Source organism: Burkholderia sp. THE68 (assembly GCF_009938265.1).
Classification (GTDB): domain Bacteria; phylum Pseudomonadota; class Gammaproteobacteria; order Burkholderiales; family Burkholderiaceae; genus Caballeronia.
In genome coordinates this window covers 170695-226111 of sequence record NZ_AP022318.1, presented here as the reverse complement: position 1 = coordinate 226111, position 55417 = coordinate 170695, and the positions used below count along the sequence as shown (strand labels likewise).

Genomic DNA, 55417 nt, shown 5'->3' with positions numbered 1-55417 from the left:
GACCGCGTCGGCAATATCCAGATGTCGCGGATGATGGGCGCGGACGTGCGCCTCGTCGCCGATGGCTTCGATATCGGCATTCGCAAAAGCTGGCAGGACGCGATGGACAGCGTGCGCGCGGCAGGCGGCAAGCCGTTTCCGGTGCCGGCGGGTTGCTCGGAGCATCCGCTGGGCGGGCTTGGTTTCGTCGGCTTCGCGGAGGAAGTGCGCGCGCAGGAAGCGGAACTGGGCTTCAAGTTCGATTACGTCGTGGTGTGCTCGGTGACGGGCAGCACGCAGGCGGGCATGGTCGTCGGCTTCGCGGCGGATGGGCGCGCGCGCCGCGTGATCGGCATCGATGCATCGGCGAAACCGCAGCAGACGCACGATCAGATTCTGCGCATCGCGAAGCACACGGCGGAACTCGTCGATCTCGGCCAGGACATCACGCGCGAGGACGTGATTCTCGACACGCGCTTCGGTGGCCCCGAATACGGCCTGCCGAACGAAGGCACGCTGGAGGCGATTCGTCTGTGCGCGCGACTCGAAGGCGTGCTGACCGATCCCGTCTACGAAGGCAAGTCGATGGACGGCATGATCCAGATGGTGCGCAACGGCGAATTCCCGGAAGGCTCGAAAGTGCTGTACGCGCATCTCGGCGGCGTGCCCGCCCTCAACGCGTACAGCTATCTGTTCCGCAACGGTTGAGGGGCCTGGAACGCGTCGCGGAATGCGTGGAACAACGCCGCGACGCGTGCCGACGTCTCCGCTTCGAAAACCGGCAGGCGCGCGCCGAGCATGTGCGTGAGAATCGGCGGCGCGGAATCGTCCGGGCGCAGGATCGCGAGAATCTGCGCGCGGAGGTCGTCTTCGCGTGCGATCGCCGCGGTGTCGCGGCCGAGCAGCGCAGCCCCGGCGATGTCCGGATCGTATTCGTGCCGTTCGAGCAGATCGGCTGCGTCGGAGTAGATGCGGTCGCGATTGCCGGCCTGCTCGTAATGCGCCATCAGAAAGAGCAGGTCGATCGCGTCCTTGCGGTCGACTGTGTGCCGGTCCTGCCACGCGAGGATTTTCAGCATTGCCTGTGCGGGCAGCGACGCGACCGGCACCACGAGATCCTGCTCGACGCGCACGGGAATCGCCGCATCGAGCGCCTGCCGGAAGCCCGCGACGTTCATGTGCACGGACCCATCGGGCGGCCACGCGATTTCGCCGCGCGCGTCCTCCACGCCGCCGAACGGCACGATATCGAGCCACGTGCGATCACCCGTGGCGGGCGCGCTGTAATTCAGCCGATGCGCTGAGCCCTTCGGCGCCGTGAAATTGCCCGCTGCGAGCAACGCGCGGCGCAGCGCTTCGTGGCCCGTCCAGCCTTGAATCGAAATGCCGATGTCGACATCGGCGGTCGCGCGGGTCGCCGGAATGTCGTGGACGTGCGTGAGCAGGATGTCGCGCGCGCTCGCGCCGCCGACGAACCACGCGATGCGCGTCGCGTCGGACGCGGCGACGACTTCGCGCAGCATCGCGCAAATGGCGTCGCCGAGCGGCCGGTGGGGCAGGCGTTCAAGTGGCGAGATAGCGTTCATGCAGCATTCTGGCGGTTTCGAGATTGCGCGGGTCGCCGCTCGCGACGAGATCGGCGTATACGAGCAGCGGCGCGACGACATTCGGCGGCAGTCCGTCGATGGGCGCGAGCGTGACGGGCGCGCGCAGGAACTCGACGTTTCCGGCCGGATCGGGCCGCAGCCGCGCCTCCATGATCCACTCGCGCGGCGCGGCATCGGCGCAATAGGCGGTGACCGTCGCCGGCTTCAGATATTGCGTGAGTATCGCCGCGGCGGGCTCGCCGCCGAACTGGCATTGTCCGGGCAGATCGGGCGCGTTGCGCCACCAGTCGTTCGACTCCGCGCGATACCGCCCGATGACGAGCGATTCGCGCAATTGCCGCGGATAGAGCGTGACCCATTCGTCGATCAGGCGTTCTCTATCGGCGAATTGCAGGCCGCGGCCATCGGGCCGCTCGAAGATGTCGCGATGATCGACGAGCGCGTGCACGGCGTTCTGCGCCGTACCATGACTGACGCCCGCGATTTTCGCGATGTCGCGATAACTGCGCTCCAAAAGCGAAGGCGTGACGAGCAGCGCGAGCGTGACGCGCAGCGTCGATCGGGTCCAGGTTCTGGAGCGCGGCGCTTTGGCTTGCGCCACGCGCGGACGGCCCGAGACGATCACGATGCTGTCGCCTTCGATGAGGCGCGCATTGCCGGCGAGATCGAGCGCATCGACGTCGAGTTCGCGGCAGGCGCGGATCATGTCCGGCGAGAGATAGGTGGTGACGAGCGTGGGTTTCGTGCCGCTGTCGCGCCTGACGGCCGCGCTGAATGCGGACAACACGCCGATGCGGTCGATGTTTTCCCGCACTTGTACTGAGCGTTTGAAGCGCGCGCCACCGATGCGGAATTCGATGGCGGCGTCGCTATTGCGGCGCTTCGGCGTCGCCACGCGGCGCGCGGCGAGGCCGGTCGACTCGCTGAAGGCGGCGGCGGCGGCTTCGGCCAGTTGCTCGTTGAGGTGATCCGCTGTCGACATCGCTGGTCCGATTGTCCAATTTCATGCAGTGTACACGAAACGTGGACAGCGATAAAAATTGGACACTCGGACCAATCAGAGGTAACTGCAAACGTAGTCGAGGGTTTCGATCACGTCGATATCGAAGCGGCTCTTGCCCGGCACCGAGAACGATTCTCCCGCGCCGTACGTCTTCCATTCGTCGCTGCCGTCGAGACGGATGCGGCACTGGCCGGCTTGCACTTCCATGAGTTCGGGCGCGTCGGTGCCGAAGTTGAGCGTGCCGGGCAGGATCACGCCGAGGGTTTTTTTCGTGCCGTCGGAGAAGAGAACGGTGTGCGACACGCATTTGCCGTCGAAATAGACGTTGGCGCGTTTGATGACGGAAACCTGGTCGAATTGCGTTGCGGCGGTCATGAAGGTCGTCCTTTGGTGTCGGAAGAGGGTGGTCCGCCATCATACAAAAAAGGGCGAGGCGGTTTCCACCGCGTCGCCCCGTGTCAACCAAAGCGCAAGCTCAGTCGAACATATCCGGCTGCGTGGCGACCAGATCATTCCAGATCGTCTGGAAGTGCAGCCAGCCGATGTACTCGCTACCCACATGCTCGCGGCTGTAGCGCGCGCGATCCTCCGGCACGAGCTTCGGCGTGATGCCCGTCGCTTCGATCATCAACTGTTGCTGGCAGCAGCGCTCGAGCGCGATGAACCAGAACGCCGCCGAATCGATGCTGTGCCGGCTCGCGGTGAGCAGGCCGTGATTCTGGTGGATCGCGGCCTTCACGCCCTGAAACGCGTTCGCAACCTTGTTGCCGCCCTTCACTTCGACGGCGACCTTGCCCGCTTCATCGCCGATCACGACGTGGTCCTCGAAGAACGCGCAGGCGTCCTGCGACATCGGGATGAGCGGCTTGCCGAGCGCCGCGAACGCGGTGCCGTAGACGGTATGCGCGTGACACATCGCGACGATGTCCTGATGCTGCTCATGCACCGCGGCATGCAGCACGAAGCCCGCGCGATTGACCGCGTAGCTCCCTTCCACCACGTTGCCCTGATGATCGGCGCAGATCAGGTTCGAGACCTTGACTTGCGCGAAGTGAACGGCCATCGGATTGGTCCAGTACAGCGACGGATGTTCCGGATCGCGCACGGTTAGATGGCCCGCGAAGCCGTAATCGAAGCCTTGCTGCGCGAAAGCCCGGCACGCGGCGACGAGCCGTTCCTTCAGATACTTGCGATGGTCCGCGTGACTGGAAAACGTCGGCAGCTCGGGAAAGATCAGGCCTTGCTGCTCCGGTTGATAGATCGACACGCGCCCCTTGAGGTCGATGGTCTGTTCGGCGGTCTTTGCGGGTGTCTCCATGACGTCGCTCATGTTCTCGCTCCATGCGGATCAAAGTGGGTATGCATCCATGGTGCCGCTAGCGATGGCTGAGTACAAACGAAGGTTGTTCAACGATACATGAATGATGTTCATGCATGCCGCGCGACGCCTTGTGCTCGCTCGCAAAAACAGCTCAGGTATAGGCGATGCAACATTTTTCTTCGCGCGGCGAAACCAGACCCGGTCACGCGCGCAACGCCTGCCACTTTGTGACGAATCCCGCTCAGGCCCGCTGCATAAGGCTCCGCGCTTTATAGACGCCCAGCCTTCAGACAAAGCCGCGCAAGCCGTTAACCACCTTTGCAACATTTTTAGAACACGGAGCATTTCCACTCCGACAAGGCTTTCAGCCGCGCGCACAGGCTGATTCGGGCAAACGCCGCAGTGCCGCATTCCTTTGTTGACGGGACATTCGACAGAGGAAAACGTTTGGCGCAGGCCGGCGACAAACGTCGTTCCGTATGAAGGTCGTTTTTCACGATTGAATCAATTTTCTTCGTACATGACCGCACGTTGCCGCGCGTTGTGCGCGGAACCGCGCAAACCCCTACTGGTATAAGGATTGGCGTGCGCTGGCACACCTCTCGCTAATGTATGACCAAGCACGAAGCTCACCGCGATCCTTCAACAACAGATAAGAGCGGCGAATTCGTGCTACGGGGCTGGTCGCAACAGGGTTCGATGTACACCATCAGATGCGTGCACGAATCCTGTTGCGAACCAGAAGAAATCAAAAGCGCGAAGCGCACTCGCACGAGACTAAAAGAACATGTTGACTCTTCAATCAGACCTTCACGGCAATCATCTGTTGGGCGCACTTCCGGCGCAAGAATGGCAAGCGCTCGCGCCTCATCTCGAACTCGTCCAGTTGCGCACGGAGCAGTTGCTGTGCGATTCGGGACAACGCATCCATCACGTCTATTTCCCGACCACGGCGATCATCTCTCTGTTGCATACGATGGAAGACGGCGGCTCCGTCGAAGTCGCGGCAGTAGGACGCGAAGGCATGTCGGGCGTGCCGGTGCTGACGGGCGGCGACACCATGCCCACGCGTGTACAGGTTCAATGCGCGGGCTTCGCGTATCGCATGAGCGCCGGCGCGTTGCGCGAACACTTCGGCCGCTCGGACTTCCTGCGCCGCGTGATGCTGCTGTACATGCAAGCCCTCCTCACGCAAGTCGCGCAGACGGCGGCCTGCAATCGTCATCACTCGCTGTCGAAGCAACTGTGCCGCTGGCTGCTGATTCAAACGGATCGCACGCCGTCGGATCAACTGCGCGTGACGCAGCAGATGATCGCGGACATGCTCGGCGTGCGTCGCGAAGGCGTGACCGAAGCAGCGGGTAAGCTGCATGACGCGGGGCTGATCCATCACAGCCGCGGCTGCATCAAGATCCTGGACCGGGCTGGCCTGGAAGAGCGCGCGTGCGAATGCTACGGCATCGTCAAGCGTGAATTCGACCGCATGCTGCCGCGCCGCCAGATCGAAGCGATGGTGTGAGCATGATCAGACGAGGGCGCGGCAGGCGGCAGCCGCCCGCCCACGCAGCCAGTTGATGCTGGCGAAGAGCAGCACGGCGAATACGATGAGCATCGTTGCGACCGCGAGAATCGACGGATCGATCGAATCGCGGATGCCGCTCCACATCTGACGCGGCACGGTGCGCTGATCCGGCCCGCCGATGAACAGGATCACGATCACTTCATCGAACGATGTCGCGAACGCGAACACGCTGCCTGTGGCGACCGCGGGCGTGATGAGCGGAAGGGTCACGCGGCGAAACGCCGTCCACGGCTTCGCGCCGAGACCGGACGCCGCGCGCAGCAGGCTCTGATCGAACGACAACAATGAAGCCGTCACGGTGATCACGACGAACGGCGTGCCGAGCGCCGCGTGCGCGAGAATCACGCCCGGATACGAGTTCACGAGCCCGAGCGGCGCGAAGATCAGATAGAAGCCGGCCGCGACGACGACGATCGGCACGATCATCGGCGAGATGATGATCGGCATGATCACCGAGCGCAGTGGAAACTGCGTGCGCGAAAGGCCGCGCGCTTCCGGGTTTCGATGCCAGCACGGTGGCCGATGATCTGCGTTCCTATGCACAAGAGGAGCTGCTGCCGAAGATGCGCGCCGTGCAATCCGATACCGATATCCGTCTCGAACCGCTTTCGGCGTATCCCGGACTCGCGACGCCGCCGGATAGCGAAGCGGCGCGCCTGCTCGCGTTGTTGAGCGGTTCGTCGGAGTTCGGCACGGTGGCGTTTGGCACGGAAGGTGGGCTATTCGATCAGGCTGGGATTCCGACTGTCGTATGCGGCCCTGGCAGCATGGATCAGGGCCACAAACCCGACGAGTTCGTGAGCGTCGAACAACTTCGCGACTGCGATGCGATGCTGATGCGGCTCGCTGACCATCTGTCGGCCACAGCTTGATTGCCGGGCCAGACTCTTTCCCGCCTGACAAAAGTGTTGTACCCGCGCCTGCATTTACGCCTCGTGTGCATATACACATAATCTGGTCACCTGCTGCGAAAACCCTTCGCGGCGCATCGAGGCGGTGACGATCCAGGGCTTGCCGAACGGCGGCCCGCAACCCGGCTACAGGGATAGAGATTCGCTGCGGCACGCATCGCTCCTCCTCGCTCATGTATTCAGGAGGCTTGTATGTCGAACGATATCTCTCTCAAGACGCCGTCGCGTCGTCATTTCATCGGTGTCGCGGCTGCGACGCTGGCTGCCGGCGCATTCAGCCGTTTGGCCTTCGCCGACCCGACTCCGGACACAACTGAAATCGTGCAGGTAAAAGGCGGCGACAAAACCGCCATCCGTCCGCTTCGTGTGCACGTTCCGGACGCGCAACTCGCCGACCTGCGCAGACGCGTGAAGGCGACGAAATGGCCCGAGCGTGAACTCGTCGCCGATGCATCGCAAGGCGTGCAGCTCGCGACGATGCAAAAGCTCGCGCGCCACTGGGCCACCGATTACGACTGGCGCAAGGTCGAAGCGCGGCTGAACGCGGTGCCGAATTTCGTCACCGAGATCGACGGGCTCGATATTCACTTCATCCACGTTCGCTCGAAGCACGCGAATGCGTTGCCCGTCATCGTCACGCATGGCTGGCCGGGATCGATCATCGAGCAACTGAAGATCATCGGTCCGCTGACCGATCCGACGGCATACGGCGGCAATGCATCCGACGCCTTCGATGTCGTGATTCCGTCGCTGCCCGGCTACGGTTTCTCCGGCAAGCCGACGGCCACCGGCTGGGACCCGCAACGCATCGCGAGTGCGTGGATCGCGCTGATGAAGCGCATCGGCTATACGCGATATGTGGCGCAAGGCGGCGATTGGGGCAATGCCGTGACAGAGCAGATGGCGCTCATCGCGCCGCCGGAACTCGTCGGCATCCACACCAACATGCCCGCGACCGTGCCGGACGATATCGCCAACGCGCTCAAGCTCGGCAAGCCGGCGCCGGCGGGTCTTTCGGCGGACGAACAACGCGCGTTCGATCAGCTCGATTACTTCTACAAGCACGGCCTCGGCTACGCGCAGGAAATGGCCAACCGCCCGCAGACGTTGTACGGCATCGAGGATTCGCCGATCGGCCTCGCCGCGTGGATGATCGATCACGACGCCGCGAGCCAGGCGCTCATCGCGCGTGTGTTCAACGGACAGAGCGAAGGTCTTACGCGCGACGACATCCTCGATAACATCTCGCTCTACTGGTTCACGAACACGGGGATTTCATCGGCGCGACTTTACTGGGAGAACAAGCTCAACTTCTTCGCACCGAAGCACCTGGTGATTCCGGTCGCGGTGAGCGTGTTTCCCGATGAAATCTACGCCGCGCCGAAAAGCTGGACGGAGAAGGCGTATCCGAAGCTGATTCACTACAACCGTCTGCCGAAGGGTGGGCACTTCGCGGCGTGGGAACAGCCGCAAGCCTTCTCGGTCGAGGTTCGCGAGAGCTTCCGCACGCTGCGTTCGGCGTGATTCAGCGCTTCACGTCTGCGCCTGTGACGATCGCAAGTGAATGCCGAGCGCGCGCCGCGCGCTCAACGCGAGCATCGCGCACGACAGCGCGTTGAAGAGAAACAGCCCGCTCGGCCCGACGATCGTCATCAACGCCGAGGCCAGCGCCGGCCCCGCCATGCCGCCGAACGAAAACAGCGCGAGCAGCAGCGCCGAAATGGCGACCCGATGATGCGCCTCCGTCCGATCCTGCACGTGCGACACGATCAGCCCGTATTGCGTGAACGTGACAGCCACGTAGACGAGCGTCGCGACCCAGGTGATCACGCGCACGTCGAAGCAGAAGAGCACGAGACTCAGCGCCGCCGATGTCGACGCCGTGAAATAGACGAGACGCCGGCGGTCGACCTTGTCGGAGAGCCGGCCCATCGGCCATTGCGGCACCAGCGCGCCGATCAGCGCGACGCCCATGAAGGTCGCGAGCTCGCTCGTCGAGAAGCCCGCGCGTTCGAGATAGACCGGCATCATCGCGTAGAAGCTGCTGTAGATGAAGCCCGCGAGGATGCAGCCCGGCACCGCCAGCGGCGCGGAAGCTCTCATTTCCCGCACGCTTTCACGCCAGGTGCGCGCGGGCACGCGATGCAGCGTTTCGTCCGCGACCTTCACGGGCCAGCCTTCGAGCAGGGTCACGGGCATCACGGCGGCGGCGAACAGCGCGGCGGCGATGGAGAATTGCTGCCCGCCCGAACCCGCGCCGACATTCAGCAGAAACTGCCCGGTGCCGACCGCCAGATAGTTGATGGCCGCATAGGAACCGAAGACCTGTCCGCGCTTTTCGTTCTCGACCGTGCCGTTGAGCCAGCTTTCGATCGACGTGTAAAGGCCCATGAAGGCGAAGCCGGTCAAAAGACGCACGGCGCCGAGCGTCCAGGGCGACTGGGCCGCGCCGAAGGCCAGCGCGAGTATCGAAGCCGCCGCCGAAAACGCGACGAAGGTCCGATGCTGCCCGATCCGGTCGATGAGCCTGCGATTGAACACGGCCCCGAGAATGAACCCGGCGTAGTAACACGACTGGATCAGGCCGATCACGATGGTCGGATAACCGGATTGCAGGATGCGTAGCGGGATCAGCGTCTGAAAGAGACCGTTGCCGACGATCAGCAACGCGTAGCTGCACAGCAGACCGGTGAGCGCGCGGTAGCTGCTGCCCGCGCCGCCGTGCACGTGCGGCGGCGCATCGGCCGGCGCGCCGGCCGCGGGCGGCGTCTGCCGGCCGAACAGCTTCGCCTCGGTCAGCGGCCCGGTGCGTGCGACGCTCGGCGCTTCGTGTTCCGCGCTCGTCTCGTCCTGTGTCTCTTGGGGATCGCGGGTGGCCTGGTTGGTGCGATCGATTACCTGCTCGTTTGCGGCTGCGTCTTCGTTCTTTGACATGACACCCTTGAAGGTCGCTCTCGATTCCGGTTTGCGGCGCAATGCTCGAATTGTGCACCACCGCGATGATGGTAACCGGCGCAGACGGTGTTCGATGTTCCATTTTGTTTCTGAGTGCTGCGGGTCGTCCAGCCGCGCGGCGAGTGCATCGCGCCGAGACCTGTCACAATCGCAATCTCCGACGTTTCTCGACGATACGGTCGGGAGTGCGATTTGCCGGGCCGTGTCATCCGTATGCGGCGCGTTGGGCGCGCCGCGCGTTTCTCTCCCATCGAAAGGAGCAAGCGATGCCAACGATGCAGGCAGTGCAGGTAGCGAAAGCGAACGGTCCGCTGGAAGTCGTCGAGCGCGATGTGCCGGAGCCGTCCGAGGGACACGTCTTGATCAAAGTGCAGGCCTGCGGGATCTGCCATAGCGACTCGCTCACCGTCGAAGGGCTGTGGCCCGGCCTTCAGTTCCCGCGCGTGCCGGGGCACGAGATCGCGGGCGTGATCGAGAAACTCGGCGCGGGCGTGGAGGGCTGGGAGAAAGGGCAGCGCGTCGGCGTGGGCTGGCACGGCGGGCATTGCGGCCATTGCGAGCATTGCCGTCACGGCGACTTCGTGCTTTGCCAGCGCGCGCTCGTGCCGGGCATCAGCTACGACGGCGGCTACGCGGACTACATGGTCGCGCCGCAGGAAGCCCTCGCGCGCGTGCCCGACGATCTCTCCGACGTCGATGCCGCGCCGCTCCTTTGCGCGGGCATCACCACCTTCAATGCGCTGCGCAACAGCGGCGCGCGCGCGGGCGACGTGGTCGCGATTCTCGGCATCGGCGGGCTCGGCCATCTGGGCGTGCAGTTCGCGCGCAAGATGGGTTTCGTCACGGCGGCCATCGCGCGCGGCCAGGACAAGGCGCCGCTCGCGAAGCAGCTCGGCGCGCATCACTACATCGACAGCGAATCGCAGAATGTCGCCGACGCCCTCAAGGCGCTCGGCGGCGCGCGCGTGATCCTCGCGACGGCGACGAGCGGTAAGGCGATGAGCGCGACCATCGGCGGTCTCGGGCTGAACGGCAAGCTGATCATGGTCGGGATCTCGGAGGAACCGGTCGAGGTGCCGATCACGCAGTTCATCATGGGCCGCAACTCGGTGCAGGGCTGGCCGTCCGGCACGGCGGCGGATTCGCAGGAAACGCTGGCGTTCAGCGCGCTGTCGGGCGTGAAGCCGATGATCGAGGAATTTCCGCTGTCGCGCGCGGCCGAGGCGTATGAGCGGATGATGAGCGGGAAGGCGCGGTTCCGGGTGGTGCTGACGCCGGGGAAGTGAGGCAATCACCGTAAAACAACCCGACGACCGTTTCGAATCTTAACGACAAGAATCTTTCCGATTCACAGATTCGCGACCTCGATAAATCCCGCAAAGCCCCGCCAGCCGGGGCTTTGACACATATGGCCCGGCCCTTGCATTGATCACGCTCCAGACAACCCGGAGCCGCACATGATCGAACGAGGCCGAGCCGCGACGCTCACCCACACCGTCACATCCGCCGATCTCGCGTCCGCCCACGCGCGAGGCGAGGGCGAACGCTATCCCGACGTGCTGTCCACGCCCGCGCTGCTGTCGCTGATCGAGCGCGCGTGCGCCGAAGCGTTGCGCGATGCGGTCGGCGACGGGCAACTCTCCGTGGGCGTGACGACGCATCTCAATCATCTCGCGCCGACGCCGCTCGGCGCCGATGTATCCGCGACCGCGACCTTCCGCGACCTCGAAGGCCCGCTGTACTGGTTCGACATCGTCGCTTCCGACGCGGGCGGACCGATAGGCACGGCGAGCCACGCGCGCGCGATCGTCGAACGCTCCGTGATCGAAGCGCGCGCCGCGAAACGCCGCCGCGCCGAATGACGCATTCCCACGACAAGAGAAAAGCACATGGCTGAACACTCCCCGACGCACGGCGTCTACTTCGACGAAGCGTTCGAAACGCTCTCGCCCGCCGACGTGCGCCGTCATCAGGACGCACTGTGGGCCTCGCACTGGCCGTATCTGCGCGCGATGTCGGCGTTTTACCGAACCCGGCTCGCGCACTGGATCGGCCGCGACGACGTCACGCTCGACACGCTTCAGGACATGCCCTTCACCGAGAAGGACGAACTGCGCGTGAGCCAGGAAGGCGCGTCGCCCTATGGCGATTACGTCGCGTGCGCGGAAGGCGGCATCGCGCGGCTGCATCGCACATCGGGCACGACGGGCCGGCCGCTGATCCTCGCCAACAGCACGCGCGACGCGCAGGACATCGCCCGCGTCGGCGCGCGCTCGATGTGGGCCGCGGGCCTGCGCCCCGACGATCGCGTCGTCCACTGCCTCAACTACTGCATGTGGACGGGCGGCTTCACCGATCACACGATCCTCGAAGCGACCGGCGCGACGGTCGTGCCGTTCGGCGTCGGCAACACGCGGCTGCTCATCGATTCGATCCTGAACCTCGGCATCAACGCGATTTCCTGCACGCCGTCGTATCCCGCGCTGATCGAACAGGTGTTGCGCGAGACCGGCGGCCCCGCGCCGCGCGATCTCGGACTGAAGCTCGGTCTGTTCGGCGGCGAAGCGGGTCTCGACAATCCGGAGTTGCGCGCCACGATGGAAGAGAAGTGGGGCTTCAAGGTGCGCAACGCGAACTTCGGTCTCTCGGAAGTGCTGAGCATTCTCGGCGGACAAACCGGCTGGACCAACGATCTTCTGTATCACGCGGGCGACGTCGTGTTCGCCGAGATCATCGATCCGCAGACGCTCGCACGTCTGCCGATCGAAGCGGGCACGACCGGCGAACTCGTCTGCACGCACTTGCGCAAGCAATGCCAGCCGCTCGTGCGCTATCGCACGCGCGATGTCGTCACCGTGACGGCCACCGATCCCGGCCCGGACGGCCGCAGCGCGTGGCGCTTTCGCGTGACGGGCCGCACCGACGACATGTTCAACGTGCGCGGCGTCAACGTGTTTCCGGGCGCGGTGCGGCTTGCGGTCGAGGCGTTGCCGCAATGGGCGTCGGGTATGTTTCGCATCGTGCTGAAAGGCCCGGGGCCGTATGACCGCATCGCCATGACGGTGGAGGCCGCGCACGGCTTGCCCGCCGATCGCTGGGACGACGCGGCGGCGCGCATCGAGGCGGCCGTGCGAGAACGCATCGGCGCGAGCGCGGCGGTGACGATGGTCCCGTTCGAGCACTTTCCGCGCACCGAAGGCAAGACACGCTGGATCGACAAGGAGCCCGCATGAGCTACGTGAAGACAAGCATGGATGGACCCGTCTGCATCGTGACGCTGGATCGCCCCGAGCGCATGAACGCGATCAGCGGGCCGCTGCTCGACGACCTGCACGACGCACTGCAACGCGCGAACGATGATCGCGCGTGCCGCGTGATCGTGCTGACGGGCGAAGGCCGCGCGTTCTGCGCGGGCGACGACCTGAAGGAATTCGGCGAGCAGAGTGCGAGCGATGGCAGCATCCGCAGTCATATCGAGCGCATCCAACGCATCACGCGCGATCTGATGTTCAACGCGAAACCGGTCGTCGGCGCGGTGCATGGTTTTGCCGTCGGCGGCGGATTCGAGTGGATGCTCAACTGCGACATCGTGGTTGCATCGGACGATCTCGTCGCGTTCTTTCCGGAGATGGAGTGGGGGCAGTTCGTCACCGGCGGCGTCACGCAGCTGCTGCCGCAGGCGCTCGGCCATCAACGCGCGATGGAACTATGGCTGCTCGGCGAGCGGCAAAGCGCGCAATCGCTTCTGTCGATGGGGCTCGTGAATCGCGTCGTGCCGCGCGATGCGATGCTCGACACGGCGATGACGCTCGCAGCGCGCATCGCGCAGCGTTCGCAATCGTCGATCGCGCGCCTGAAGCGGCTCGTCACGATGGAACTCTCGAACACGCTGTCACGCAGCCTCGACCTCGAATTCGCCGCGACCATCGAAGCCTTCGCCGACCCCGACGCCGCTGAACGCGTGAAGGCCTTCGCCACACGAAAGGAGCGCGCGCGATGAACCCGAAAGCCCTGACCTTCGATTACTTCGGCACGCTCGTCGATGTCGATCGCGGCGGCACGATCGGCATGGCGGAAGTGTTGCGCCGACTGTCCATCGAAACCGGCGATTCCGCCTTCGACATCTATCTCGACTGGGACATCCGCAATGTGCGGATCTATCGCGGGCAGGCGTACGCGCGTTATCGCGATGTCGCGCAGCAGGCGCTCGCGGCCGTGCTAGATGCGCGCTGGCCCGGCGCGCGCCGTGGCCACGCGATGGATACGCTCACCGATGTGTTCCTCACGCATCTCGTCGAAGCGTCGCCCGCGCACGCCGACGCGGCGCCGTTCCTCGACTGGGCCGCGTCGCGCTATCCGCTGATGCCGATCACCAACATGGACAGCGACCTGTGGCGGCGCACGCAGCTCACGCGCTACTTCGAGCACGTCACGACGGCGGAGATGGCGCAGGCGTACAAGCCGTCGCAGGCGATCTTCTCGCTCGCGCTCGACCGCCTCGCGCTGCCCGCGCGGGACGTGCTGCATTGCTCGCTCGCGAGCTGGGCCGATATCGACGGCGCGAAGCCGCTCGGCATGGCGGTGGCGTGGATCAATCGCGGCGGCGATACGCTCGGCACTTGGCAGCCGCGCCCGGATTTCGAGTTCGACACGTTGTCGCCGGTACGGGACCTTCTGGATAGTCTGTCATTCACAGCGACTGGGGAAACGATATGAAACCGATGAAGATGGCGACGGCGTTCGTCGCATGCGCTGCGATGCTGTGCAACATGGCGAACGCGCAGGAAGTGGTGAAGATCGGCGTGGCGGGGCCGCTCACGGGCAGCGCCGCGCAAAGCGGCAAGGACGACGAGCGCGGCGTGCGCCTCGCCATCGACGAGCTGAATGCGAAGGGCTTCACGATCGCCGGCAAGCCCGTGAAATTCCAGTTGATCTCGATGGACGATCAGGGCGATCCGAAGGTCGGCGTCAATGTCGCGCAGAAGCTCGTCGACGATGGCGTCGCGGCGGTCATCGGCCATTACAACTCGGGCGTGAGCATTCCGGCGGCGCGCATCTACAACGACGCGCACGTGGTGATGATGACGGGCGCATCGTCGAATCCGGATCTCACGCATCTCGGCTATCCGTACGTGTTTCGGCTCGCCACCAACGACAACGTGATGGGCGGCCGCATGGCGGTCTATGCGTCGAAGGTGCTCGGCGCGCAGCGCGCCGCCGTGATCGACGATCGCACCGCATACGGCACGGGCGTCGCCGATGTGTTCATCAAGACCGCGCAGAAGGAGGGCTTGCAGATCGTCGCGCGGGAATTCAGCACCGACAAGTCGACCGATTTCAAGGCGATTCTCACGCAGATCAAGTCGCGCAATCCGCAGGTCGTGTTCTACGGCGGCTACTACGCGCAGGCCGCGACGCTCGCGCGGCAGATGGGCGAGCTCGGCGTGAACGCGACGCTCGTCGGCGGTGACGGCATCTGTTCGCCCGAGTTCGACAAGCTCTCGGCGGGCGTCGCGGACAAGCGCATGTTCTGCGCGCAGGGCGGCGCGCCGCTCGATACGCTGCCCGACGGCAAGACGTTCCGCGCGAGGTTCAAGAGCGCGTTCAGCGCCGATGTCGATACGTACGCGCCGGCGTTTTATGCGGCTACGCTCGTCGTCGCCGATGCGATGCAGAAAGCGGGATCGGCGAAGCCCGAGGTGTTCGTGAAGGCGTTGCGCGATCAGTCGTTCACGAGCATTCTCGGTCCCGTGAAGTTCGATGCGAATGGTGACTGGATCGATGCGCCTGTGACGGTGTATCGATTGAATGGAGGCGCGCTTACGGCGATTGCGCAGAAGGATTGATTCGCCGCCATGCCGTGCGACGCCGGCCAGCACGATTTTGTCCTGCTATATTCGACCTCATCGCCCGACTGTCCGCAGGAGCACATGGCCACCGTCGCGCTCGATCCCGACATCGCCACGCTGGAGAGCGCGCTCGCGTCCTCTCGCTGGCGCGACGCGCGCCGTCTCGCGGCGCGTGAAGCGAATGCGTGCATCTTCACGCTGGATCGCAGCGGTCATGTGCTCGAAGGCGTCGCACAAACCATCGATGGCCCGCTCGACGCGTTTTTCGCGCAGTGCCCCTCCGGGCAACTCGCCGCGCTCGCGGAAGCTGCCACGGCGGCATCGGACGGACGCTGCGCGATGCTTGCGCTGCAAGGCCCGGCCGCAGCGCTTCAGCAAGCGTTCGCGCTGCGCATCGATGCGCGCGGACGCCGCGTCTTTCTCGTCGCGCTGCGAACGCCTTCATCCGTCGATTCCACGCCCGCCGCGTGGATCGCGCTGCTCGGCGCGACACTCGACGTGCTCCTGCAAAGCGCCTTCGATCTCGCCGCCTACGATACGCTCGTCGAAGAGCAGCGCGCGATCATCGATCATATCGGCGACGGGCTGATGGTGATCGGGCAGGGCCAGGTGCTGCGGCACGTCAATTCGGTCGCGGGACGCATCCTCGGCATCGATCCGAAGGCGAGCATCGGCAGGACGCTCAACGCGGTGATCGACTTCGAGCCGATCGTCGGGCCGATTTTCACCACGGGCGTGGGATATGTCGATCGCGAGCTGATCATCGATTCGCCCGCGCGGCATCTGCATCTGCTCGATACCGCCATTCCGATCAAGAACCGCTGTGGCGAAGTGGTGTCGGTCGTCAACACGTTCCGCGAGATGCGGCGCGTACGCAAGATGGCCGGGCGCTACGCGGGCAATCACGCGCGCTTCACGTTCGATAACGTGATCGGTTCGAGCGCGGGCATGAAGCGCGCGGTCGATGCCGCGAAGAAGGCGGCGCGCGGCGCGTCGAACGTGTTGTTGTCGGGCGAAAGCGGCGTGGGCAAGGAAGTCTTCGCGCAGGCGATTCATAACGCCGGCGCGCGCGCCGCGCAGCCTTTCATCGCGATCAATTGCGCGGCGCTGCCGCATGCGCTGATCGAAAGCGAACTCTTCGGCCATGCGCCCGGCAGTTTCACCGGCGCGGCGCGCGACGGGCGGCCCGGCAAGTTCGAATCCGCCGATGGCGGCACGGTGTTTCTCGATGAAATCTCGGAGTTGCCCATCGACGTTCAGGCGAAGCTTTTGCGCGTATTGCAGGAACGCGAGGTCACGCGCATCGGCGACACGCGCGGCATTCCCGTCGACGTGCGCATCGTCTGCGCGAGCAATCGCGATCTCGCGTCGATGGTGCTCGCGAAGACCTTCCGCGAGGACCTGTACTACCGCTGCAACGTGATCGAAATCACGATCCCGCCCTTGCGCGAACGTCGCGAGGATATCCGCGCGATGGCTGCGTTTTTTCTCGATCGATACTGCACGCGCATGCACAAGCCCACGCCCGAAATCGCGGAACGGGCGCTGCAGCAACTCGAAGCGCACGACTGGCCCGGCAACGTGCGCGAGATCGAGAATCTCGTCGAGAAGATCGTCAACTTCAACGAAGGCGAGCGTATCGCGGATGTATCGACGTTGCTCGGCAGCGCGAACGTCGCGCAGGCGAACGCCGCGTTAGCGGGACGGCATCGCGAACCGGTGTCGCTGAAGGAAGCGGAGCGCGTCGCGATCGAATCCGCCTTGCAGGCGTGCAACTTCAACGTGACGAACTGCGCGAAGCTGCTGCAAGTGTCGAAGCCCGCGCTCTACGCGAAGATGAAGCGACATGGCATACGCATCGAAAGGTCGCTTCGTCAGCCGGGCTAGTCGTCGTCTCTTGTCAGCAGCGTCCATATCGCGAGGAAAGGCACCGCGCCGGAACGCATCGCGTGCGGATTGTTTCGCACGTTATGAATGCCGCCGCCGATGCCCGGATCGAACCACGCGCCGCCGTTCTGCCGGAACTCGCCCGGCGTGAACAGCACGTAGGCTTCCTCGGGTGGATGGCTGTGGTCGGGGTATCGAACGTGCGGCAACATCAGCGAGAAGCCCAGTTGCACGTCATAGCGGCTCTCGGCGCCGCCCGGACCGCAGATCATGCCGTGAACGTGGGCTTCGATATAGTTCTCGCTGCCGTTTTCGCCCGATGAACGGCGGGACCATCCGAGATCCGGTTCGAGTGCCCTGAGCGCGCGCGCGGCGGCGCCGAAGCCGGTGTGGTCGTCGATGAAAGGGGCGAGCGCCGCGTCGAGCCAGTCGCAGGCGGGGTAGCGTGTGTGATGCCGCGCGCCGTCGTCGGAGGGCGTTTGCAGCCGCTCGAAGACCCGCGCCGCAACGAGGCGGCCGGCTTCCGGCAACTGTTCCGACCTGAACAGCGTTTCTGCGATGGCGATGAGAGCCGTCACGTTCTCGGGACGGCGGTTCATGAGGCGCTCATGTCGACATGGTCTCGAATGGCGGGCGCGTGGTCGGCTTCGTTGCAGTCGATGAGGCGGATGTCGTTGGGTGGTGCGAGAGTTGATTTCAAGTTTGTCGCCGGATCCCGTATTCGTGTTGGTCTATTAGCACTGCCCCTGTGCGGGGCGGCAGTCACTTTCTTTGCTGCTGCAAAGAAAGTAACCAAAGAAACAGCTATCCCCATCCAAAGTACTTCATGCCGGCCCCGGCACAGGCGAACATCTAGGGCACAGCAGTAGCGAGTGCCCTCAAAGGCCAGACCGGGCTTGGACCGCGCACGGTCTGAAACATCGCACCACATAACACACTGGTTCAGCACCAAATGGCTCCGGCCCGCTACGCGGCCGATGGGTCCATCGGGACTGCGTGTGCTTTTGCGTTTCTCTTTTCTCGTTGGTTTCCCTTGCATACCCGACGGCAGCGCGTAGCGCTGTGCCGAAGCTATTTCGTGCTGAACCAGTGCGCTTAAACAACCAGCCCGGCAGACCGTGCGCGGTCCAAGCCCGAGATGGCCTACGAGGGCACTCGCTACTGACGCCACGATCGACGAGAAGAACACTCAAATTGCGTGTGACCGCGGGCGTCTCGAGCTGCTTTCTTTGGTTACTTTCTTTGCAGCAGCAAAGAAAGTGACTGCCGCCCCGCACAGGGGCAACGCTAACAAACCTACACGCTAACGGGATCCGGCGAAACCTCAACCGTACACAGGAAAACGCTTCGTCAACTCGGCGACCTGCTCGCGAACACGCTCAAGATTCCCCGCATCTTCCGGGCTTTCCAGCACGTCGGCGATCAGATTCCCGACAATCTCCGCTTCCTTCACGCCGAAGCCGCGCGTCGTCATCGCGGGCGAGCCGAGCCGGATACCACTCGTGACGAAGGGCTTTTCCGGATCATTGGGAATCGCATTCTTGTTGACCGTGATATGCGCGGCGCCGAGCGCGGCTTCCGCAGCCTTGCCGGTGATCTTCTTCGCGCGGAGATCGACGAGCATCACATGGCTTTCGGTATGACCCGACACGATCCGCAAGCCGCGCTTCACGAGCGTTTCGGCCAGCACGCGCGCGTTGTCGACGACTTGCTGCTGATACGCCTTGAACTCCGGCGACAAAGCTTCCTTGAACGCGACAGCCTTCGCGGCGATCACATGCATCAGCGGGCCGCCCTGAATGCCGGGGAAGATCGCCGAGTTGATCTGCTTCTCGTACTCCGATTTCATCAGGATCACGCCGCCGCGCGGGCCGCGCAGGCTCTTGTGCGTCGTCGTGGTGACGAAATCGGCATGCGGCACCGGATTCGGATACACGCCCGCCGCGATGAGGCCCGCATAGTGCGCCATGTCGACCATCAGATACGCGCCGACGTTCTTCGCGATCTTCGCGAGCCGCTCGAAGTCGATCTTCAACGCAAACGCCGACGCGCCCGCGACGATCAGCTTCGGCTTGTGCTCGTTCGCAAGTTGCTCGGCCGCTTCGTAATCGATGTCCTCGGCTTCGGTCAGGCCGTAGCTCACCACGTTGAACCACTTGCCCGACATGTTGACCGGCGAGCCGTGCGTGAGGTGGCCGCCGTGCGCGAGGCTCAGGCCCATGATGGTGTCGCCGGGCTTGAGCATCGCGAAGAACACGCCCTGGTTCGCCTGCGAGCCGGAATTCGGCTGCACGTTCGCGCTTTCCGCGCCGAACAGTTGCTTCACGCGGTCGATGGCGAGTTGCTCGACCACATCGACGTATTCGCAACCGCCGTAGTAACGCTTGCCCGGATAGCCTTCCGCGTACTTGTTGGTGAGCTGCGAGCCTTGCGCGGCCATGACCGCCGGGCTGGTGTAGTTCTCCGACGCGATCAGCTCGATGTGATCTTCCTGACGGCGGTTTTCATCGGTGATGGCGGCCCAGAGTTCCGGATCGACGTTTTCAACGGTGCTGGCTGCGCGACTGAACATGATGGTTACCCAAGTGAGAGGAAAGCGGGTTGCTGCGGGAACGCGTGACTGTCCCGTATTCCATCGAAACCCGGCGCGCCCGGATAGAAGAATTGCGACATTCCACTGGAATGCGGGCACCCGTTTGGTGCGCCCGTGCGTAGGCGCATCGCGCGGGGCGCTTCGTATCTGTGCACGAATCCGCGTCCACGCCGCCGAACCCGCGTAATTACGGGCTTGGCACGCTTATCGCATTAAGCGTTTTCAGGAGTGGCAGTCACAATCTGGAAATGGACGACTAGGGTTCCGGTCCGCATCGATGTCCGATGCGCGATGCTGGTCCGAGAGTTGTCGACCTCAAGCGAGGTTACACGGCGGGACAAAAGCCCGGGAGAGAACGCGATGCGTCGCGCCGCTCCTGCCGTCGATAACCGCTTACTGCGAGGTCAACCTCATGCGCGTCCGCTTTCTCGCCGCAGCCGCCGTCGCTCTCTCTCTGTGCTTTTCCGCACCCTCGTACGCCCAGGCCCGCAAGGACTTCAAGGTCTGCTGGACCATCTACGCCGGCTGGATGCCGTGGGGCTACGCGAAGACGCAGGGCATCATGTCCAAATGGGCGAAGAAGTACGGCATCAATGTCGATGTCGTGCAGCTCAACGACTACATCGAATCGATCAATCAGTACACCGCCGGCAAGTTCGACGGCTGCGCGATGACCAACATGGACGCGCTCACCATTCCGGCGACAGGCGGCGTGGACAGCACGGCGTTGATCGTCAGCGATTACTCCAACGGCAACGACGGCGTGCTCGTCAAGGGCGCAGGCAAGAAGGTCGCCGATCTCAAGGGCCAGTCCGTCAATCTCGTCGAGCTTTCGGTTTCGCACTATCTGCTGGCGCGTGCGCTCGAATCGGCAGGCATGAGCGAGCGCGACATCAAGACCGTCAACACGTCCGATGCCGATATCTCCGGCGCGTTCGCGACGCCCGCCGTGCACAACGCCGTCACCTGGAACCCGATGCTCGCGGACCTGAAGGCGAAGCCCAACGTCACGCAGGTATTCGATTCGAGCCGCATTCCGGGCGAGATCATGGACATGATGGTCGTCAACACGAAGACGCTGCATGACAACCCGGCGCTCGGCAAGGCACTGACCGGCGCGTGGTTCGAGATCATGCAGACGATGCACGGCAATTCCACCGACAGCGAAGCCGCGCTCAGTTCGATGGCGAAGGCATCGGGCACCGACCTCGCCGGCTACAAGTCGCAGCTCTCGACCACCGCGCTCTTCTACACGCCGCAACAGGCGCTCGACTTCGCGACGAGCCCGGACATGCCGAAGATCATGACGCGCGTCGCGCAGTTCTCGTTCGATCACGGCCTGCTCGGCAAGGGCGCGCCGAACGCGGGCGCGGTCGGCATGGCGTTCGACAACAACGTGATCGTCGGCAGCAAGAGCAATCTGAAGCTGCGCTTCGATCCGACGTATGTACGCATGGCCGCGCAAGGCAAGCTGTGAACGCCATGCGGCTCATCAACCGACACCCCGGCCGCACCGGCAGTCTGATGCTGTTGCTGCTGCCGTTCATCGTGCTCGTTGCGGTGTACTTCACCGGCTCGTCGCTGCGCCTGCAGGCGAACCCCGACGACAAGCTGTTGCCGTCCGCCGCGCAGATGAAGAGCGCACTCGACGAATACGCGTTCACCGAAGACAAGCGCACCGGCGAATACCTGATGCTGAGCGACACGTTATCGAGCATGAAGCGGCTCGGCATCGGGCTCGCCGCGAGCGCGGCCATCGCGCTCGTGTTCGGCATCGTGACGGGCGCGATTCCGCTCGCGGGGGCGACGCTGTCGCCGTTCATCACGGTCATATCGATGATCCCGCCACTCGCCGTTCTGCCGATTCTCTTCATCGTGTTCGGTCTCGATGAACTGTCGAAGGTCGTGCTGATCGTGATCGGCATCACGCCGATGATGATCCGCGATCTGCACCAGCGCACGCGCGAGATTCCCGAGGAACTGTGGATCAAGGCGCAAACGCTCGGCGCATCGAGCTGGACGCTGATTCTGCGCGTGATCGTGCCGCAATTGCTGCCGCGTCTTCTGATCGCGCTGCGGCTCGCGTTGTGCTCCGCGTGGCTGTTCCTGATCGCGGCGGAAGCGATCGCGTCGACGGACGGTCTCGGCTATCGCATCTTTCTCGTGCGCCGTTACCTCGCTATGGATGTGATCCTGCCGTACGTCGCGTGGATCACGCTGCTCGCATGGCTCATCGACGAAGCGCTGCGCCGTCTCACGCAATGGGCGTTCCCCTGGTATCAGGAAGGTCGCGGAGGCCGCGCATGATCGAGATCCGCAACCTGTGGAAGCAGTACGGCGATCAGGTCGTGCTGGAGCGGCTCAATCTGCGCATCGCGCAAGGCGAGTTCTGTTCGATGGTCGGCGCATCGGGCTGCGGCAAGTCGACCTTTCTGCGCATGCTGCTCGGTCAGGAACGCCCGACGCGCGGCGAGATCCTGCTCGACGGTGAGCCGTTGCCGGGCGAGCCCGATGCGCATCGCGGCGTCGTGTTCCAGCGCTATTCGGTGTTCCCGCATCTGACCGTGCTGCGCAACGTGATGCTCGGGCTCGAACTGCCGCATGCGCGTTTCACGGGACGGTTGTTCGGCGCGCGCAGGCGGCTTGCACGCGATGAAGCCGTCGCGATGCTCGCGCGCGTCGGCCTTGCCGATTCGCTCGACAAGTATCCGCATCAACTCTCGGGCGGCATGCAGCAGCGCCTCGCACTCGCGCAGGCGCTCGTGATGAAGCCGCGCGTGCTGTTGCTGGACGAACCTTTCGGCGCGCTCGATCCGGGCATCCGCCGCGACATGCACGAACTGCTGACCGGCCTCTGGCGTGAAGCGAAGCTGACGGTCTTCATGGTCACGCATGACCTGAAGGAAGGCTTCACGCTTGGCAGCCGCGTGCTCGTGTTCGACAAGGTACGCATCGACCCGCAAGCGCCGCAGGCGTACGGCGCGCGCATCACTTACGACATTCCGCTCGAACGCAACGGCGCGCGCGAACCGCATGGCGCGACGGAGATTCCGCCATTGCTCGCCGTGCCGGCATGAAAGGACCCATACACATGAACGAAATCCTGCTCGAAGAATCGATTCCCGGCGGCGCCCATGCGTCGCTGATCGTGAAGCGCGGCCAGTTGCTGCGCATCACCGATGTTCGCGGCGGCGCGAACGTCGCCATGCTGCTTTTCAATGCCGCTGAAAAGAGCGAACGCCTGAACCTTCCCGACACGCTCAAGTGTCAGCACACCGCGAAGCTGACGCGCGGCCATTGCCTCTATTCCGACATGGGCCGCGTGCTCGCCGCGATCGTCGCGGATACGTGCGGATGGCATGACAGCCTCGCCGGAGTATCGAATGCGGCGGAAGTGTTCGAGAAGTACGGCGAGGGCCGCTATCAGGAATTGCGCAACGCGTTCTATCGCAATGGCACGGATAACCTGCTCGTCGAACTCGGCAAATGGGGACTCGGCATCGCGGATCTGGTGATGACGCTGAATCTCTTCAGCCGCGTCGATGTGACGGAAGCGGGCGCGTTGAACTTCGTTCAGGGCAATTCGCAAGCGGGCGACTTCATCGAACTGTATGCGCCGATGAACACGCTCGTCGTGCTCACCGCAATCCAGCATCCGCTCGATCCGAATCCCGAATACGCGCCGAAGCCGGTGAAGCTCACGTTGAGCCACGCGAGCGCAACAGTCGCGGAAATCTGCCGCACGTCGTGCGATGAAAATGCACGCGGCTTCACCAACACCGAACGATTCTTTCTCTGAGCGAGGGACGCGCATGACGACATCCACACTCACTGCCAGCACGCGCGACGTAGCCGACGCGATCTTTCGCGAGACCTTGCCCGCGGGCGAACCGTGGCTCAAGGAGTTGAAGGCGGGCCACACGCTGCGCATTCGCGACGTCGAAGGCAATCAGGCCATCGACACGCTCTTCTACAGCGCAGCCGATCCGCGCGAACGCTACGACGCGCAACGCACGCTGCGCCGCCAGCAAAGCCTCTATCTGACGACGGGCACCGTGCTCTATTCGAATCTCGGCAATCCGCTGCTGACGATCGTCGCGGATACGTGCGGGCGGCACGACACGCTCGGCGGCGCGTGCGCGCAGGAAAGCAACACGGTGCGCTATGCGCTGGAGAAGCGCTATATGCACAGTTGCAGAGACAACTATCTGCGCGCCTGCGCGCACGACGGGCGGCTTTCCAAGCGCGACATCGCCGCGAACATCAACTTCTTCATGAACGTGCCGGTGACGTCCGAAGGCGGTCTCACGTTCGAGGACGGCATTTCCGGCGCGGGTAAGTACGTGGAGCTGCGCGCGGAGATGGACGTGATCGTGCTGATCTCGAACTGCCCGCAACTGAACAATCCGTGCAACGCGTATAACCCGACTCCGGCGGAGCTGACGATATGGAACTGAACACTCTCCGCCGCTGGCTCTACACGTTGATGAAAGCGCGCGCGCAACGTCTGCTGTCGATCGATCGCCGCCTCAAGCAATAAAAAACGCACCAAGCGCACTGAAGGCCGACCTGCCGGGGACGACCCCGGCATGCATGCTCACGTGGCGGGACGGCCCGCCCACGCATTGAACATCCACTCATGTTCGACAAAGTCCTTATCGCGAATCGCGGCGCGATCGCCTGCCGCATTCTGCGCACGCTGCGCGCGCTCGACGTTCAAGGCGTCGCCGTCTATAGCGAAGCGGATCGCGCGAGCCGCCACGTCAGTCTCGCCGATACCGCTTGCAGCCTCGGCGACGGCGCCGCGAGCGTCACGTATCTCGACATCGCGAAGATTCTCGCCATCGCGCGCGAACAAGGCGTGCAGGCGATCCATCCGGGCTACGGCTTTCTGTCGGAGAATGCCGCGTTCGCCGAAGCGTGCGACGCGGCCGGCATCGCGTTCATCGGACCGACGCCCGCGCAATTGCGCGCCTTCGGCCTGAAGCACACGGCGCGCGCGATCGCCGCCGAACAGGGCGTGCCGATGCTCGAAGGCACGGGCCTGCTCGATGACATCGACGCCGCGCTGAACGCGGCGCAGCACATCGGTTATCCGGTGATGCTGAAAAGCACGGCGGGCGGCGGCGGCATCGGCATGCGCGTATGCCGTTCCGACGACGAACTCGCCGCGCAGTTCGATATCGTCAGGCGTCTCGGGCAGAACAATTTCAGCGACGCGGGCGTGTTCATCGAGAAGTACATCGAGCGCGCGCGCCATCTCGAAGTGCAGATGTTCGGCGATGGCAAGGGCGCGGCCATCGCGCTCGGCGTGCGCGATTGCTCCGTGCAGCGGCGCAACCAGAAAGTGCTCGAAGAAACGCCCGCGCCGAATCTGCCCGACGGCATGGAGGCGGCGCTTTGCGAGGCCGCGATTCGCCTTGCGCAGGCGGTGTCGTATCGCTCGGCGGGCACGGTCGAATTCGTCTACGACAGCGACGCCGCACGCTTTTATTTCCTCGAAGTGAACACACGCCTGCAAGTCGAGCACGGCGTGACGGAACAGGTGTGGGGCGTCGATCTGGTGCGCTGGATGATCGAACTCGCAGCGGGCACGTTGCCGCCGCTCGATCTGCTTTCGCGCGATCTCGAACCGCGCGGCCACGCGATTCAGGCGCGTCTTTACGCGGAAGATCCGGGCCGCGATTTCAAGCCCTGTCCGGGGCTGCTGACGGACGTGTCGTTTCCTTGCGCCGATGGCCGTGCGTTGCGCATCGATACATGGATCGATGCCGGCTGCGAAGTGCCGCCGTGGTTCGATCCGATGCTCGCGAAGCTGATCGCGTGGCAACCGACGCGCGATGCGGCGCGCCACGCGCTCGACGCCGCGCTGGACGCGACGCGCATCTACGGCGTCGAAACGAATTGCGGCTATCTGCGGCAGATTCTCGCGGACACGCCGTTCGCCAGCGGCCATCCGTGGACGCGCTGTCTCGAAGGCCTGCGCTATCGTGCATCGACAGTCGAAGTGCTGAGCGGCGGCACACAGACGACGGTGCAGGACTATCCGGGCCGTCAGGGTTACTGGGCCGTGGGCGTGCCGCCTTCGGGCCCGATGGACGATCGCGCGCTGCGCCTCGGCAATCGCCTGCTCGGCAACCCCGACGATGCCGCCGCGCTCGAAATCACCATGAGCGGTCCGACGCTGCGCTTCAATACCGATGCCGTCGTCACGGTGACCGGCGCGACGCTGCCCGTCATGCTCGACGACATCGCGCAACCGATGAACACGACGCTCTTCGTCGCGGCCGGCTCGACGCTCGCGCTCGGCACGATTCGCGGCGCGGGGGCGCGCGCGTATCTGTGCGTGCGTGACGGACTGGATGTCGCGCGCTATCTCGGCAGCCGCAGCACGTTCACGCTCGGCCAGTTCGGCGGCCACGGCGGGCGCGCATTGCGTGCGGGCGATGTGCTGCATCTTCACGCGCTGTCGGATCGCGAAGCGGGCGCGCGCTTGCCCGATTCGCTCGCGCAGCATCTGGACGATGTGCGCGTGCTGCGAGTGATCTACGGCCCGCACGGCGCGCCCGAGTACTTCCGTGCGAGCTATATCGAGCGCTTCTTCGAGACCGACTGGGAAGTCCATTTCAATTCGAGCCGCACGGGGGTGCGCCTCATCGGTCCGAAGCCGGAATGGGCGCGCGCCGATGGCGGCGAAGCGGGCCTGCATCCGTCGAACATTCACGATAATCCGTATGCCGTCGGCGCGATCGATTTCACTGGCGACATGCCCGTCATCCTCGGTCCGGACGGGCCGAGCCTCGGCGGTTTCGTCTGTCCCGTCACGGTGATCGAAGCAGACCTGTGGCGCATCGGCCAGTTGAAGGCGGGCGACAAGGTGCGCTTCGTGCCCGTCGACATCGCGACGGCGCGTGCGTCGGCGGTGGCGTGGCAGGAGAGCGCGACTGCGACGCGCGCAGCGCCATCGCCAATGCAATCTCCGGTCGTATTGAACATCGGCGAAGGCGATGAGCGTCTCGTCGCGCGTCTCTCGGGCGACACGCATCTGCTGCTCGAAATCGGGCCGTCCGAACTCGATCTCGTGCTGCGCTTTCGCGGACACGCGCTGATGCAGTCGCTCGAAGCGTTGCAGTTGCCCGGCGTCGTCGATCTGACGCCCGGCATCCGTTCCTTGCAGATTCACTATCAGCCGGAACGATTGCCGCTCGATAGCTTGCTCGGCCATGTCGCGAAGACCTGGGACAGCGTGCTGCTGCAAAAGGATTTGCGCGTGCCGTCGCGCATCGTGCATCTGCCGCTGTCGTGGGACGATCCCGCGTGCCGGCTCGCCATCGACAAATACATGACCACCGTGCGCAAGGACGCGCCGTGGTGCCCGAGCAATCTGGAGTTCATTCGCCGCATCAACGGGCTCGATTCGATCGATGACGTGAAACGCGTCGTCTTCGATGCAAGCTATCTCGTGATGGGCCTCGGCGATGTCTATCTCGGCGCGCCGGTCGCAACGCCGCTCGATCCGCGCCATCGCCTGGTGACGACGAAGTACAACCCGGCGCGCACGTGGACGGCGGAGAACTCGGTCGGCATCGGCGGCGCGTATCTGTGCGTGTACGGCATGGAAGGGCCGGGCGGATATCAGTTCGTCGGACGCACGTTGCAGATGTGGAACCGCTATCGCGAAGTCGCGGATTTCGCGGGCCGTCCGTATCTGTTGCGCTTCTTCGACCAGATCCGCTTCTACGAGGTCTCCGCCGACGAACTGCTGCGCATCCGTGAGGCGTTTCCGCTCGGGCGTCATCCTTTGAAGATCGAGGAGACAGAGTTGTCTCTCGCGGACTATCAGGCGTTTCTCGATCGCGAAGCGGATGGCATCGCGCAGTTTCGCGCGCATCAGCAAGAGGCGTTCGAAGCGGAGCGCCAGCGCTGGCACGAAGCGGGCAGCGATGAAACCGCACTCGATGCGCCCGTTGCCGCCGAAGCGGACATCGCGCCGCTCGCCGATGGCCAGATCGCCGTCGACAGCGAAATCGCGGGCAATCTATGGCAGGTGCGCGTCGAGCGTGGCGCGAGCGTCGAAGCGGGCGACGTGCTCGTCGTCATCGAATCGATGAAGATGGAGATCTCCGTCATCGCGCCGTGCGCGGGCACGGTCGGCGAGATTCATGTCGCGCCGGGCGCGTCGGTGCGCGCGGGACAGCGCGTCGCCGTGATCGAACAGCGCGCGTGACGCACTTCATACCAACAAGGAATCATCGGACATGGATTCATTCGACCTGCGTCTTTCCGCCTTGCGCGCCGCGTATCGCGAAGGCCGCGCGACGCCGCGCGCGCTGATCGGCACGTTGCGCACGCGCGCCGCGAAGCTCAACCCCGACTATCGGCTTTTCATTCATCTGCTGGGCGATGACGAAATCGAACCTTATCTCGCCGCGCTCGACGCACGCGACATCGATTCGCTGCCGCTCTACGGCGTGCCGTTCGCGATCAAGGACAACATCGATCTCGCGGGTGTGCCGACGACCGCCGCGTGTCCCGCGTTCGCCTACACGCCGAACGAGTCCGCGACGCTCGTCGCGCGCCTGATCGCGCTCGGCGCGGTGCCCATCGGCAAGACGAATCTCGACCAGTTCGCGACCGGCCTGAACGGCACGCGCTCGCCTTACGGCAAGTGCCGCAACAGCGTGCTGGCCGACTATCCGTCGGGTGGATCGAGCGCGGGATCGTCGCTGGCTGTCGCGCTCGGCGTCGCGAGCTTCGCGCTCGGCACCGATACGGCCGGCTCGGGCCGCGTGCCCGCCGCGTTGAACAATCTCTTCGGCATGAAGGGGACGAAGGGCCTGCTGTCGACGGCGGGCGTCGTGCCCGCGTGCCGCACGCTCGATTGCGTGACGTATTTCACGGCGACCGCAAGCGAGGCGAGCACGCTGCTCGCGCTCACGGCAGGCCACGATCCCGCCGATGCCTACAGCCGCGCGAATCCGCAATGGAACGATGGCGCGGCGTTCGGCAAGGTCGCGCGTTTTCGTTTCGGCGTGCCGCGCCAGCTCGAATTCGCCGGTTGCAATGAAAGCCCCGCGCTCTTCGCCGACGCGCGCGCCGCGCTCGAAGCGATCGGCGGCGAGGCGGTCGACATCGACTTCGCGCCGTTCGTCGAAGCGGCGCGCCTGCTCTACGAAGGGCCGTGGGTCGCCGAGCGCTATAGCGTCGCGGGCGCGCTGCTGGAAGCGCAGCCCGATGCCGTGCTGCCCGTGATCCGCGATGTGCTCGCGAAAGCGCCCGGCACGACGGCCGTCGATGCGTTCCGCGCGCAGTACAGATTGCAGGCGTTGAAGCAGCGTTGCGACGCGGTTCTCGCGGATCTCGATTGCGTGCTGACGCCATCGATTCCGCGCCCGGTCACGCTCGCCGAACTGGAGCGCGATCCGATCGGCGCGAACTCATTGCTTGGGCATTACACGAATTTCATGAACCTGCTCGACTACGCCGCCGTCGCGATGCCCGCGGGGTTCATGCGCAACGGCCTGCCGTGGGGCGTGACGCTGTTCGGTCGCGCCTTCACCGATCAATATCTTCTGAGCGTCGCCGATGCGCTGCATCGCAGACTCGCCGTGCCGCTCGTCGGCGGTGCGTCGAACGACACCGATACGCCCGCGCACGCCGCGCGCGGCGACCGCATGAAGCTTGTCGTGTGCGGCGCGCATCTCGCGGGTTTGCCGCTGAACGGGCAGTTGACCACGCGTGGCGCGCGCCTCGTCGAAGCGACGGCGAGCGCGCCGCGTTACCGGCTGTACGCGCTCGCGGGTGGTGCCATCGCGAGGCCCGGCATGATGCGCGATGAAGCGAACGGCGCAGAGATCGCGCTCGAAGTGTGGGAGATGCCGGGCGCGGAGATCGGCTCGTTCCTCGCGGGTATTCCCGCGCCGCTCGCGCTCGGCAAGGTCGAGCTGGCGGATGGGCGCTGGGAAACCGGCTTCGTGTGCGAGGCGTATGCGCTCGAAGGCGCTGTCGATATCACGCGCTATGGCGGCTGGCGGGCGTGGCTGGATCGGCATGCATGACTTGAGTGAGCGCGAACGCGTGGCGCAGTTCGAAGCCGAGCCGCTCGTACACGCCGATCGCGCTTTCGTTGTGACTGAACACGTGCAGGAAGGGCGTGGCGCCGCGTAGCCCGATTTCCCTGCGCAGGATGTTCATGAGCCTGCCGGAGAGACCGCGTCCGCGACAGCGCTCATCCACGCAGACGGCGCTGATTTCGACATAGCCGTCGATGCACATGCGTTCGCCCGCCATCGCGATGAGCTCCCCGTGCTCGCGAATCCCGATGTACCGGCCCATCTCGTGCGTGCGCCTGCCGAAAGGGCCGGGCCGCGTTCTTTGCACGAGCGCGAGCATGTCGTCCACGTCGGCACTGCCGAGATGCATCACGTCGCTGTCGTCCGTGCTGTGCGTGAAGGGCTGCGTCGCGATCATCTGATGAATCGTGCCGACGCGCTTCGCCTGCAATGAGTCGATATCGATGCTCGCGGGCGCATCCGACGACAGAATGGCGACCTGTTCATTCGGCTGCAACAGCGCGTGCAGCGCGCGCCAGGCGTCCGGCGTGTCCGCCGCGATCGCTGCGAACGGCGCGACATCGGGATGAAAGCGCCGCGCGAGCGTGTCGCCGAGGCCGAGATGACGCTGCTGCGTGGTGAGCGCGGTCCAGATCGGACGGTCGAGGGCGTGCTGTGGCGAATTCATGGCGGCTCCTTGGATCGGAATGTGGATCACTGTAGACAGAAGAGGCGGTCGGGGCTATTGTCGGAAATGACATTTTTAGAATCATTTACGCCATGCGACTTACGGTCCTCGCCCTCGACGGCGTATTCGACACCGCGCTCTGCGCCGTGCTCGACGCGTTCACCACCGCGAACGAACTGGCCGCGATGTCGGAGCCTGGCAGCAGTCCGCGCTTCGAGATCGAACTGATCGGCATGCGGCGCGACGTGCACAGCGCGCTCGGCATGCGCGTGCCGGTCAAGCCGGTGAGCATGATGACGCGCCCCGACTGGCTGATCGTGCCGGCGCCCGGCACCAAGATGCCCGCGCAATTGCTGCCGGCGCTCGCGCGCCGCGATGTGATCGACGCGATGGAGCTGCTCGCGCACCATCACGCGGATGGCGTGAAGATCGCGGCGGCGTGCATCGGCACCTTCGTGCTGGCGGAATCCGGCCTGCTGGACGATCACGAGGCGACCACGAGCTGGTGGCTCGCGCCGCTGTTTCGGCAGCGCTATCCGGCGGTGCGTCTCGACAGCGCGCGCATGCTGGTGCCGTCGGGCGAGTTCGCGACGGCGGGCGCCGCGATGGGGCATCTCGATCTCGCGCTCTGGCTGATGAATCAGGCGAGTCCCGCACTCGCGGCGACCGTGGCGCGCTATCTGCTGGTGGATGCGCGGCCTTCGCAGGCGCCTTACATGATTCCGGATCATCTGGCGCGCGCGGACCCGATGGTCGAGCGCTTCGAGCGCTGGGCACGCGCGCGGCTTGCGCAGGGCTTTTCGCTCGATGCCGCCGCGCATGCGCTCGCAACCAGCACGCGCACGCTGCAACGCCGCATCGAGGCGGTCCTCGGCAAGTCGCCGCTGTCGTATTTCCAGGATCTGCGCGTCGAGCGGGCCGTGCATCTGCTGCGCACGAGCCGGCTCGATATCGAGGCCATCGCCGCCGAAGTGGGTTATGTCGACGGCGCGACGCTGCGCACGTTGTTGCGTCGGCGGCTGGGGCGCGGCGTGAAGGAGATACGGGCGGGCAGCGCCGACGCGATGTGACGCTTCAGAACTTTTCCACCCACGGCCGCAATTCGATTTCCGATGTCCACGCGCTGCGATGCTGACGCAGCACATCGATATAACTCTGCGCGATCGCATCGGGGTCGAGCGTGCTGTCGGGCGCGTCCGCCGGATCGGCGCGATGCGCGGCGCGCACGCCGCCGTCGATGACGAAGTGCGCGACATGAATCCCCTTCGGCATCAGTTCGCGCGCGGCGCTCTGCGCGAGGCCGCGCAACGCGAACTTGCCCATTGCGAACGGCGCGGACAGCGCGAAGCCCTTGACGCCCGCAGTCGCGCCCGTCAACAGGATCGCGCCCTTCGCTGCGGGAACCATGCGTTTGGCCGCCTGCTGGACCGTGTAGAACGCGCCGAGCGCCGTCACGGCGAGCGCCTTGCCGACCTCCGCCGCATCGAGTTCGGCGATGGGCCCGCGCACGCGTCCGCTCGCGTTGTAGATCACGATTTCGGGCGCGCCGATGCGGGCGTCGGTTTCGGCAAACAGCGCTTCGATCTCGCCGGCCTCGGATGCATCGACGGGCAGCGCGATGGCGCCGGTTTCATCGACCAGCGCCGAGAGCTTGTCGATGTTGCGCGCGGCGATGACGACCGGAATGTTCTCGGCGCGCAGACGCCGCGTGAGCGCGCCGCTGATGCCGGGTCCGGCGCCGATGATGAGGGCGCTGCGGTAAGGAAGAGTGCTCATGGCTTCACGCTCGGAAGGGAGACGAAGCCGATGATAACCGCGGCGCGAAATCGGCGCGCAATCGACGAATCGATCAGGGTTCGCTGATCGTGAACCAGAAATCGAACTTGTCGAACAGAGCCAGCATGTCGTTGAACTTCTGGCGATCGCCGTCGATCTTGACCTGTCCGCTATCGGCAAGATTGCCGAGCTTCAGTTTGCCGAGCGCGATGTCGTCCAGCGTCGTACGATCGAGCGTGATCGTCGCATCGGCATTTTGCAGGGTTTTGCCCTTGCCATAGTTCATCACGCCGTCTTCGACGGTCAGGGAATAGTTTTCCTTGATATCCGGAAAGATGACGTTGAAGGCGTAATGCTTGTCGCCGGCGCGCGGTCCGTTGAGATGGATCGCAAGGAAGTCGAGGAACATTTCGGTGGTCATGCCTCGAATGATGTCCGGAGACGAGGTATTTGGCGTCGCCATTTTTTTGACGCCGCCGCGCAGTTCCTGTGCGCCGCTCAAATAGAAATTGCGCGCCGGGCCGGATTCGGCCTGATAGCCGAGCTGTTCGAGCGCGTCCGCTTCGAGCTGTCTCGCTGCCTGATTGTTCGGCTGGGCGAATACGAGCTTGTTCGTGATCGTGGCCGCCCATCGATAATCGCCTTTGGCGAATGCTTCGCGCGCGTTGGCGAGTATCTTGTCGGCCCCGATCAACTCGACGTATTTCTTCGCCTCGTCCGTTGGCGGCAGAGGATCGAAGTCGGCAGGGTTGCCGTCCCACCATCCGAGATAAAGCTGATAAGTCGCGCGCACGTTGTGTTTCAGGTTGCCGTAATAGCCCCGGTTATAGAATTCCTTTGCAAGCGAATCGGGCAACACGAACTGCTCCGCGATTTCGTGCATGGTGAGGCCTTGGTTCGCCATGCGCAGAGTCTGGTCATTGATGTACTTGTAGAGATCGCGCTGCTTTTTCAGATGCTCGACCACGCGATCATTACCCCATTGCGGCCAATGGTGACTGCCGAACGAAACCTGCGCGTCGTTGCCCCAGAGATCGATGGTCTGATCGAGGTAATACGCCCATTTCTGCGCGCTTCGTACTTTCGCGCCGCGTAGCGTCAGGATGTTGTGCAAGGTGTGATTACCGTCTTCCGCCAGATCGATTGCCTTGAACTGAGGGAAATAGAACATCATCTCCGCTGGCGCTTCGGTGCCGGGAGCCATCTGAAACACGATATCGACGCCGTCGATCGTCATTTTCTCGCCGGTCTTCTTGATCAGATTGCTCGGTTCGAACAGTGTGATCGACCCGGCAGCCGTAGTCAGGCCGAGACCACCGCCGACATTGCCGCGCGGGTCCTTCGGCAACAGGTTGCCGTACATGTACGATGCGCGCCGGCTCATGACGTTGCCGGCAAACACGTTCTCACTGACGGCTTCCTCCATGAAACCGTCAGGCGCCACCACGGGAATCTTTCCGGAGCGCACATCCTTTTCATCGACGATACCGCGAATGCCCGCGAAGTGATCGACGTGACTATGAGTGAAGATGACACCCGTGACAGGAAGCCGCTCGACCTTTTCGTTGATCAGGTCATACGCTGCTTTTGCGGTTTCAGCGGAGGTCAGCACGTCGACGACGACCCAGCCCGTTTTTCCGCGTATGAACGTGATATTCGCGAGGTCGATATTTCGGACCTGATAAATGCCGTCGACGACCTTGAACAGTCCGTGCGACGCAAGGATTTGCGACTGACGCCAGAGACTGGGATTAACGGTCGCGGGCGTCTCCGTGGTCGATTTCAGAAAATCATACTGCGAAAGATCGATAACGACGTTGCCCGTTTGTCCCTTTATTACCGGACTCGGCAGATCGGCGATGAAGCCGCGTCGTGAGTCATCGAAATCACGCCGGTCGCTGAAATCGAGGTAATTGCGAAGTTTATCGTTCGCCTGTATGGTCGCGGCCGTTGCGCCTTTGGGCGCTTGAGCCAGTGCACCGAGCGGAGCGGCGGCGGACGCCAGCAGGCAGAATCCCGCGATGAGAGTTGCAGCGCGCATCGAATCACCTCTGCGGAGTGTCACTCATTGAATTCCGAATGGAATGTCCGCAAAGCGATATCACTACTTACGTCGACTTTCAAGCAGCTTGTTATTTAATGGTGTCGAGACAAGTGATTCGTGAGAGGAGAAGGAAGCGCAATTGTTCCTTCTCCTGTCGACGGTGCTACTTCAGGCCTTCACGCCATGCAGGAGGCTGCCGATGGCATCGATCGATTTCGTGACGTTCGTCAGATCGACCTTCGTGTATTGCGATGCGTCGACCTGAGTCACCGGTGCGACGTTGATTTGCGGGCTGGCGAACGAGAAGCCGCTCACCGAGTTGGAGTTGATGCCGTTGTTCTGGAAGATGCTCGCGCCGCCGACGATGGCGCCCATTTCTGCGCGACCGAGTTCTTTGCTGACTGCGAGGTTGTCGATTTTCAACATGATGGTTCTCCGGATGACTTGAATGAATGGATGAGGGTTTAGAGCTTCACGCCGCCGAGCAGGCTGCCGACAGCATCGAGCGACTTCGTGATGTTCTTCACGTCGACGTCGGTGTGTTGCGAGGCATCGACTTGCGTCACCGGAGCGACGTTGGTCTGCGGGCTGGCGAACGAGAAGCCGCCGTTGTAGTTGGAGTTGATGCCGTTGTTCTGGAAGATGCTCGCGCCGCCGACGATGGCGCCCATTTCTGCACGGCCGAGTTCTTTGCTGACTGCGAGGTTGTCGATCTTCAACATGATGGTTCTCCGGATGACTTGAATGGATGGATGAGGGTTTAGAGCTTCACGCCTTCGAGCACGCTGCCAACCGACGTCAGCGACTTCGTGATGTTCGTCAGATCGACGTTCGTGTGCGTCGAGGCATCGACTTGCGTCACCGGAGCGACGTTGGTTTGCGGGCTGGCGAACGAGAAGCCGCCGTTGTAGTTGGAGTTGATGCCGTTGTTCTGGAAGATGCTCGCGCCGCCGACGATAGCGCCCATTTCTGCACGGCCGAGTTCTTTGCTGACTGCGAGGTTGTCGATCTTCAACATGATGGTTCTCCTGAGGACTTGAATGAATGGGTGAGATATCAGAGCGCCACGCCGCCGAGCAGGCTGCCGACCGAAGCGAGCGACTTGGTGATGTTCTTTACGTCGACGTCGGTGTGTTGCGAGGCGTCGACTTGCGTCACCGGAGCGACGTTGGTTTGCGGGCTGGCGAACGAGAAGCCGCCGTTGTAGTTGGAGTTGATGCCGTTGTTCTGGAAGATGCTCGCGCCGCCGACGATGGCGCCCATTTCTGCGCGGCCGAGTTCTTTGCTGACTGCGAGGTTGTCGATCTTCAACATGATGTAGCTCCTGGGATATCTGGTTTGGTGGTTGGTTGAGCATCTTTCGTTGCGCTCGCAGCTACATATGCGAGGGGCGTGCCAGACAGGGCTAGAAGATCTGTTCGGTTAATCTAGTGTATTGATTTTAAAGAAAAATAAAGTTGAGTGGCTCAGATTTGACGGTCTATTGAGGCGGTTTCGTCTGCGCGAGATGTCGGTTGGAGAAGAACAGAAAACCGGACGGTGTCGGATGGTGACGAACATGCATGATCGGACCACGGCAGGAAGGCAAAGCCACACGAGATCGCACGACGAAACTCGAAAATGCTTCGGTATCCGGAATGATGAAGAGATGATGCGGACGCGCCGCGAAACCGAAGCGGGCAGAAGAACAGCAGAAGGAAAGGGGATTTGCAGCAGAAAGAAGAAGAAAAAGGGGAGAAGGAACCAGCGTGGTTCCTTCTCCCCTTCGAGGACGATGCTTTACAGCTTCGCGCCTTCGATCAGGCTGCCGACCGAAGCGAGCGTCTTCGTGACGTTCGTCAGATCGACGTTCGTGTGGGTCGAGGCATCGACTTGCGTCACCGGCGCGACGTTGGTCTGCGGGCTGGCGAACGAGAAGCCGCTCACGGCGTTGGAGTTGATGCCGTTGTTCTGGAAGATGCTCGCGCCGCCGACGATGGCGCCCATTTCTGCGCGGCCGAGTTCTTTGCTAACGGCGAGGTTGTCGATCTTCAGCATGATGTGTCTCCTGGGACTTGGTTGGTTGGATGAGCACCAATCGTTGCGCTCGCATCTCTATATGCGAGGGCCGTGCCAACCGTATCTGGAGGAACACTTCGGTTAATCCAACTCGTTGAAGTTCAAGGAAAATAAAAGATGGCTGAACGAATTCCGCGCAAATCGCGCGGCGCTGGTTCGTTCGATCCGTTGGGCGTCGAAAGACAATCGGCGAAGACGTGTCGGTGCACCGCAGACAGGCTACAGAATCGCCATCGACTCTGTCATGTTCTGCCGCATGTAGTCGAGGAAGCGCTTCTGAAACAGCATCGTGTGTTCGTGCGCGAGCTTTTCCGCGGCGTCCGCATCCCGGCGTGCGATCGCATCGATGATGTCGGCGTGATCGCGGCCCAGCTTCGTAGCCGACGGCGATGTCACGGTGTAATCAAAATGCAGATGCAGCAGACGCTGCCCCTCGCCGAGCAGCCGCTCGTAATAGCCGAGGAAATACGGGTTGTTCGCCGCATGCGCGATCGCCATGTGCAAGGCCTTGTTGGTCTCGGACATCGCGTTGAAATCGCCGCTGTCGATGGCCTGCATGTAGGTGTCGTCGGCTTTGCGGATGCGCGCGAGATCGGCCTCGCTCCGATGCAGCGCCGCAAGACGCGTGACCGCGCGCTGGATGAGGTCCAGCGCCGACACGTATTTCGGGAACTCCTCGATCTCGAACGGCGTGACGAGCGTCGTGCGGTTGGGCAGGATCGTGACCAGCCCTTCGCTGATGAGACGCGCGAGCGCATCGCGCACGGGCGAGCGTGACAGCCCGAATTGCGCCGCGAGCGAGACTTCGTCGAGCGGTGCGCCCGGTTTGAGTTGCAAGGTCAGGATCTGCTTGCGCAACGCTTCGTAGATGTACCGTCCGCCATGCCGGCGAGGACCGTTCTCGGTCTCCGTGGTCCCTTTGCTCATGTATTTACCGCCGTCGTCGTGGGCCCGGAAAGACGGGCGCGCATTCAAGTTTATCATCGTGCGCACTCCGTCTCAGGCGGCCGGGAAGCCGGTGCCCCAAGTATCGCTCAGCATGAAACCGGCGGCGAGCGGATCGTCGGGATCGACGCCGATCTGCTGGAATCCGTACACCCACGCGCGCCCGCGAATGCGCGGCAGCACGGCCGGTTTGCCGCCGACTTCGGTCTTGCCGAGCAATTCGACTTCGAATTCGCCGCCGATGGTCGAACGCGATGTCAGCCGGCTGCCGACATCGACCAGTCCGCGCGCCGCCAAGGCCGCGAGATTGGCCGAACTGCCAGTGCCGCACGGCGATCGATCGACGCGTCCCGGAGGCAGCGTCGTGCAGGTCTGATACAGCGCGTCGCCGAGCCGATTGCGGAACATGACATAGGCGACTTCGTCGATTTGGGGAAAGAGCGGATGCCGAACCCGAATCTGCCCGTTGATGATGTCCTTCAGCGCGACCCCCAGCTCGGCAAGTTCGCGCGCGTGCTCCGGCGCGATCTCGAGCCCGACCTGATCGACATCGATCAGCGCGTAATACACGCCGCCGAACGCGATGTCCGCCTTGATCGTCCCGAAGCGCGCGGTCTCGACATTCACATCCAGTTGCTCGACGAACGCGGGCACCATGTCCAGTGACACACCCGTGCAGCGTCCGTCCTTGCAGGACGCGCGCGCGGTCACGAGTCCCGCGGGCGTGTCGAGTACGACGGTCGTTTCCGGCTCGCGCATCTCGACCATGCCGAGTTCGAGCAACGCGGTGACGACGCAGATCGCGTTGCTGCCGGACATCGGATGCGCTTTGTCCGATTGCAGCACGATGAACCCCGCATGCGCTTCGGGTTTCGTCGGCGCAAGCAACAGATTGACCGACATCTGCAGACAGCCGCGCGGCTCCAGCGTGACGAGCCGGCGCAGGCTGTCGTCCACTTCGTTGATGTAGTTCATCTTGTCGAGCATGGTTTCGCCCGGAATGCCGATGACACCTCCAGTGATCACCTTGCCGATTTCGCCTTCGCAATGCACGTCGACGAGTTGAAGTGTCTTTTTCCAGCGCATGGTCGTTGGCCTTATTTGATGTACCAGCCCCACGGCTTGTCGCTGTCGTAGCGCGTGATCTGCTTGGTCTCGAGATAGTTGTTCAAACCCCACTCGCCGAGTTCGCGGCCGATGCCGCTTTGCTTGTAGCCGCCCCACGGCGCTTCGGTGAAAGTCGGCTGGCTGCAGTTGATCCACACGATGCCCGCGCGCAACGCCCGCGCGACACGCTCGCAGCGTGCGAGATTGCGCGACATCACGGCGGCCGCGAGACCAAAGCGGGAATCGTTCGCATACCGAACGGCTTCGGATTCCTCATCGAACGCACGGATGCACACGACCGGACCGAAAATCTCCTCGTTCCAGATCCAGCTATCGGCGGGCACGTCCGCGAACACGACGGGTTCCATGAAATAGCCCTTGTCGAGATGCGCGGGCCGTCCGCCGCCCGTGACGAGGCGCGCGCCTTCGCTCACGCCGCGCTCGACGGCTTCACGCACCTTGTCGTATTGCCCCTTGCTGACGAGCGGGCCGAGCAGCACACCGTCCTGAAGTCCATTGCCGATGGTGATCCTGCGCGTTTCCTCTTTCAGCCGATCCACCAGCCGGTCATGGATGCGGCGCTGCACGAGCACGCGCGACGTGGCCGAGCACACTTCGCCCTGATTCCAGAAGATGCCGAACATGATCCATTCGACGGCCGCATCGATATCGCTGTCATCGAAGACGATGAACGGCGACTTGCCGCCCAGTTCGAGACTCACGTTCTTGATGTCGCGCGCGGCGGCCTGCATGATGCGGCTGCCGGTCGGCACGCTGCCGGTGAACGCGAGCTTGTCGATGCCCGGATGCTCGCTCAAGGGCGCGCCCGCGTCATGGCCGAACCCCGTCACGACATTGAGCACGCCCGGCGGCAGATCCGCGTTCGCGGCGATGCCGGCGAGTTCGAGCGCCGTGAGCGGCGTCAGCTCCGAGGGCTTCAGAACCATCGTGCAGCCCGCGGCCAGCGCGGGCGCGACTTTCCACGCGGCCATCAGCATCGGGAAATTCCACGGAATGATCGCGCCCGCGACGCCGACCGGCTCCTTGCGCGCGACCGAGCTGAAACGGTCGTCGGAGAGTGCGATGGGCGTTTCCGCGTGCTCGTCGAGCTTCTCCGCGAGACCGGCGTAGTACTCGAAGCAACCGGCGGCATCGCCCAGATCCCAGAGCGCTTCGGCAAGCGGCTTGCCGTTGTCGCGCACTTCGATTTCCGCGAGTTCCTGAAGACGTTCGCGAATGCCCTTGCCGATACGGCGCAACACGGCCGCGCGTTCGGCGCCGCGCATGCGCGGCCACGGGCCTTCGTCGAAGGCCTTGCGCGCGGCCTTCACCGCGATATCGATATCCTCGGCCGTCGCCGCCGCCACGCTCGCAATGACTTCCTCGTTACTCGGATCGATGGTATCGAAGCGGCCGGCCCTGATGGGTGCGACCCAGCGTCCGTCGATGAAAAGTTGTTCATACGATTTCATGAATTCGTCTCGTCAGGAAAAGCGATAGGCGCTGAACGGCGCGAGGTTTTGTTTTGTCGCGCGACCCGCGACCATGTCCGCGATCAGCCGCCCGGTGGTCGCGCCGAGCGTGAGTCCGAGCTGGCCGTGACCGAACGCCATGTACACATTGCCGAGCCTGCGCGAGCGGTCGATGACCGGCTTCGTGTCGGGCATGAATGGCCGATAGCCGACGCCGTACTCGACCTGCGTCGCGCGCATCCCGGGCAATACGCGCTTCGCCTTTTCGAGGATGATCTCCGCGCGCCCGAAGTTGGGCTTCGCGCTGTGTCCCGCGAATTCGATCGTGCCGCCGATCTGCAGCCCGCGCGTCATCGGCGTGAAGCAGAAGCCGCCGTCCGCATAGATGACCGAATGGCGAATCTCGACGCCCGGGTCCGCTACGACCGCCTGATAACCGGCGATGCCCGCGAGGGGCACGCTCACGCCGAGCGAATCGAAGAAGCGCCGCGCGCCGGTGCCCGCGGCCACGACGACATGCCGCGCAGCCAGCCGTTCGCCGTTCGCGAGCGTGACGCCGGTCGCCTGTCCGTTCGATTCGTCGATGCGGCGCGCTTCGCTTTCCACGCGACGGCCGCCTTGCGCGATGAAGCTGTCGGTCAGCGCGGTAAGGAAGCCCATCGTGTCTTTCACGGCGCGCCAGTCGTCGAACAAAACGCCATGTGAGAACTTGCCCGCGAGCGCCGGTTCGAGATCGCCGATGTCTTTCGCATTCAGCCGCTGCGACTTGAAGCCGAGCGATTCGCGCAGCGCGAGATGCGGCGCTTCGTGCGCCAGCGCGCTGGCGTCGTCGAAGACTTCGAGAACGGGGCGCTCGCCGAGCAACGTCTTGTCCTTGCAAGCGTCGAGCAGCGGCGCGTAGTCGCTATAGACGTCGTGCGTGAGCGTGGCCATCGACTGCGCGATCTCGACGATCTTCGCGTGCCGCGCGCACATGAGAAAGCGCAGAAACCACGGGACGATGCCCGGCAGCGCGCCCGGACGCAGCGCGAGCGGACCCTTCTGATCCATGAGCCAGCCGGGTATCTTCATCAGAATGCCGGGCTTCGACAGCGGAATGATCTCGCTCACCGCCATCTGGCCGCAGCTCCATTTGGCCGTGCTGTTGCCCGGCGCTTGCGGGTCGATCAGCGTGACGGCGTAACCGCCGCGTTGCAGATAGAGCGCGCAGCACAGTCCGACGATGCCGCCGCCAATCACCACGGCGGTTTCCTGGCTGGATGGGAGCGGATCGTGCGCGGAGACTTCGCGAGGAACGGCGTTCACTTCACATACTCCTGCAAGCTGAAGCCATGAGCGTAGGGCTGCGCGTCATCGACGTAATACTCCGCGCGCCCGGTCAGCCACGCGCGGCCTTCGACGCTGGGCAGAACGGCGTCGAGACCGTTCGTGAGTTTCGTCGTCGATTCGACCCGTCCGATGAAACAGCTGCCGATCAGGCTTTGATGACGGAACGCCTGACCGATATCGAGCAGCCCGCGCGCGTGCCGTTGCGCGACGCGGGCCGAGGTACCGGTCCCGCACGGCGAACGATCGACAAGACTATCACCTGCGATGACGACCGCGCGCGCATCGGCGTCATTCGACATGGGCGCGCCGGTCCACATCGTGTGATTCACGCCGCGTATGCCCGGATGATCCGGATGAATCACGTCGATCGTAGCGTTCACGGCCGTTTGCATCTGCCGGCCCCAGCCCAGCAGTTGATCCGGCGTGAAGTGCTCGCAGCCCGGGAAATTCGGTTGTACCTCGACGATCGGATAGAAGTTTCCGCCGTACGCGATATCGACGGCAAGCGCGCCGAAATGCGGATGCACGATCTCGACATCGCGGTGAAGCAGGAAACCCGGCACGTTGATGAAGCGCACCGATGACACGCGCGCGCCGTCCATCTCGACCTTCGCGGTGAGCTTGCCGGCAGGCACGTCGACGATGACCGTGCCCGGCGACTTCGGTCGCACGAGTCCCGCTTCGAGCGCGAAGGATACCGAACCGATCGATGCATGGCCGCACATCGGCAGGCAGCCCGACGTCTCGATGAACAGCAGGCTCATGTCCGCATCGGCGGAAATGGGCGGGTAGAGCAGCGTGCCCGACATGTGCGCGTGCCCGCGCGGCTCCAGCATCAGCGCGCGGCGAATCCAGTCGTGATGCTCGACGAACGCCTTGCGACGCGCTTCCATGGTCGCGCCGGGGAGCGGCGGCGCGCCGTCGATCACCATGCGTACCGGCATGCCCTCGGTATGTCCTTCGATGCTCTTGAAGTGATGTGTGCTCATCCGGATGCCCCGCTCGATATCGTCAACCTTGCGCCGCTTCGAACACCTCGCGGAACGCCGTCTTCTCGTCGTCCGTGAGCGGCTGCAGCGGCATGCGCGCGGCCCCGACCTTGAAGCCCGCGAGTTCGCAGCCGTACTTCACCTTCTGTACGAACTTGCCGGATTCCATCGTCGCCATGACGGGGAAGAGCGAGCGCATCACGTCCTGCGCGCCGCGAATGTCGCCCGACTCGAACCTGGCATGGAAGTCCACGACGTGCTTCACGAAGCAGTTTGCCGGACCGCAGATCCAGCTCGACGCGCCCCACAGGAAGAAGTCGAGCGCCTGGTCGTCGGAGCCGCAGGAAAGCTGATAGTGTTCCTTGTACTTCTCGCCGATTTCGATCGCGCGCAGCAGATTGCCGCTGCTTTCCTTGATGCCGACCACGCGCGGGTGGTCCTTGAACGCTTCGAGCACTTCGAAGCCGACTTCCACGTTCGTGCGCACGGGATAGTTGTACAGCACGAGATCGACGTCCGGCACCGCCTTGAGAATCGCGTCGTAATGGCCGATCAGTTCCTGTTGCGACGGCAGCGCGTAGTACGGCGGCGCGATGAGAACGGTCTTGTAGCCCGCGTCGCGGACCAGTTGCGTCTGTTCGATGACCTCGCGCGTGCACGATCCGTTCGCGCCGCCGATCAGCATGCCGCGCTCGCCGACGACTTCGCGCACGGTCTTCAGGATCGCGCGGCGCTCGTCGTGGGTGAGCGCGTAGTATTCGCCCGTCGAACCGAGCGGCACGAAGCCCTTGACGCCCACCTTCAACTGAAATTCGACGAGGTTCGCGAGCGTGTCGTGATCGACCGCGCCGGAACTGCTGAACGGCGTGACGAGTGCGGGAAGAATGCCTTTCATCTGCATGAGTTGCTCCACTGAACGTTGAGTCGTTGATTGGGGTTAGTAGGCGTAACGCCTGAGCAATCGCATCTCGACCACGCCGACGAGACGCGTGAGGGGAAAAGCGACGAGGAAGTAAATGATCGCGACGGTCGTCAGAAACTCCACCGGCTTGGCGGTGCTGTTCGAGATGTTCTGGCCGACGAACATCAGGTCCGCGACGCCCACCGAGGAGATCAGCGCGCTTTCCTTGAACAGGCTGACGACGTTGGAAAGCAGCGGCGGAATCGCGCGCAGCAGCGCTTGCGGGAAGATCACATAAAGAATCTTGGCCTGCGGCGAGAGACTCAGCGCGATACAGGCGTCGTGCTGTTCAGCGGAGATCGATTTGAGCGCGCCGCGAAACGTTTCGCTGGTGATCGCCGCCATGTAGAGCGTCAGCGAGATCACGACCGACACATAAGGCGGAAGCGGAAGGTGAAAGACCACTGGGAAACAGAAGAACACCCAGAAGAGCTGAATCAGCAGCGGCGTGCCGCGAAAGAACTCCACATAGAGCGTGGTCGCCGCTTTCATCCAGCGCGAGGGCGACATGCGCAACAGGCTCAGCACGAAGCCCGCGAGACTGCCGATCACGGCGCAACTGCCGGTGAACGCGATGGTCAGCGCAAGCCCCTTGAGCAGCACGAGCCAGTAGGGGAAAACGGCGGAAAAGTCGAGTTGCATGGTCCTCTCCTCAACGCTCGACGGCGAGGTCCTGGCGGCGCTCGATCACATGGACGAGCTTCGCGATCGGCAGGGACAGCGCGAAATAGATCAGCGCGACGACGGTGTAGGTTTCGAGCGGCCGATACGCTTCGGTCGCAAGGCTCTTGCCCACATACATCAGGTCCGCCACCGCGACGATGGCGACGAGCGCGCTCTGCTGCAGACTGCCGATGCCGTTGGTCATCAGCACGGGCATCGCGGTGCGCAGCGCCTGCGGCAGGACCACATACATCGTGCGCTGCCAGGGCTTGAGACCGAGCGCGACGCAGGCGTCGAGATGCTCCTTCGGCACGGCCTGCACGCCCGCGCGATAGGCTTCCGCATTGAATGCGGTGAGATTCAGCCCGAGCGCGAGCACGCCCATCAGGATCGGGTCGATGAATACGTCGACCATCATCGGCACGCAGTAGAAGAACCAGACGATCTGCAAAAGCGCCGGCGTGCAGCGAAAAAATTCGATGAACAACTGCGCCGGCCAGCGCACGATCGTCCAGCGGCTCATCGCCAGAAGACAGAGCGCGAAGCCGAGCACGAGGCCCATGAGGTTCGATGCGACGGCCAGTTCGATCGTGACCCTGAGGCCATCGAGCAGGGCGCCGAAGCTGCCTTCGAGAAAGCGGAAATCGAATTGATAGTTCATGTCGAGCCTCAGTCGAGATGCAGCACTTTCTCGAGGAACTCGCGCGTGCGAGCCTGCTTCGGGCACTTGAACATGTCGGCGGGCGCGCCCTGTTCCACGATCTTGCCGCTCGCGCAGAACACCACGCGCGTGGCGATATCGCGGGCGAAGTGCATGTCGTGCGTGACGATGATCATCGCCATCTTCTGTTCGGCGAGCTTGAGCATCACGTTCTGCACTTCGATGACCATCTCCGGATCGAGCGCGGAGGTGACTTCGTCGAACAGCATCAGCTTCGGTTCGAGCATCAGTGCGCGGGCAATCGCGACGCGCTGCTTCTGGCCGCCCGAAAGCTGGCTCGGATATGCGTGCAACTTGCTTTCGAGACCGAGCCGCGCAAGATACAGGCGCGCGCGCTCGTTCGCTTCGGCTTTCGAGAGGCCGCCCACCTTGACCGGCGCGAGAATCAGATTGCCCAGCACGGACAGATGCGGAAACAGCGTGTAGTGCTGAAACACCATGCCGATCTGCTTTTGCAGCTTCGCGTCGATACGCTTCGCGCGTCCCGCGTCGGCGCCGAAGATATACGGCTTGCCCTGAAACCCGATTTGTCCGCCCTGAATGCCTTCGAGTCCCATCATGACGCGCAGTAGCGAACTCTTGCCGCTGCCGCTCGGGCCGATGATGACGAGGCGGTCGTCCTCGCGCATGTCGAGGTTCATGTGGTCCATGACGACCAGATTCTCGCCATAGGACTTGTAGACATCACTGAATTGCACGAACTCGCCGGATGTCGAAAGCGAAAAGTCGATCACCGCCGGCGGGACGTCGTGTTGAGCAATCATGGTTTGCGATGACAGCATGAAATCTCTCCAGCAAGCGCGCTAAAGAGCGCGCGATGCTTAGGTATCCTGTTCGAAGAGAATCGAACAGGGCGCGAATTGGCGCGTCACATCACTTGTTTGCGACCAGCATCGCCTGGACAGACGTCTTGATGAGTTTGTCGACAGCGCCCGTTCTGACTTGCGAGTTCACGAAATCGTTGAGCACGGCGAGATCGGCGGCGGAGGTTTCCTTGCGCACGCCGAACGCGACTTCCTGTTGCGCGAGCGGCGGACTCGGCTGGACGGTCGCGGCCCAGTCGGGATGCGCCTCGGTCAGGAGCATGTTGGTGATGTTGGCATCGGCGAGAAGATCGGCGCGCTTCGACATCAGCGCGAGGCGGGTTTCGTCGTTGCCCGGCAGCCGCATGATGCGCGCCTGCTTCAATGTCGCCGTGATCGCCTTGTCCTGCGCCGCGCCCGACATCACGGCGACTGTCACGCCCGGCTTGTCGATGTCGGCGATGCTGCGCGCGCCCTTGGGGATCTTCGGGTTGTTCTTGTTATAGACAAACGACACGTTGTAGTCCGTCGCGGGCGTCGAAAACGAGACCGCTTTTTCGCGCTCCGGTGTCTGATTCAGCGCCATCGACAGATCCCACTTGTCCGATTGCAGGCCGGCGACGATGTTGTCCCACGTCGTATCGACGAACTCGACCTTCACCTTTAGTACGTTCTGCCCGAAGTTGCGGCACAACTCCGAAAAGAAGCCGCTGTACTCGCCCGTCTTCGGGTCGCGCATCACGTACGGCGGCGCGACCGCGGCACCGCAACGAAGCACGCCAGCCTTCTTCACGCTTTGCCAGGCACTGCCGTCTTCGGCCCGAACGGGCGTATGGGCGGCTGCCAAGCCGACAAATGCCAGGCACGCGACAGCACGAAGGGTGAAACGGGACAACTGAACCATGATCGACTCCCGAATAAGAGTAAACCCGCATATGACGTCGGAATTTGCACCACACATGTTTGCGTATTCAAATGTGTGCAGCGATGTATGCAGTGTAGGGAGTCAAAAATGACGCTGTCAACTAGGCGATTGCCCTGAGACGTCGGATTTCGAAACGGAAGGAAACGGTGGCCGCGTAGATCCGCGCATTGCGCGCGAGGGCCGGAAAATTCAGAGAGAGGACCTTCGATGAAGGGGAGAAGGAGACAATGTTGCTCCCTCTCCCTTCGCGGGGTAACGCTTACAGCTTCACGCCGCCGAGCAGGCTGCCGACAGCGTCGAGCGACTTCGTGATGTTCTTCACGTCGACGTCGGTGTGTTGCGAGGCATCGACTTGCGTCACGGGAGCGACGTTCGTTTGCGGGCTGGCGAACGAGAAGCCGCCGTTGTAGTTGGAGTTGATGCCGTTGTTCTGGAAGATGCTCGCGCCGCCGACGATGGCGCCCATTTCTGCACGGCCGAGTTCTTTGCTGACTGCGAGGTTGTCGATCTTCAACATGATGGTTCTCCGGATGACTTGAATGGATGGATGAGGGTTTAGAGCTTCACGCCTTCGAGCACGCTGCCAACCGACGTCAGCGACTTCGTGATGTTCGTCAGATCGACGTTCGTGTGCGTCGAGGCATCGACTTGCGTCACGGGAGCGACGTTCGTTTGCGGGCTGGCGAACGAGAAGCCGCCGTTGTAGTTGGAGTTGATGCCGTTGTTCTGGAAGATGCTCGCGCCGCCGACGATAGCGCCCATTTCTGCACGGCCGAGTTCTTTGCTGACTGCGAGGTTGTCGATCTTCAACATGATGGTTCTCCTGAGGACTTGAATGATTGGATGAGGGTTTAGAGCGCCACGCCGCCGAGCAGGCTGCCGACCGAAGCGAGCGACTTGGTGATGTTCTTCACGTCGACGTCGGTGTGTTGCGAAGCATCGACCTGCGTCACCGGAGCGACGTTGGTTTGCGGGCTGGCGAACGAGAAGCCGCCGTTGTAGTTGGAGTTGATGCCGTTGTTCTGGAAGATGCTCGCGCCGCCGACGATGGCGCCCATTTCTGCGCGGCCGAGTTCTTTGCTGACTGCGAGGTTGTCGATCTTCAACATGATGTAGCTCCTGGGATATCTGGTTTGGTGGTTGGTTGAGCACCAATCGTTGCGCTCGCAGCTACATATGCGAGGGGCGTGCCAGACAGGGCTAGAAGATCTGTTCGGTTAATCTAAGAGATTGATTGCAAGAGAAAATATCTGCGCTTGGCGCAGTTTTGAGTCGATACGCGGGTGCTCGACGGGAGTCGATGTGTCGGATGACGGGAGACAGGATACGGAGGGCTGTCGGCTTAAGACAGACAGGGTCGATTTGCGGGATCAGAAAAAACAAACGGACTGCTTGCTCGCGCAAGCAGTCCGTCACACACCCCACCCCACACCTTCACAACTGCTGCGAAACCCCGAGCGGTGAAACAGGCTCCATCACCGGCACGCTCTTCGGTTGCAGATCGTTGATGAACGTCGCCGACAGCGCAATCACGCTGGCGAATGCGCGCGTATCGTAGAGAGCGTGATCGACGTCCTTACACACTGCGGCCTTGACTCTCGTCATCCGCGACAGTTTCTTTCCGTGCCTGCCGAAGTGCGCGTTGAGCTGATCAAGACCCTCGTCACCCGCGCCATACACGAGCAGCGTGCGTACGCCCTTGCGTTCGAGCGCGTGAACCACACTGTGCGGGTCAGTGAGCGACGTCTCGCCGCTATGCACGACTTTTTTGGCCTTGACGCTGAACAACTGCGAATGCAGCCGCGCCGCCGCATTCGAGGCGAACGCCTTGATGATCGGCTTGAGGCCGCGCTTGCCGCTTAGAACCAGCCACCATTTAGCTGGCTTCAGAAGCGCGGGTCCGAGACGCGCCATCGTGTTGCGCCGCTGGTTTCGCAACTCTTGCAGCGTCATCCTTTCGGGAATATAGAAGCGCTGCAGATTCACGGCGATGACAGCCGCGATAGCCGGTTCGACGAGCGATGCCCGCAACGCGCTGTACGCACCCGAGCAGATGCCGAACATGACGACGGTATCGTAGCCTTTGCGCTTGAGCCATGCGGCCGCAGTCCCGACATCCTCGATCGTGCTTTCCGCGTGAATCGTCGCCGTTGTATCGAGCGTGCCGTCAGGCGATCGCGCCGGACTGTCGCCAATGCCACGCGCGTCGAAGCGCAGCGACGCGATGCCGCGCCGCGCCATTTCACGCGCGATCCGCACGGACAGCCGACTGTCGCCATGATGCACGCTGCCCGCCGTATTCGTGATGACGATCACCGTGCCGCCCGCGAGCCGGTCGCGCGGCTCGCACAGGATGCCAAAGAGCCCCGCAGCGCCGAAGATCACGGGGCGCTCGATCGCTTCCGGGGTTTCGATGATCGCATCGTCGCACATGCCCGGCCGCGCGGCCTTTCTCGCGCGCAGCGATGCGAGATCGTCGGCGCGGCTTTCCTTCATGCTGTCCGCTATCCATTGGGCGGTTCGCTTGAGCGTCGTTTCCGGCAACGTGGACGATGCGGTTTCCTGCATGAAATCGAAGTAGTCGTCGAAGGTTTCCGTTTCGACCTCGACGCCTCGATCGCGCAGTGCGACGCATAGCGACTGGCTCGCGCCGCGTCGCATATCGGCGACGAATACGCGCTTGGGCATGGCAGGCTGACGGCTCATGGCCTTGCCGAGATCGAGTCCGCTCAGGCGGTTGCGAAACGCTTCGCTATAGACCTGCCCGAGTACGTGAAAGGGCGAATCGATCTGCCCCTCACGCACGACGACGGGAAGATTCTCGACCCACGTCTTGCGCAACGCTGTCAGCTCGCGCAGATAGTGACGGCCGTTGAGGACGGGAGCCAGCAGCGCCAGCGAATCTACGAGCGGATGGTGCGATGCAAGCGCAGCCAGAGTCCCGCCGAGACGCAAGCCGCACAACGTCACCTTCGTTACGCCCGTTTCCTTGCGCAAGCGATCGACAGCCGCGCCGATATCCGCGACGAAGTCATCGAGCCGATCGCCTTCGTGATCGATGCCGACCGAATCGCCCGTGGCCAGATAGTCGAAGCGCAGGACCGGAATATCGCGTCGCGACAGCTCTTCGGCCAGAAAGCGCATGGCCTTGTGCCCCCACGCTTCTTCATGCCCGAACGGGTTGCACAGCACGACCCCTTGCTTGCCCTGGCCGACATGAAGCCAACCGAAGCGCCCCCCAAAGACGATGGGCGTCATGAGTTGCCTCCTCGCTCGAAATTACCGATACGCACGCCTGAGCTTCGGTAAAACGCGATTCGGGCAACATTACCGTTCCCTGAGCCGCTGAGATTTGTTTTAGTGTCGCGCATTTTCTTGAGCTTCTGGTTGCACGTTTGCCAAGATTAAACATCCTTTTGATTTTCCCCTTCGGTGCGTTGGCGAACAAAGCTTTAGCCCCTTGGCTCAAGGGGTAAATGACAAGCATTCTTAGCGAATTTCTAAGTCGCTTTCCTTAGGCGTGTCTCTTGAGCGCTAAGTCTTTTTTAGCGGCCTTTTATGCGGGGTGGCGCACTTATGGACGCAAATGCCCCAAGGGATTTGTGCGCTGGAGCACTTAGCGGGGACGGCATCGCGTCAGGCCGTTTTGCGCTGTATCCACGTCGCGTCGGGTTTTTGTCTAGACTTTTGCGCACTCGCTGAGCGCGTTCCCCCGATCCGAGCGCGCTTGCCACGGCGGCGGAGACGGCCAACGCCCGCGCGTAATTGGCAACTAAGTCTGGAAGGGAAGAATTCGTGGCGCAGGACCACGCGCGAGTTTTTCGATGCCGGCCGGAAATGCCGGTCACTTCCAGCAAATATGCTTCGATATCCTATGAAAATGTTTTCGCCTCTTTCTGGTTCGTCCACGATCGGACGGTTTGTCGTCATCGGCGCTCTGGCGAGCCTTCTGGGCGCGTGCGGAGGCGGCGGCGGGAGTTCGTCGTCGTCGTCGAATCCGCCGCCACCGCCGCCCGCCACGCAGCCCGTCGTCAGCGTGTATGCGGGCGTCGTCGATGCCACGGGCTCGACCGATGGAGCCGCGGCCTCCGCGCAATTCAACATTCCGCAAGGCCTCGCGTCGGACGCAGCGGGCGATATTTTCGTCGCTGATACCGGCAACTTCACGATCCGCAAGATCAGCAACGGCGTGGTATCGACGTTCGCGGGAACGCCTGGGCAGGCGGGTTCAGCGGATGGCGCCGGCGGCGGCGCGCTCTTCGCCGGGCCCTGGATGATGGCATCGGACAGCGCCGGTAATCTCTACGTGACCGATCGGGGCGCCAACGCCACGGCCGCCGTCATCCGCAAGATCACGCCGGCCGGGCAGGTGACGACGCTGACGAACGCCGCCACGAATCTCGCCGTTCAGACGGACGGCGGCGGCGCCATCGCCGTGGACAGCAATTCAAACGTGTACGTGTTCACGTCGACGCCGACACAGCCGAGCGTGCTCGCCTAGATCACGCCGGCGGGCCAGGTGAACCTGATCTCGCTCGCCAGCAACTCGGGCGGCGCACCGATGGCGCTGGTGAATCCGCAGGGCATCGCGATCGATTCGGCCAACAACATCTACGTCTCGGACGACGATCTGAACGCCAGCGCCGGCGTGCTCTACAAGATCGGGCTGAACGGGACCAGCGGCGTCGTGACGACGCTCGCGGGTTCGACGTCCGTTTCAGGCTCGACGGACGGTCCCGGCACTGCCGCGACCTTCAACGGACTGGACGCGCTCGCGCTCGATCCGGCCGGCAACATCTACGCAAGCGACTTCAACAACAACACGATCCGGGAGATTTCGCCCGCGGGCGTCGTGAGCACCGTCGCGGGCGTGGTGGGTCAGACACAACTGGCGACAGGATCGCTTCCGGTTTCGCTGCCGGATATCGGGGCGCTGCTGTGGAACGGACAGACGCTATACGCGAGCGATGTGGACGACAACGTGATCATCGCCATTCATCCCTTGCAATGAGATTCGGTGCGAGCCGCACCGGTCATCGGGAAAACCATGGGTTCATGCAGGTTCGCACGACCCGCGCTTCGTAATGGAGCGTCTTCGGTCACGCGACATGCATGAGCCCGAAAGCGACAGGAGAGACTGAACGTTCGATCAGATCTCCGGGCGTCGCCCGACGACTTGCATCGCATAGTCGGGCTCGCTTTTGCAATTGACGAAAATATGCCGAAATCGTCGCTTTTGCGGGGATAAAACGACAAGACGGTACCACTTCCCCTTCCTAACATAGCGACCACTTGGATGACTGGTATTCAAGTGGACATATGAAACAAAGTCCAGTTGCCAGTCCGTTCGCGCGACGACAAGACATCGATCACGCAGTGCATCATCGCGGATATATGCTCGCGCGCCATTGCCTCCCAGCGCTCGGAGGGCAACCCGGCTCTTTGCTCTTCGAGCGCGATCCCAGCATCGTTTTCAGGGCAATGAGCATTCATATGAATCCGCGAGATTTTGCAGCCATTCTTCCCTTCTCCAATTGCGTGCGCGCGGCGGGCACGGACGATTTCGGCAACAACCTGATTGCGGCGCTGGCCGGTCTCGTCGAGATCGAGCATTGCGTGCTCGTCAACGTGAAGCCGCGCGACGCGCACATTTCCGCGCTGGCGAGCCGGCGCGCGCGCGGTGTCGCCACACGGCTGACTGAAGCGTATGTGGGCGGTTGCTATCGCGACGACCCGCTGGTGCGCGAGTTTGCCCACATCGGTGAGACCGAAACGACCGAAACGATAAAGCCGCTCATGCCCGCGGTCCGCCCGCTGATGATGGACCGCGCATCGAACGCGGAATATTTCGAACGCTTCTTCATCGAGCCGGGCATCGCGGACAAGCTGTCGATCATCGCGCCCGGCACGGAACACACGGCCTTTCTCAGCCTCTACCGCTCCACCGCGATGGGGCGCTTCAGCGAACGCGACAAAGCCTGCATCGCCGCCTTCGCCGATTTTCTCGCCGCGCTCGCTTCGACGCATTCGATGTTGCGCGCGACGCCGAGCGTGCCACGCGAGATTTCGATCAAATGGCACACGGCGCTGTCCGAGCGCGAACGTTCCGTTGCGAAGCTTCTGGGGCAGGGCGAGACCGCGAAGACAGTCGGCGCGATGCTCGCACTATCGCCTGCGAGCGTCGTCACCTACAAGCAGCGCGCGCTGGCGAAACTCGGCATCGGCACGCAGCGCGAACTCGTTGCGCTGACGGCACTGCTCGGCTGACATCGAATGGTTCTGTCCTGTTTCGTGAGGACAGACAACATCTCGACACGAATCTAAACTGCTCACGCTCGACTGATTTTCGATGATCGCGGCGTCGGGCAATTCGCTGGAACATCATCCCGTTCGATTCGGTATCCGTAATAATGAATCGGCGACGGTGTGCCTGCCATTTCAACGAACTGCGACGAACGCTTGCGAAAAAGAAGGAAGATCATGCGCGTGTTACTGGTTGAAGACGATCTGCAAATGGGGCAGGCCCTGTTCCGGGCCTTGAAAGATGGCGGCTACCAGGTCGACTGGGTCCGCGATGCGAGAGCCGGACGCCTGGCCATCGATGCGGCTTACTACGCGGTCGTGCTGCTCGACCTCGGCCTGCTGTGCGGCGGCGGTCTCCAGTTGCTGAGAGCCTCGCGCGAATCGGGCAACAAGGTGCCGATGTTGACGTTCACCGCAAGCAGCGATCCGGAAACACGCGTGCGCAGTCTCGATGTCGGCGCGGACGATTGCGTGCTCAAGCCCTTCGACGTGCGCGAGGTGCTGGCGCGCATCCGCGCGGTGTTGCGCCGCCAGGCTGGTTATGCGACATCCTGCATCGGCGACGACTCGATGAGCCTCGATCTAGATCGTCGCACGCTGTTGCGCGAGGGCGTGGCGTCGCCCTTGTCCGCGCGCGAATTCGCGCTGATGCATGCGCTGCTCGAACGGCCCGAGGCGATTCTGTCGCGCACGCAACTCGAAGAACGCATCTACGGCTGGGGCAACGAAGTGGAGAGCAATGCGCTCGACGTGCTCATCCACTCGATGCGCAAGCGCTTCGGTCGCGCGCTGATCCGCAACGTGCGCGGCATTGGCTGGACGCTGATGCATGCCGGGCAGGCGCAGCCAGCGTGAGTAATTCTGCGCTAACTCTGCCTCTCTACGATACGCCTGCAGTCTGCTGATTCACCATTCAACGAAACCAAGGAGTGTTATATGAAGCCCGCAAAAATCCTGTTGGCCCTGATGTGCGTCTTCGCTGTTCAAGCCGCCAGCGCGAAGGAAATGAAAGTCGCCCCGGCAAAGATGTCGTGCGCGGACTTCGTGCAGGTCGACGAAGCGTATCAACCCGCGCTGGTCTACTACGTCGCCGGCGTCGACAAGCTCGGCGTGAAGGGCACGGAGACGACGGTCATCGATACGGCTCAGCCCGTCGCCGCAACCGTGGTGGAAGCGTGCAAGAAAGATCCCGACATGAAGTTCAAAGCGAAAGTGCACGCGATGGTGAAGGCCAATCAGATCGCGCTATTCGATCACCACTGAGAACGCGTGCCGACGAGTGCGAGGTGAATAGATGAGCGCATCGAAGTTCGAAATCGAAGTCGGCGAGGAAATGGTCGCCGGTTTCGCGAAGAAAGGTCTTGCGCAGGTCCGGGCATCGACGACGCGAGACCGGGGCGAAGGCCCCTTCGGCCGCCTCGTGTTGCGCGGCGCGACGGTGATCGATGGCACGGGCGCGCCGCCGTTCGGCCCCGCCGATATCGTCATCGAGGACGGCAGGATCGCCGAGCTTGCCGTGGTCGGCGTGCCGCACAAGCCGGTGAACCCGGACCGCCGTCCGGCGCGCGGCGACCGGGAGATCGATTGCCACGGGAAGTATGTGTCGCCGGGCTTCATCGACAGTCACGCGCATATCGGCACGCCGTTTCATGCGGAGAACGGCGAGATGCTGCCCGCCGATTACATCTACAAGCTCTGGCTCGCGCACGGCGTCACGTCGGTGCGCGAAACGGGCTGCATGAACGGACTCGCATGGACATGCGAGCAGAAGGCGGCAACGGAGGCGAATCGCATCGCGGCGCCGCATCTTTATCCCTATGTTTATTTTCCCGCCGTCAATGATCATCTGAAGACCATCTATCGTCCCGACGATGGACGCGAATGGCTTCGACAGGCGCGCGACAAAGGCGCGGAAGGCGTGAAGTTCTTCGGTGCGCCGCCCGCGATCATGCAGGCCGCGCTCGACGAATGCGCGAAGCTCGGCCTGCGCACGTGTTGTCATCATGCGCAATTGACGGTGATGCGCGCGCGCCGCGCAGAATGGCACGGCAGCTACACGGACAGCACGACATGGAAGTACTTTCAGCCGCAGCGCGGCGGACACGGTGCGTATTTTTATCGATGGTCGGTGAAGAACGAGGTCGAATGGCGCGAGACCTACCGAATCTTCATGCACTTCCTCAACGACTACAAGAATCTCGGCGGACGCGTGTGCCCCGGAAGCGATTCGGGCTTCATGTATCAGATCTACGGCTTCGGCTATGTGCGCGAGCTCGAACTGCTTCAGGAAGCGGGCTTTCTGCCGATGGAAGTCCTGCGCGCGGGAACCTCGCACGCGGCGGATCTGCTCGGCATCGGTGAAGAGGCGGGCGTGCTCGAAGTCGGGCGTCGCGCGGATGTGCTCGTGCATCGCGAGAATCCGCTGGCGGACTTCAAGCTTCTCTACGGCACGGGCGCGACGCGCCTGAACGACGAACTCGGCGCGGTCGAACAGAAACGCGCGCTCGAATACACGATTCGCTCGGGCGTCGTATTCGATGTCGACGAACTGCTCGGCGATGTTCGCGCGATGGTCGCAGCCACATGGAAGAACGGCGAGACGCCGTATGCGCGCGCAACGGAGCCATCGAAATGAAGGCGCCCGCAACGCAATTCATGATGCTCGCGGGCATGCTCGGCAGCGGCAAGACCTCGCTGCTCGAAGCGTTGTTGGGCGACAGCGCCGCGCAGACATCGACGGCGATCATCGTCAACGAGGTCGGCGCGATCAATATCGATGGCGCCGTTCTCTCCGAATCCGCGCGCGGCGCCGCGATGGCGACGCTCAGCAACGGCTGCGTGTGCTGTTCGCTGAACAACGATCTGGTGATGACCATCGAGGATCTGGTGGCGTC

54 protein-coding genes, 2 pseudogenes and 1 riboswitch (2 of these 57 running past the window's edge) are annotated in these 55417 nt (G+C 63.2%); of the genes and pseudogenes, 26 read left to right on the top strand and 30 right to left on the bottom strand.

Features of this window, described 5'->3' with window-relative positions:
• Nucleotides 1-687, top strand: the 3' portion of a protein-coding gene (locus tag BTHE68_RS27020; protein WP_162069386.1) for a 1-aminocyclopropane-1-carboxylate deaminase. It extends 330 nt beyond the left edge of the window; only the last 687 of its 1017 coding nucleotides appear in the window; the start codon falls outside the window, past its left edge; its stop codon occupies nt 685-687.
• Here the strand turns inward: BTHE68_RS27020 and BTHE68_RS27015 are convergent.
• The 4 genes from BTHE68_RS27015 to BTHE68_RS27000 all read right to left on the bottom strand — a co-directional run bounded on the left by BTHE68_RS27015 (nt 666) and on the right by BTHE68_RS27000 (nt 3919).
• Nucleotides 666-1565, bottom strand: coding sequence for a nucleotidyl transferase AbiEii/AbiGii toxin family protein (locus tag BTHE68_RS27015; protein WP_162069385.1), 900 nt, complete (start codon nt 1563-1565; stop codon nt 666-668). The two genes, BTHE68_RS27020 and BTHE68_RS27015, sit on opposite strands and share 22 nt — an antisense overlap.
• Nucleotides 1543-2568 (bottom strand): type IV toxin-antitoxin system AbiEi family antitoxin, encoded by a 1026-nt coding sequence (locus BTHE68_RS27010; protein WP_162069384.1) that lies wholly within the window; start codon nt 2566-2568, stop codon nt 1543-1545. Before BTHE68_RS27010 ends, BTHE68_RS27015 begins: the two co-directional genes overlap by 23 nt.
• 75 nt (nt 2569-2643) lie before the next feature.
• The gene (gene ppnP, locus BTHE68_RS27005) at nt 2644-2964 is read right to left on the bottom strand and encodes a pyrimidine/purine nucleoside phosphorylase (protein WP_162069383.1); all 321 of its coding nucleotides are present in this window, start codon (nt 2962-2964) and stop codon (nt 2644-2646) included.
• 100 nt (nt 2965-3064) lie between these two features.
• Nucleotides 3065-3919, bottom strand: a complete 855-nt coding sequence (locus BTHE68_RS27000; protein ID WP_162069382.1) for a class II aldolase/adducin family protein — start codon at nt 3917-3919, stop codon at nt 3065-3067.
• A 778-nt stretch (nt 3920-4697) separates the two neighbouring features.
• On the opposite strand from BTHE68_RS27000, the gene BTHE68_RS26995 reads away from it, so the two are divergent.
• Nucleotides 4698-5429, top strand: coding sequence for a Crp/Fnr family transcriptional regulator (locus BTHE68_RS26995; protein WP_061178914.1), 732 nt, complete (start codon nt 4698-4700; stop codon nt 5427-5429).
• Nucleotides 5430-5435: 6 nt separating this feature from the next.
• On the opposite strand, the pseudogene BTHE68_RS26990 reads toward BTHE68_RS26995, so the two are convergent.
• Nucleotides 5436-5984, bottom strand: a pseudogene (locus tag BTHE68_RS26990) (ABC transporter permease); the annotation flags it as partial.
• Between BTHE68_RS26990 and BTHE68_RS26985 the strand changes: the two are divergent.
• Both BTHE68_RS26985 and BTHE68_RS26980 read left to right on the top strand, forming a co-directional pair.
• A pseudogene (locus BTHE68_RS26985) lies at nt 5978-6364 on the top strand (M20/M25/M40 family metallo-hydrolase); the annotation flags it as partial. The pseudogenes BTHE68_RS26990 and BTHE68_RS26985 overlap by 7 nt on opposite strands.
• A 231-nt stretch (nt 6365-6595) precedes the next feature.
• The gene (locus tag BTHE68_RS26980; RefSeq protein ID WP_162069381.1) at nt 6596-7927 is read left to right on the top strand and encodes an epoxide hydrolase family protein; all 1332 of its coding nucleotides are present in this window, start codon (nt 6596-6598) and stop codon (nt 7925-7927) included.
• 9 nt (nt 7928-7936) lie between these two features.
• On the opposite strand, the gene BTHE68_RS26975 is transcribed toward BTHE68_RS26980, so the two are convergent.
• A complete protein-coding gene (locus tag BTHE68_RS26975; protein ID WP_162069380.1) occupies nt 7937-9337 on the bottom strand; it encodes an MFS transporter in 1401 nt (466 codons plus the stop codon).
• Between the two features lie 287 nt (nt 9338-9624).
• Between BTHE68_RS26975 and BTHE68_RS26970 the strand changes: the two genes are divergently transcribed.
• The 7 genes from BTHE68_RS26970 (at nt 9625) to BTHE68_RS26940 (ending at nt 17094) form a co-directional block, all read left to right on the top strand.
• Nucleotides 9625-10644 (top strand): alcohol dehydrogenase, encoded by a 1020-nt coding sequence (locus BTHE68_RS26970; protein ID WP_162069379.1) that lies wholly within the window; start codon nt 9625-9627, stop codon nt 10642-10644.
• Nucleotides 10645-10815: 171 nt separating this feature from the next.
• Nucleotides 10816-11220, top strand: coding sequence for a thioesterase family protein (locus BTHE68_RS26965; RefSeq protein ID WP_162069378.1), 405 nt, complete (start codon nt 10816-10818; stop codon nt 11218-11220).
• A 27-nt stretch (nt 11221-11247) separates the two neighbouring features.
• A complete protein-coding gene (locus BTHE68_RS26960) occupies nt 11248-12591 on the top strand; it encodes a phenylacetate--CoA ligase family protein (protein ID WP_162069377.1) in 1344 nt (447 codons plus the stop codon).
• On the top strand, nt 12588-13358 hold the full coding sequence (locus tag BTHE68_RS26955; RefSeq protein ID WP_162069376.1) for an enoyl-CoA hydratase/isomerase family protein: 771 nt from the start codon (nt 12588-12590) through the stop codon (nt 13356-13358). Before BTHE68_RS26960 ends, BTHE68_RS26955 begins: the two co-directional genes overlap by 4 nt.
• Nucleotides 13355-14074: an HAD family hydrolase gene (locus BTHE68_RS26950; RefSeq protein ID WP_162069375.1), complete on the top strand. Its 720-nt coding sequence runs from the start codon at nt 13355-13357 to the stop codon at nt 14072-14074. The genes BTHE68_RS26955 and BTHE68_RS26950 overlap by 4 nt, the downstream gene beginning before the upstream one ends.
• Nucleotides 14071-15204, top strand: coding sequence for a branched-chain amino acid ABC transporter substrate-binding protein (locus BTHE68_RS26945; RefSeq protein WP_162069374.1), 1134 nt, complete (start codon nt 14071-14073; stop codon nt 15202-15204). Before BTHE68_RS26950 ends, BTHE68_RS26945 begins: the two co-directional genes overlap by 4 nt.
• 84 nt (nt 15205-15288) lie before the next feature.
• Complete coding sequence (locus tag BTHE68_RS26940; protein WP_162069373.1) at nt 15289-17094, top strand: sigma-54 interaction domain-containing protein; 1806 nt, start codon at nt 15289-15291, stop codon at nt 17092-17094.
• Here BTHE68_RS26940 and BTHE68_RS26935 read toward each other — a convergent pair.
• The gene (locus BTHE68_RS26935) at nt 17091-17693 is read right to left on the bottom strand and encodes a dimethylsulfonioproprionate lyase family protein (protein WP_162069372.1); all 603 of its coding nucleotides are present in this window, start codon (nt 17691-17693) and stop codon (nt 17091-17093) included. The two genes, BTHE68_RS26940 and BTHE68_RS26935, sit on opposite strands and share 4 nt — an antisense overlap.
• 725 nt (nt 17694-18418) lie before the next feature.
• Nucleotides 18419-19666 carry a serine hydroxymethyltransferase gene (gene glyA, locus BTHE68_RS26930; protein ID WP_162069371.1) on the bottom strand — a complete coding sequence of 416 codons (1248 nt, stop codon included), beginning with the start codon at nt 19664-19666 and terminating at the stop codon, nt 18419-18421.
• A 266-nt stretch (nt 19667-19932) separates the two neighbouring features.
• Nucleotides 19933-20041: riboswitch (guanidine-I (ykkC/yxkD leader) on the top strand.
• Nucleotides 20042-20099: 58 nt separating this feature from the next.
• Between glyA and BTHE68_RS26925 the strand changes: the two genes are divergently transcribed.
• From BTHE68_RS26925 to atzF, 7 genes are all read left to right on the top strand, one after another.
• On the top strand, nt 20100-21164 hold the full coding sequence (locus BTHE68_RS26925) for a putative urea ABC transporter substrate-binding protein (protein WP_162069370.1): 1065 nt from the start codon (nt 20100-20102) through the stop codon (nt 21162-21164).
• 5 nt (nt 21165-21169) lie between these two features.
• Nucleotides 21170-21994, top strand: coding sequence for an ABC transporter permease (locus BTHE68_RS26920; protein WP_162069369.1), 825 nt, complete (start codon nt 21170-21172; stop codon nt 21992-21994).
• Nucleotides 21991-22764 (top strand): ABC transporter ATP-binding protein, encoded by a 774-nt coding sequence (locus BTHE68_RS26915; protein WP_162069368.1) that lies wholly within the window; start codon nt 21991-21993, stop codon nt 22762-22764. The genes BTHE68_RS26920 and BTHE68_RS26915 overlap by 4 nt, the downstream gene beginning before the upstream one ends.
• A 14-nt stretch (nt 22765-22778) precedes the next feature.
• Entirely contained in the window at nt 22779-23486 is a 708-nt protein-coding gene (locus tag BTHE68_RS26910) for an urea amidolyase associated protein UAAP1 (RefSeq protein ID WP_162069367.1), read from the top strand.
• A 13-nt stretch (nt 23487-23499) separates the two neighbouring features.
• Nucleotides 23500-24144, top strand: coding sequence for an urea amidolyase associated protein UAAP2 (locus tag BTHE68_RS26905; protein WP_162069366.1), 645 nt, complete (start codon nt 23500-23502; stop codon nt 24142-24144).
• Nucleotides 24145-24326: 182 nt separating this feature from the next.
• Entirely contained in the window at nt 24327-27914 is a 3588-nt protein-coding gene (gene uca / locus BTHE68_RS26900) for an urea carboxylase (protein ID WP_162069365.1), read from the top strand.
• Nucleotides 27915-27945: 31 nt separating this feature from the next.
• Nucleotides 27946-29745 (top strand): allophanate hydrolase, encoded by a 1800-nt coding sequence (gene atzF, locus BTHE68_RS26895; RefSeq protein ID WP_162069364.1) that lies wholly within the window; start codon nt 27946-27948, stop codon nt 29743-29745.
• Here atzF and BTHE68_RS26890 read toward each other — a convergent pair.
• Nucleotides 29699-30427: a GNAT family N-acetyltransferase gene (locus tag BTHE68_RS26890; protein WP_162069363.1), complete on the bottom strand. Its 729-nt coding sequence runs from the start codon at nt 30425-30427 to the stop codon at nt 29699-29701. The genes atzF and BTHE68_RS26890 overlap by 47 nt on opposite strands.
• Nucleotides 30428-30519: 92 nt before the next feature.
• On the opposite strand from BTHE68_RS26890, the gene BTHE68_RS26885 reads away from it, so the two are divergent.
• A complete protein-coding gene (locus tag BTHE68_RS26885; RefSeq protein WP_162069362.1) occupies nt 30520-31497 on the top strand; it encodes a GlxA family transcriptional regulator in 978 nt (325 codons plus the stop codon).
• Nucleotides 31498-31501: 4 nt separating this feature from the next.
• On the opposite strand, the gene BTHE68_RS26880 is transcribed toward BTHE68_RS26885, so the two are convergent.
• The 21 genes from BTHE68_RS26880 to BTHE68_RS26780 form a co-directional block, all read right to left on the bottom strand.
• A complete protein-coding gene (locus BTHE68_RS26880) occupies nt 31502-32203 on the bottom strand; it encodes an SDR family NAD(P)-dependent oxidoreductase (protein ID WP_162069361.1) in 702 nt (233 codons plus the stop codon).
• A 73-nt stretch (nt 32204-32276) separates the two neighbouring features.
• A complete protein-coding gene (locus tag BTHE68_RS26875; RefSeq protein WP_162069360.1) occupies nt 32277-34244 on the bottom strand; it encodes an alkyl/aryl-sulfatase in 1968 nt (655 codons plus the stop codon).
• 171 nt (nt 34245-34415) lie between these two features.
• Nucleotides 34416-34673, bottom strand: a complete 258-nt coding sequence (locus tag BTHE68_RS26870; protein ID WP_162069359.1) for a hypothetical protein — start codon at nt 34671-34673, stop codon at nt 34416-34418.
• Nucleotides 34674-34711: 38 nt separating this feature from the next.
• The gene (locus BTHE68_RS26865; protein ID WP_162069350.1) at nt 34712-34969 is read right to left on the bottom strand and encodes a hypothetical protein; all 258 of its coding nucleotides are present in this window, start codon (nt 34967-34969) and stop codon (nt 34712-34714) included.
• A 38-nt stretch (nt 34970-35007) separates the two neighbouring features.
• Nucleotides 35008-35265, bottom strand: a complete 258-nt coding sequence (locus tag BTHE68_RS26860; protein WP_162069349.1) for a hypothetical protein — start codon at nt 35263-35265, stop codon at nt 35008-35010.
• 38 nt (nt 35266-35303) lie between these two features.
• Nucleotides 35304-35561: a hypothetical protein gene (locus tag BTHE68_RS26855; protein WP_061177564.1), complete on the bottom strand. Its 258-nt coding sequence runs from the start codon at nt 35559-35561 to the stop codon at nt 35304-35306.
• 465 nt (nt 35562-36026) lie between these two features.
• Complete coding sequence (locus BTHE68_RS26850) at nt 36027-36284, bottom strand: hypothetical protein (RefSeq protein ID WP_061180509.1); 258 nt, start codon at nt 36282-36284, stop codon at nt 36027-36029.
• A gap of 240 nt (nt 36285-36524) precedes the next feature.
• On the bottom strand, nt 36525-37232 hold the full coding sequence (locus BTHE68_RS26845) for a GntR family transcriptional regulator (protein ID WP_174258123.1): 708 nt from the start codon (nt 37230-37232) through the stop codon (nt 36525-36527).
• Nucleotides 37233-37304: 72 nt separating this feature from the next.
• Entirely contained in the window at nt 37305-38336 is a 1032-nt protein-coding gene (locus tag BTHE68_RS26840; protein ID WP_162069358.1) for a proline racemase family protein, read from the bottom strand.
• 11 nt (nt 38337-38347) lie between these two features.
• Nucleotides 38348-39829 (bottom strand): aldehyde dehydrogenase family protein, encoded by a 1482-nt coding sequence (locus tag BTHE68_RS26835; protein WP_162069357.1) that lies wholly within the window; start codon nt 39827-39829, stop codon nt 38348-38350.
• A gap of 12 nt (nt 39830-39841) precedes the next feature.
• Nucleotides 39842-41134, bottom strand: a complete 1293-nt coding sequence (locus BTHE68_RS26830) for an NAD(P)/FAD-dependent oxidoreductase (RefSeq protein ID WP_162069356.1) — start codon at nt 41132-41134, stop codon at nt 39842-39844.
• Nucleotides 41131-42147: a 4-hydroxyproline epimerase gene (locus BTHE68_RS26825; protein WP_162069355.1), complete on the bottom strand. Its 1017-nt coding sequence runs from the start codon at nt 42145-42147 to the stop codon at nt 41131-41133. Before BTHE68_RS26825 ends, BTHE68_RS26830 begins: the two co-directional genes overlap by 4 nt.
• A gap of 22 nt (nt 42148-42169) precedes the next feature.
• Nucleotides 42170-43048 carry a dihydrodipicolinate synthase family protein gene (locus BTHE68_RS26820; protein WP_162069354.1) on the bottom strand — a complete coding sequence of 293 codons (879 nt, stop codon included), beginning with the start codon at nt 43046-43048 and terminating at the stop codon, nt 42170-42172.
• Between the two features lie 36 nt (nt 43049-43084).
• On the bottom strand, nt 43085-43750 hold the full coding sequence (locus tag BTHE68_RS26815) for an amino acid ABC transporter permease (protein ID WP_162069353.1): 666 nt from the start codon (nt 43748-43750) through the stop codon (nt 43085-43087).
• A gap of 10 nt (nt 43751-43760) precedes the next feature.
• Nucleotides 43761-44432 carry an amino acid ABC transporter permease gene (locus BTHE68_RS26810; RefSeq protein WP_162069352.1) on the bottom strand — a complete coding sequence of 224 codons (672 nt, stop codon included), beginning with the start codon at nt 44430-44432 and terminating at the stop codon, nt 43761-43763.
• A gap of 8 nt (nt 44433-44440) precedes the next feature.
• Nucleotides 44441-45256 carry an amino acid ABC transporter ATP-binding protein gene (locus BTHE68_RS26805; RefSeq protein ID WP_162069707.1) on the bottom strand — a complete coding sequence of 272 codons (816 nt, stop codon included), beginning with the start codon at nt 45254-45256 and terminating at the stop codon, nt 44441-44443.
• Between the two features lie 109 nt (nt 45257-45365).
• Entirely contained in the window at nt 45366-46199 is an 834-nt protein-coding gene (locus BTHE68_RS26800) for a transporter substrate-binding domain-containing protein (protein WP_162069351.1), read from the bottom strand.
• A gap of 280 nt (nt 46200-46479) precedes the next feature.
• A complete protein-coding gene (locus tag BTHE68_RS26795; protein ID WP_162069350.1) occupies nt 46480-46737 on the bottom strand; it encodes a hypothetical protein in 258 nt (85 codons plus the stop codon).
• Nucleotides 46738-46775: 38 nt separating this feature from the next.
• Nucleotides 46776-47033 (bottom strand): hypothetical protein, encoded by a 258-nt coding sequence (locus BTHE68_RS26790; protein ID WP_162069349.1) that lies wholly within the window; start codon nt 47031-47033, stop codon nt 46776-46778.
• 38 nt (nt 47034-47071) lie between these two features.
• Nucleotides 47072-47329 carry a hypothetical protein gene (locus tag BTHE68_RS26785; protein ID WP_061177564.1) on the bottom strand — a complete coding sequence of 86 codons (258 nt, stop codon included), beginning with the start codon at nt 47327-47329 and terminating at the stop codon, nt 47072-47074.
• Nucleotides 47330-47654: 325 nt separating this feature from the next.
• The gene (locus BTHE68_RS26780; protein WP_162069348.1) at nt 47655-49478 is read right to left on the bottom strand and encodes an alpha/beta hydrolase; all 1824 of its coding nucleotides are present in this window, start codon (nt 49476-49478) and stop codon (nt 47655-47657) included.
• A gap of 616 nt (nt 49479-50094) precedes the next feature.
• Here BTHE68_RS26780 and BTHE68_RS26775 point away from each other — a divergent pair.
• The 7 genes from BTHE68_RS26775 to BTHE68_RS26745 form a co-directional block, all read left to right on the top strand.
• Nucleotides 50095-50721, top strand: coding sequence for an NHL repeat-containing protein (locus BTHE68_RS26775; RefSeq protein ID WP_162069347.1), 627 nt, complete (start codon nt 50095-50097; stop codon nt 50719-50721).
• Nucleotides 50722-50739: 18 nt separating this feature from the next.
• On the top strand, nt 50740-51231 hold the full coding sequence (locus tag BTHE68_RS26770; RefSeq protein WP_162069346.1) for an SBBP repeat-containing protein: 492 nt from the start codon (nt 50740-50742) through the stop codon (nt 51229-51231).
• Nucleotides 51232-51713: 482 nt separating this feature from the next.
• Nucleotides 51714-52487, top strand: coding sequence for a helix-turn-helix transcriptional regulator (locus BTHE68_RS26765; protein WP_232078134.1), 774 nt, complete (start codon nt 51714-51716; stop codon nt 52485-52487).
• A 213-nt stretch (nt 52488-52700) separates the two neighbouring features.
• Nucleotides 52701-53378 carry a response regulator transcription factor gene (locus BTHE68_RS26760; RefSeq protein ID WP_162069344.1) on the top strand — a complete coding sequence of 226 codons (678 nt, stop codon included), beginning with the start codon at nt 52701-52703 and terminating at the stop codon, nt 53376-53378.
• A gap of 81 nt (nt 53379-53459) precedes the next feature.
• Nucleotides 53460-53786, top strand: coding sequence for an HdeA/HdeB family chaperone (locus BTHE68_RS26755; RefSeq protein ID WP_162069343.1), 327 nt, complete (start codon nt 53460-53462; stop codon nt 53784-53786).
• A 31-nt stretch (nt 53787-53817) separates the two neighbouring features.
• Nucleotides 53818-55158 (top strand): amidohydrolase family protein, encoded by a 1341-nt coding sequence (locus tag BTHE68_RS26750; protein ID WP_162069342.1) that lies wholly within the window; start codon nt 53818-53820, stop codon nt 55156-55158.
• Nucleotides 55155-55417, top strand: the 5' portion of a protein-coding gene (locus BTHE68_RS26745) for a CobW family GTP-binding protein (protein WP_162069341.1). 730 nt of this gene lie beyond the right edge of the window; the window shows 263 of its 993 coding nt (coding positions 1-263); its start codon is at nt 55155-55157; its stop codon lies off the right edge, out of view. Before BTHE68_RS26750 ends, BTHE68_RS26745 begins: the two co-directional genes overlap by 4 nt.

What these genes read in the sequence shown, in the direction of transcription:
- BTHE68_RS26890 (WP_162069363.1), bottom strand. Translation starts at nt 30,427, where the DNA reads ATGAATTCGCCACAGCACGCCCTCGACCGTCCGATCTGGACCGCGCTC.
- BTHE68_RS26865 (WP_162069350.1), bottom strand. Translation starts at nt 34,969, where the DNA reads ATGTTGAAGATCGACAACCTCGCAGTCAGCAAAGAACTCGGCCGTGCA.
- BTHE68_RS26995 (WP_061178914.1), top strand. Translation starts at nt 4,698, where the DNA reads ATGTTGACTCTTCAATCAGACCTTCACGGCAATCATCTGTTGGGCGCA.
- BTHE68_RS26860 (WP_162069349.1), bottom strand. Translation starts at nt 35,265, where the DNA reads ATGTTGAAGATCGACAACCTCGCAGTCAGCAAAGAACTCGGCCGTGCA.
- BTHE68_RS26750 (WP_162069342.1), top strand. Translation starts at nt 53,818, where the DNA reads ATGAGCGCATCGAAGTTCGAAATCGAAGTCGGCGAGGAAATGGTCGCC.
- BTHE68_RS26925 (WP_162069370.1), top strand. Translation starts at nt 20,100, where the DNA reads ATGCGCGTCCGCTTTCTCGCCGCAGCCGCCGTCGCTCTCTCTCTGTGC.
- BTHE68_RS26920 (WP_162069369.1), top strand. Translation starts at nt 21,170, where the DNA reads ATGCGGCTCATCAACCGACACCCCGGCCGCACCGGCAGTCTGATGCTG.
- BTHE68_RS26935 (WP_162069372.1), bottom strand. Translation starts at nt 17,693, where the DNA reads ATGAACCGCCGTCCCGAGAACGTGACGGCTCTCATCGCCATCGCAGAA.
- BTHE68_RS26785 (WP_061177564.1), bottom strand. Translation starts at nt 47,329, where the DNA reads ATGTTGAAGATCGACAACCTCGCAGTCAGCAAAGAACTCGGCCGCGCA.
- BTHE68_RS26775 (WP_162069347.1), top strand. Translation starts at nt 50,095, where the DNA reads ATGAAAATGTTTTCGCCTCTTTCTGGTTCGTCCACGATCGGACGGTTT.
- BTHE68_RS26940 (WP_162069373.1), top strand. Translation starts at nt 15,289, where the DNA reads ATGGCCACCGTCGCGCTCGATCCCGACATCGCCACGCTGGAGAGCGCG.
- glyA (WP_162069371.1), bottom strand. Translation starts at nt 19,666, where the DNA reads ATGTTCAGTCGCGCAGCCAGCACCGTTGAAAACGTCGATCCGGAACTC.
- BTHE68_RS26845 (WP_174258123.1), bottom strand. Translation starts at nt 37,232, where the DNA reads ATGAGCAAAGGGACCACGGAGACCGAGAACGGTCCTCGCCGGCATGGC.
- BTHE68_RS26905 (WP_162069366.1), top strand. Translation starts at nt 23,500, where the DNA reads ATGACGACATCCACACTCACTGCCAGCACGCGCGACGTAGCCGACGCG.
- BTHE68_RS26790 (WP_162069349.1), bottom strand. Translation starts at nt 47,033, where the DNA reads ATGTTGAAGATCGACAACCTCGCAGTCAGCAAAGAACTCGGCCGTGCA.
- BTHE68_RS26915 (WP_162069368.1), top strand. Translation starts at nt 21,991, where the DNA reads ATGATCGAGATCCGCAACCTGTGGAAGCAGTACGGCGATCAGGTCGTG.
- BTHE68_RS26825 (WP_162069355.1), bottom strand. Translation starts at nt 42,147, where the DNA reads ATGAGCACACATCACTTCAAGAGCATCGAAGGACATACCGAGGGCATG.
- BTHE68_RS26780 (WP_162069348.1), bottom strand. Translation starts at nt 49,478, where the DNA reads ATGACGCCCATCGTCTTTGGGGGGCGCTTCGGTTGGCTTCATGTCGGC.
- BTHE68_RS26950 (WP_162069375.1), top strand. Translation starts at nt 13,355, where the DNA reads ATGAACCCGAAAGCCCTGACCTTCGATTACTTCGGCACGCTCGTCGAT.
- BTHE68_RS26885 (WP_162069362.1), top strand. Translation starts at nt 30,520, where the DNA reads ATGCGACTTACGGTCCTCGCCCTCGACGGCGTATTCGACACCGCGCTC.
- BTHE68_RS26870 (WP_162069359.1), bottom strand. Translation starts at nt 34,673, where the DNA reads ATGTTGAAAATCGACAACCTCGCAGTCAGCAAAGAACTCGGTCGCGCA.
- BTHE68_RS26980 (WP_162069381.1), top strand. Translation starts at nt 6,596, where the DNA reads ATGTCGAACGATATCTCTCTCAAGACGCCGTCGCGTCGTCATTTCATC.
- BTHE68_RS27015 (WP_162069385.1), bottom strand. Translation starts at nt 1,565, where the DNA reads ATGAACGCTATCTCGCCACTTGAACGCCTGCCCCACCGGCCGCTCGGC.
- BTHE68_RS26820 (WP_162069354.1), bottom strand. Translation starts at nt 43,048, where the DNA reads ATGCAGATGAAAGGCATTCTTCCCGCACTCGTCACGCCGTTCAGCAGT.
- BTHE68_RS26850 (WP_061180509.1), bottom strand. Translation starts at nt 36,284, where the DNA reads ATGCTGAAGATCGACAACCTCGCCGTTAGCAAAGAACTCGGCCGCGCA.
- BTHE68_RS26880 (WP_162069361.1), bottom strand. Translation starts at nt 32,203, where the DNA reads ATGAGCACTCTTCCTTACCGCAGCGCCCTCATCATCGGCGCCGGACCC.
- BTHE68_RS26765 (WP_232078134.1), top strand. Translation starts at nt 51,714, where the DNA reads ATGAATCCGCGAGATTTTGCAGCCATTCTTCCCTTCTCCAATTGCGTG.
- BTHE68_RS26975 (WP_162069380.1), bottom strand. Translation starts at nt 9,337, where the DNA reads ATGTCAAAGAACGAAGACGCAGCCGCAAACGAGCAGGTAATCGATCGC.
- BTHE68_RS27010 (WP_162069384.1), bottom strand. Translation starts at nt 2,568, where the DNA reads ATGTCGACAGCGGATCACCTCAACGAGCAACTGGCCGAAGCCGCCGCC.
- BTHE68_RS26815 (WP_162069353.1), bottom strand. Translation starts at nt 43,750, where the DNA reads ATGCAACTCGACTTTTCCGCCGTTTTCCCCTACTGGCTCGTGCTGCTC.
- BTHE68_RS26910 (WP_162069367.1), top strand. Translation starts at nt 22,779, where the DNA reads ATGAACGAAATCCTGCTCGAAGAATCGATTCCCGGCGGCGCCCATGCG.
- BTHE68_RS26970 (WP_162069379.1), top strand. Translation starts at nt 9,625, where the DNA reads ATGCCAACGATGCAGGCAGTGCAGGTAGCGAAAGCGAACGGTCCGCTG.
- BTHE68_RS26795 (WP_162069350.1), bottom strand. Translation starts at nt 46,737, where the DNA reads ATGTTGAAGATCGACAACCTCGCAGTCAGCAAAGAACTCGGCCGTGCA.
- BTHE68_RS26800 (WP_162069351.1), bottom strand. Translation starts at nt 46,199, where the DNA reads ATGGTTCAGTTGTCCCGTTTCACCCTTCGTGCTGTCGCGTGCCTGGCA.
- uca (WP_162069365.1), top strand. Translation starts at nt 24,327, where the DNA reads ATGTTCGACAAAGTCCTTATCGCGAATCGCGGCGCGATCGCCTGCCGC.
- BTHE68_RS26965 (WP_162069378.1), top strand. Translation starts at nt 10,816, where the DNA reads ATGATCGAACGAGGCCGAGCCGCGACGCTCACCCACACCGTCACATCC.
- BTHE68_RS26855 (WP_061177564.1), bottom strand. Translation starts at nt 35,561, where the DNA reads ATGTTGAAGATCGACAACCTCGCAGTCAGCAAAGAACTCGGCCGCGCA.
- BTHE68_RS26840 (WP_162069358.1), bottom strand. Translation starts at nt 38,336, where the DNA reads ATGCGCTGGAAAAAGACACTTCAACTCGTCGACGTGCATTGCGAAGGC.
- BTHE68_RS26805 (WP_162069707.1), bottom strand. Translation starts at nt 45,256, where the DNA reads ATGATTGCTCAACACGACGTCCCGCCGGCGGTGATCGACTTTTCGCTT.
- BTHE68_RS26760 (WP_162069344.1), top strand. Translation starts at nt 52,701, where the DNA reads ATGCGCGTGTTACTGGTTGAAGACGATCTGCAAATGGGGCAGGCCCTG.
- atzF (WP_162069364.1), top strand. Translation starts at nt 27,946, where the DNA reads ATGGATTCATTCGACCTGCGTCTTTCCGCCTTGCGCGCCGCGTATCGC.
- BTHE68_RS26810 (WP_162069352.1), bottom strand. Translation starts at nt 44,432, where the DNA reads ATGAACTATCAATTCGATTTCCGCTTTCTCGAAGGCAGCTTCGGCGCC.
- BTHE68_RS26875 (WP_162069360.1), bottom strand. Translation starts at nt 34,244, where the DNA reads ATGCGCGCTGCAACTCTCATCGCGGGATTCTGCCTGCTGGCGTCCGCC.
- BTHE68_RS26835 (WP_162069357.1), bottom strand. Translation starts at nt 39,829, where the DNA reads ATGAAATCGTATGAACAACTTTTCATCGACGGACGCTGGGTCGCACCC.
- BTHE68_RS26955 (WP_162069376.1), top strand. Translation starts at nt 12,588, where the DNA reads ATGAGCTACGTGAAGACAAGCATGGATGGACCCGTCTGCATCGTGACG.
- BTHE68_RS26755 (WP_162069343.1), top strand. Translation starts at nt 53,460, where the DNA reads ATGAAGCCCGCAAAAATCCTGTTGGCCCTGATGTGCGTCTTCGCTGTT.
- ppnP (WP_162069383.1), bottom strand. Translation starts at nt 2,964, where the DNA reads ATGACCGCCGCAACGCAATTCGACCAGGTTTCCGTCATCAAACGCGCC.
- BTHE68_RS26945 (WP_162069374.1), top strand. Translation starts at nt 14,071, where the DNA reads ATGAAACCGATGAAGATGGCGACGGCGTTCGTCGCATGCGCTGCGATG.
- BTHE68_RS26960 (WP_162069377.1), top strand. Translation starts at nt 11,248, where the DNA reads ATGGCTGAACACTCCCCGACGCACGGCGTCTACTTCGACGAAGCGTTC.
- BTHE68_RS27000 (WP_162069382.1), bottom strand. Translation starts at nt 3,919, where the DNA reads ATGAGCGACGTCATGGAGACACCCGCAAAGACCGCCGAACAGACCATC.